We start from the raw sequence: 57,406 nt of genomic DNA on the forward strand, positions 1-57,406 counted from the left end.
AGAGAGAAGGCGAAAAGCAGTCCGAATACGAGCCAGGTTCGGACAGGATGAAGGAAAAAAAGGGAAAAGCAGTCCGAATACGAGCCAGGTTCGGACAGGATGCAAGAGAGAAGGCGAAAAGCAGTCCGAATACGAGCCAGGTTCGGACAGGATGAAGGAGAAAAAGGGAAAAGCAGTCCGAATACGTGCCTGATTCGGACAGGATGAAGGAGAAAAAGCGGAGAGCAGTCCGAATACGAACCCGATTTATATCAATCTGATAAGGCCCCATTCATAATATGAATGGGGCTGCTTTTCATTTATTATGTACCTTCATAAGCACTGAACTCCAAGTCTGCGGCATTGAGCTTTTTAGTACTTTCTTTATTCTCACTGTCTTGATGTAATAAATTCCATCAGCTTCCTGCTGGTATGTTTCAGGGCTTCCTCATGATAGATCATGTAGAAGTCCCGCTGCATTGTAATTCCTTCTATATGTAATTGTTTTAAAGTCCCGAGCCGAAGTTCTTTTTTTACAGCAGACTTTGAGATGATGGAAATGCCTAAACCCGCTTCTACGCAGGTTTTAATGGCTTCGGTGTGTTTCAGTTCCATAATGACATTCAATTTGGAGGCATCTACATGGCATCTTCTAAAGGAATCTTCCATCACTTGCCTTGTTCCTGATCCTTTTTCCCGGATAATAATAGGAACTGACAGCAGCTCCTCGATGGTTATATTGTCCGTCTTAATGAATTTATTTTCAGGAGAGGCTATGATAATCAACTCATCTTTGGCAAAAGGAACCTGTTTTAAGGCTGGGTAGGAGAGCATGGATTCAATGAACCCTAAATTGATTTCATGATTTAACAGCTTCTCAACGATATGCCTGGAATTATATACATTTAAATGCAGGCTGACTTTCGGATAGAGACTCGAAAAATCGGCTAATAAAAAGGGGAGTACATGCTCCCCGATCGTTAAGCTGGCTCCGACCTTTAAGTCCCCATGTACACTTCCCTTTAATTCTTCCAGTTCATTTTCAGTTTCATTCATTAAAGCTATCAGTTTTTTGACTTTATGATATAGGATTTCGCCTGCAGGAGTCAGTGAGATTTTTTTGGTTGTCCGTTCAAAGAGCTGACAATCCCACTGTTCTTCGAGTTGTTTGATTTGAAGGCTCACACTGGATTGAGAGAGGTGAAGATCCTTGGCAGTCTGGGAAAAACTTTTATTATTGGCGGTGACATAAAATACTTTTAAATAGTCGAGGTTCATAGGTATCCTCCTTCAATCATGTAACTTCCCTCTATCTATTGTAATTGATTAGGGGACATTTAAAAAACTTTATATAGTAAGAGAAGCAGAGGGGTTATGGCAAGAAGACCCAGAAAGCCTGCTATGGCAACAGCCACTGGTTTAAAGCCTACTTTCACAAAGTCTTTCCATTTAATATTAAGCCCCAGGCCTGCCATACCCATTGCAAGGAGGTAGGTGCTCAGTAATAAAAAGATGCTGATGATACTGCCCGGTATGGAGAAAATAGTATTGATCAGGCTGGTAAGGAGAAATCCGAAAATAAACCATGGGATTGGCAGCTTCCCTATATTCCGGCCTTTGCCGCTGTTTTTTCTGCTGTAAACAAAGCTTATGATAAGGGCAACTGGTATCAATAACAGGACTCTTCCCAGTTTTACAAGAATGGCAGAGTCACTGCTGACATCCCCGCCCGGAACACCTGCAGCCACTACATGGGCAAGTTCATGCAGTGTTGCCCCGGCTAATACACCATATTCCTGCTCGCTGATAGGAAGCAAGGGAAATAAAACAATATACAAAATGGCCCCAATGGTCCCTAAAACGGCTATGCATGATACTGCAACAGCGGTTTGCTCTTCCTTGCTTTTGACAATAGGCGCAATCGCAATAATGGCTGCCGCTCCGCAAATAGCAGTGCCAGCAGCAAGTAAAGCTGACAATTTCTTATTGATTCTGAACGCTTTGCCCAAAAGCAGGATGAAACTCATGGTAAAAACGATGACCACAACATCGATGATCATGATGGAAAAGCCTGCTGAGATAATTTCCTGCAAATTCAGCCTAAAGCCCAATAAAATAATCCCTGCCCGAAGCAATACCTTGCTTGAGAACTGTACACCTGAATGAGCGTCCACAGGTACAGATAGCGTATTTCCCCAAATGCCTCCCAGCAAAATGGAGAGGATCATAATTCCGAGAATGGAGAAAAAGGGAAGATTGGCAATTTGGCCAGCCAGAACCGCAAGGAAAAGGGTCAGCGATAATCCTTTTGCAAATCCGATAGCCTTTTGTTTTTTTTTAGGTTCTTCTATTACATATTCTTGAATTTTTTGAGCTTCCACAGATAGTTCCCCTTTCGTTCATTTGATACCTTAACCGTACCATAGGAAAGGAGAACCGCTTCACCGATTGTTTAATAAGGTTTATTGGATTTCTTAATGATTCAAAAGTGTATGGATTAAGCCCCTTTTTGCTGCAAAATAATGACTTCCTCTTCTTTTTCTTTCATTGATAGGAATAGCACTCCTGCAATGATGAAAACACCGCCAAGCATTTGATAGCTCCCGAAAGTTTCTTTTAGCCACAGGAAGGATATCAAAGCTGCCACAAGAGGCTCAATACTGGATAAAAGACTGGTTTCTGTGGGGGAAAGATACTTCAGACTCCCTATATAAAGTAAAAAAGAGAGGGTGCTGATCACAATAATGCTAATTAACATAGATAATGTACCCATATGCAGTGCTCCTGCCAGGGTGGCAAAGCTGAATGATGGCATCAGCAAATATAGGACGATTCCGCCGAGCAGCATTCCCCACCCGATGATTGTCATCGTTCCCCAGGTCTTAATGAGGGAAACAGGCTGCAATGTATAAAAGGCAAATCCAAGCGCCGTTAGAAAACCGATCCATAAAGCCTTTTCTGATAAAAGGATTTGATCCAGGGATCCGTTGGTAATAAGCAGAAAAATCCCTGATAGAGCAGTGACAATGGCCAGCAAATGGATCTTGGCTGGCCATCGTTTGGACTCGATTGCCACATAAATGGTGATCAGAACCGGACCAGCAAATTGAAACAGGGTTGCTGTAACGGCATTGCTCACCTGAATGGTTTCGATAAAAGCATATTGCCCTCCAAGCATCCCCAAAACAGCAAAAAGAAGAAGCTGTATCCAGTGGCGGGGATATTTCCATATCGCAAATACATTTACTTTCCGGCAAGATAAGAAAATGAGCGTGAAAATGCCTGCCGCAATCAATCTGACAACTAAATAATCGCTTGATGATAAGTGGGTTTCCTGAAAAAACCACTGCAGCATTGGACCGGATAATCCCCATAAAGAAGCTCCGCTTATGATCATGGCCAGTCCCAGCTTGCGTGAATTGCTCATGTTGTTTGTCTCCTTACTGTATTGGTTATTATCATGTATTATAGATAATAACTGGTGTTGTTAGAAGGGTCAGATTTTTAATTTTTAAGGGGGTCAGGCTGATGTCCGAGTTAACGCCAAATCTAGACTTTACAAGCGGTGAGGCACTATATGTGCAATTATATAAATATATTAAAAAAGAAATTAAGACAGGCAATCTGGCGGTAATGGCAAAGCTCCCTTCCAAAAGGAAATTTGCCAGATATCTTCTGGTCAGTGAGAACACAATTGAATCTGCATATGAACAGCTTATGGCTGAAGGATACATCGAATCGAAGGCGCGCAAAGGATATTTTGTGAGTGAAGTTGAACAGAACCATTTTGCTTCAGAAAATGAAGAGCCTTTCGCTGAAGAAAAACAGCATACTGAGGGTAAGTACCTGTATCATTTTACACATTCCGGGGTGGATATTAGGACGTTCCCTTTCTCTGTGTTCCGGAAATTAACAAATCAAGTCCTGACTAAGGATAATGGCGAGGTTCTAATGATTGGCCACCCTCAAGGCGAGCTGGAATTACGGAACCAGATCGCGAGTTATCTGTATAAATCCAGGGGTGTAAATTGTTCCCCCAGCCAAATCATTCTTGGCTCAGGAACACAATATTTAATGAAAACTTTATTGCAGCTGCTGGATGGCAGTATTTTTGCTGTCGAAAATCCGGGATATCACCGCAGGCTCGTCATCTTTGAAAAAGGAATGGACAATGTGAGGGACATTCCTCTCGATAAAGATGGACTTATTTTATCTAAACTGAAAAAGTCAGGAGCAAACATCGTCTTTGTCACACCATCGCACCAATTTCCATGCGGTATGATTATGCCTATTGCCAGAAGGATGCAGCTTTTAAAATGGGCAAAGGAAAAGCCTGGCCGTTATATCATTGAAGATGATTATGACAGTGAATTCCGGTACACAGGCAAGCCGATCCCGGCCCTGCAGGGATTGGATAAGGATGAAAAAGTAATCTATATGGGTACTTTCTCGAAAGCCCTGCTTCCCTCTCTAAGGATTAGTTATATGGTCCTTCCAAGACCTTTGCTGAAGATTTATCAGGAAGATTATTTCTTTTATGCGCAAACTGTTTCACGGACAGATCAGGAGATCTTGATTAAATTTCTTCAGGAGGAGTACTGGGATAAGCATATCCAGAAAATGAGGGTCGTATATCGAAGGAAAAGAGACATCCTAATTTCTGCCATATCGAAGTATTTTCCACCAGTTTCTGAAGTAATCGGACAGGACTCAGGTTTGCACATATTACTTCGGCCGAATAATGAAATGAATGAACAGCAGCTGATCAGGAAAGCCTTAGAGGCAGAAATAAAAATTTATCCTGTATCTCAATTTGGAGAAAATGACGGTCACACTGTATTGCTTGGTTTTGCCTTACTATCTGAAGAAGAGATATATGAAGCAATAAGGGTGTTAGCCAGGGCATGGTTTGAATTGTAAAACCTGATAAGTGGTGATATTGCATGCGCAGCCTATCCAGACCCATACTATGGAGAACATTTGCATGATTTCTAAAGTAGTTATTAATACTCATTTTACCAAGTAAAGCGAACTGTTTGTCCATTCAGTACGTTTCCATTTGTAACAGGCTTTTGCCTGAAAAATTAGATGGAGGGTTTCTTGAATGAAAAAGTTTTCTTTCCTGATGGTTTGTCTATTTGTTATGGCAGGTGCTGCGGGTTTTACGGCATTTTCGAATTCCGTAGAGCCGGCAAATTCTTCAGTTGAAGCCGCACAGACTGAAGCTGTTCAAGTTTATGGTCCAGGTGGTCCTTTGGGCCCGATAAAGGAGGCTGCAGAAAAGTTTTCAGCGGAAACAGGTATCAGGGTGAACGTAACGGCTGGACCTGAATCCAATTGGATTCAGCAGGCAAAGGAGAATGCGGACATCATTTATGGCGGTTCAGAGTATATGATGCAAAACTTTGTGTTTAACCATCCTGGAATGATAGACGAAAAATCACGAACAGAGCTGTATCCTCGTGCTGCTGGTATTCTGGTGAGAAAAGGAAATCCCCAAAAAATAGAGTCGCTTGAGGATTTAGCAAAGCCAGGAGTTAAAATAGTGGATGTTAACGGTGCAGGCCAGCTTGGCCTTTGGGAAGACCTGGCAGGAAGAAAGGGCCTGATCGCTGGTTTAAATCAAAACATTGATATTTCAGTCAAAACCAGTGCTGAAGCCATTGATCTTTGGAGGACAAATTCAAAGCTGGATGCATGGATCACATATGAGTCCTGGCATTATCGCTTGAGGGATGAAACGGAATTAATTGAATTACCTGATGAGGAAAAGATATACAGAGGAACACCCATTGCTATTGCCAAAGCGTCGCACAATAAAAAAGAGGCAAAAAAGTTTATAAAATATTTGCAAACTGAATCAGCCCATAAGATTTTCCAAAAATGGGGATGGAAGTAGGAGGCGAATCTTCAATTAAAAATGACTATATTTTTATCGAAAAACAACAGTCTGTGACTTCTTATCCAGTTTGAAGAATCTAATAGAGGGAATGAAATGGGCGAGGAGGGTTCATGTGAAAAAAATACGTTCATATATATCAATATTAGTGATCGTTATAATGGCAGCTGGCTGCAGTTCAAATGGAGATAATGAGACAAAGGAAAATTCAAAAGCGAACAACTCAGACGGACAAATGGATGATGAGCTTTTAAATGGCAGTGATGAGGTAATGGCGGTTCTGGATGAATTACAAGCTAATTTGAAAAATAAAGCGGAAAACTTGGAACTGATACAAAAAACAGGCAAAGACCTTGAGGAAAACTGGGATGAGATTGAGAAGAAAGTGGAGGAGAATTTTCCTGAAGACTACGAAAGTATTGAAGAAAGCTTATATCCACTAATTAGTGAATCTCAAAAAGATCAGGCTGACTCTGCTAAAATGAAGGAACTGGTTAACGAAACAAAGGAAAAATTAGAGTCATTTAAAGTGAAATTAGCTGAATAATAACAAAATAAACCTGCCCTAAATTTCATTGGGCAGGTTTATTTTGTTATATTACGTCCCCAGCACTTTTTGCCCTTGCGGCTGAGTGTTGAATGGATTAGGTTCCAATGTAATCCCAATATCTTCAAAGGAATATTCTGAAGGAAGGCGGTAGGTGATAAGGCCGCTCCCGTTTTGATCAGGTATCAAAGTGCCGGCACTTTGCCGATTTCCGTTCTGTAACAGCCATACTTGGTATACTTCATTTTTCTTTGTAATAGGCAAATTGTTTAAAGCAATGACAAGACTTGTTTCCGTACCTACCTGAAGAAGGTATGCGCTGCCGGTTGCAGAAGCAGCTAAGCTTTGCCCTGTTAAGGAATAAGTCGTAACAATTTGTGCCGGATCAGCAGCTTTATTCTCTAATGACTTAATCGTATCTTTCAATTGAAGGCTGTTCCAATAAAACCCAATTAAACAAATGATTAAAATAGCTGTTACAGCAGTGGATAGGGGTGAAAAATGCCTTTCGGCAACTGATAAAATTCGTTCTTTAAAGCTAATCGGTTCGGCTTCTATTTTTTCTTCGTGTTTAAGAAATTTATTTTCTTCAAAGACAAAATCCATCACTTGTGACTTCAATGATTCCGGTACCTCTGTTTCTTCTATATCATAAGAAAGCATTTGCCATGTTTCTTGTATAGATTTCAGTTCCTGCTGGCATTTTGCGCACTTTAGCAGATGGTCTTCGAACTGTTTTTTATCTTGGTTTGTAAGTTCATTTATAATATATAAAGATAAATTATCACATTTATTCTCCATGCCGAACACCTCCTATTTTCCCGTTGAAATTATTCCGAAGCTTTTTTAAGGCCTGATGCAGGCGGCTTTTAATCGTACCCAGCGGCTTTTGTTCAAGTTCTGCTATTTCACTTAAGGAGTAGCCTTCCCAATATAATAAGTTGATCAGGCGCTGCTGTGGTTCAGAGAGATGTCGTTTTGCTTCTTGAATCTGCTGTTTTAGCAGATTTCTTGTAACTTGCTGCTGGACATCATCAGCTGGAAGACCTTGCATTTGCTGCCATTCTTCAAGCTCCAATTGGACCGTCCCTTTATATTTTTGTTCTTTACGGATGAGATCTATGGAAATGTTTCGAGTTATGGTTAGAAGCCAGTTCACAAACTGTCCTTGGGATGCATTATAGGTGTTTTTTGTCGTCCAAAGCCGAAGGAACACCTGCTGAACAATTTCTTTCGTTTTTTCCGTATCGCCCTTGGTTATTTTTATGGAGAAGCTGTAAATAAGTTTTACATATCGGTCATACAGCTCTTCAAGTGCTGGCCGATGATTTTGAACAATTAATTCTATTAGTTCTTCATCTGACTTAGAATTCATTGACGGAAATCGCTCCCTTGTTAAACGAAATTATTTAGTATAGATGTTAACATAGATTGTCGGGAAAATTTGATAGGGGAGGAAAAAAAGAACTGCCGATAAACCAGGCAGTTCCTTCAGCAGTATCCATTATTGTGCAAATAATGTTTCGCTGTTAACAATAAACCAAACATCTTTGACGCCTTGTCCGTTTACATCACCAGATGCTCCGTCCCTTACGAAGTAGTAAAGCGGATAGCCCTTGTAGGTCGTTTGTTTCTCACCAGTGTCAGGCCGAGTAATCGTTCCGAAGTCTTCTTTATTAAATCCTTCTGGAACAGCAAGGTCTTCAGAGTAGAAAGCAGGCCAGTTTTTAAGGCAATCTCCACTGCAATTTGATGTATTTGGCTGATCTTTTGCAAAGTAGTAAAGTGCCATACCTTTAGCATCTGTAAGATATTTACCTATTTTTTTGTTTTCCAGCAGTTGAAGTTTCGTATCCGATTCTGCAAGATCTTTTTCTGACTCGTTGTTAACCGCTGTTGTTGTTTCTTGTGCTTGTTCCTTTGCACCTGTACTTTCTGGTTTTTCCTGATAGCTGCATCCTGCAAAAAGTATGCCAGCTAAAAGAATTGTCCAAAAATAAATTTTTGTTTTCATGATGAATCCCTCCGTTATTTTTTCTTATCAAATACAGGTAACGTAAGGGAGGTGTAAACGGTTTTATACAAATTTAAAAGCTTTTAAGATTCCTCAAAACAGGGCGGAATCAACAACTCGCATTCTGGCATTGATAAGTTTAACAATTTATATTTGTATATAACTTTCCAATCTGACTATGCCTGATTTTAGTGCTCTGATGATTCAGGGAAATAATACAATCATAGTATTTCGTTATGAATGACGAGGTTAAGGATAAAAGTACTTGTACGCTCAAATAAACTCAGAAATTAAAACAGCAGCCGGTCTTATGTGAACCGGCTGCTGTTTTATGATTTATGCAATTGTTGAAGCTGTCTTTTTCTGTTTATGGTACTTATCCTGCAGCACAAATTGATTACGCCCTGCCCCAATTCCGGAAATGGTAAAGATAGCCGTAATGGCCATCAGGAATATCAGTGGAACCGTCCAGGAGTGGAACAGATCATACAGTGAGCCGATGAGAATCGGTCCTGCCGCTGCCAGCAGGTAGCCCACGGATTGAGCCATTCCTGAAAGGCTGGCAGCCTGTTTGGCATTTTCAGCACGAAGGCCGATCAGGGTTAAGGAATGACTGATTGCAGCTCCAAGACCAATCCCGAGGAGAACGATGCTGATGTTAGAGATGATGGCATTAACATTCATCAGGAGACCCGATATGCCGGCAAAAGTGAAAATGCCGATGCCAAGAGCAATCCCTTTTTGGTTAGGCAGCCGATCGGCAAGAACGGGAATAATAAAATTAACAGGTAGTCCTGAAAACTGGAGAACCGTTACCATCCATCCGGCGTCAGCGATTTCCCGTCCCTGGCTATGAAGAATTTCGGGGAGCCAGGTGGTTGTGCTGAAATAGACCATTGATTGCAATCCCATAAACAGTGTGACCTGCCAGGCGATGGGTGAGGACCAGATAGAACCCTTTGGTGCAGATACTTTAGGTGCTTCCTTTTTTTTCTTTTGTAAGCTGATCTGCGGAAGCCAGACAATGATGGCGATAAGAATTAAGATGGCCCATACACCAAGTGAAAGCCTCCATCCCAGGCCAATGTTTTCTGCAAGCGGGATACTGAATCCTGGCGCAAGTCCTGCACAAATTCCCATTGAAAATGTATAGATGCCTGTGAGCAGGCCAACCTTCTGCGGAAACTTTTCCTTGACCATTCCAGGAAGAAGCACATTGCAAAGACCAACCCCTAAACCTATTAAAATAGTTCCTATGTACAGCGGCGGAAGCATTCCCAAAGAACGGGCCGCAATGCCGGCTCCCAAAATAATCAAACCCAAAAGAATGCTCCATTCACTTCCAAGCTTTTGGGCAATCTTTGGAACAAAAGGAGAGAGAAGGGCGAAAGCAACGAGCGGGAGGGTAGTCAGAAGGCCTGCTGCACCATTGGAAATTCCCGTTTCATCCCGGATTGCTCCTATCAATGGCCCAACTGATGTAATCGCAGGGCGTAAATTAAAAGCCACAAAAATAATGCCGGCCATCAGGAAAAAGGTTTTTAAATCAAACTTTGCTGAACTTCTCAACTATAGACACTCCTTAAAGGTAATTCGAAAATCCTTCGCATAACGAAAGGATAATATTCAGAATAGTATAATTGTTTTCAGGTTAAAAGTATATAGTTTTAAGCAAAATGGCAATATTTTTACAGTTTATTAGAGGGTATTAAAATCTGAGGGGAAGCAGCCGGTAATTAAAAGAAGTAAGGGAGGACCCTTACTTCTTTTCTTAAATTGATTCTAATGCATCCAGAATTTTATTAAGCCAATTCATATAAAACTTATTTAATCCACTATAATGCTCCTGGATCAGGTTCGGAATGACGTCCTGGTAATCATGCTTCCCTTCACTTTCTGTCTTCAGTTCGGAGATCCATGATTTAATATGCTCTGCTGCTGCAGGGACTTCGGTTGATTCGATGAATAATAGGGCCGGATAAAGGGAGCGCGGTTCAGGCACCCGCTTTTTAAACACCTCAATGATTTCTTCTGAAAGCTGATTTTTTCCTTCTTCTGTAATTTGGTAGACAGTCCGGTTTGGCCGGTTATTCACCTGCTCCTGCTTTTCAGCCTGGATCCACTTATGCTTTTCGAGCTTGCGGATGGCATGATATAAATTGCCGTCCGTAACGGGGAATAGGTGATCCCATTTGTGTTCTAAAATGACTTTTTTCATTTCATATGGATGATATTCTTTCACTTTTAATAGACCAAGAATTACGATTTGCATTGACATAATTGCAGCTCCTTTTAAACAATTACTCTGCGATTGAAAAAGACATATCCCGCAAGGAAAATGCCGTTGAGCTTTTACAGGAGACAATCTCACCGTATGGAAAAGTGGACATCCTTGTCAACAACGCGCATGTTACCAGACAGATATCATTTATGAAAACAACACTGGAAGACTTTGAATTATCCTTTAATACAGGATTTTACCCTACTATCCATTTAATGCAAGTCTCTTATGAACAGTTTAAGAAAAATAAAGGATTCGTGATTAACTCTGCTTCAGGTGCCGGGATTTCGGGCCAGGTGAACCAGGCTCCTATGGTTGTCGGGGGAACGCAAAAATTAACATAAATAAAGAAACTGTCCGCTTGGACAGTTTCTTTGTTTAAGGATATGCTTATCTCTTTGAAGTTAGATAACGTCTGCACTTTGCGCCATCCGCCCCGAGGCCAGAAGCAGACAAGCGGGCTCGTTCCGCTTGTCTATTGTGCTGAGAAACCGCCGTCAATAACTAATTCTGCTCCTGTGATATAAGAAGCATCATCTGAAGCAAGGAACAATACAGCACGTGCCACGTCATCAGCTTCACCAAGTCTTTGAAGCGGAGTCGCCTGAATTAGTCTCTGCAGCACTTCACTTGATTCTGACAGGTTCTCTGTCATTGGCGTTTTAATGACCCCAGGGAAAACGGCATTAACCCTTATTCCGAATCGGCCAAACTGTGTGCTTGCCGCTCTGGAGATTGCTCTGACAGCACCTTTTGAAGCAGTGTACGTGTTTGTTCCCATTCCAACCATGGCTGTGTAGCTGGAAATATTCACAACGGCACCGCTTTGCTGTTTGACCATTTGCGGCAATACATGCTTCATTCCTGCAAAAGGCCCGAAACCATTGATGCGCATCATGAGATCCCAATCTTCAATTGTCACATCATCTATATTTTTTTCACTTGAAATGCCTGCATTATTAATAAGAACATCGATTCTTCCATGTTCGGCAACAATTTCGTCCACAGTCTCTTTCCAATCATCCTCTGACATGACATTCAGCAATTTGCCTTCTACTGCATCATTTTGACTGACAACGTCTAAAAGCTCTTTATTAATATCCGCTGCAATAACATATGCGCCTTCTTCGATTAAAAGCTCAGTCATGCGTTTTCCCATTCCTGATGCTCCGCCAGTAACCAATACAATTTTATTATCGAATTTTCCCATCAAATTGCCCCCTTGATTTATCTTTTTAATCAGCGTTTACAAATCAAGTATAATCGATAATATACTTTGTGCAAAGTAATTAGTTCTGGAAAAATACCAAGTTTTAAGGGATTTTTCATTATTCTTGATAGAAAGGAAATGGATTGGTATAATGAATGACAGTCAGTCACTTCTAGGTAAGGAGGGTAAATTCATGCAGGATCGGCCAGATGATAAATACAGTAGAATCCTGAACGCTTCTATAGAGGTTATTTCTGAAAAAGGCCTTGAAAAATCCTCGGTATCGGAGATCGTTAAGAAAGCAGGCATCGCTCAGGGAACGTTCTATTTATATTTTTCTTCAAAAAGTGATTTGGTACCTGCAATCGCTAATTCACTTCTCACCAAAATTCTCGATCGCATGAAGAGTAAGGTGCAGGAAGGAGAAAGCTTCTGGAGTACTTTGGATGTCATTATTGATGAGACCTTCAAGATTACCGATGAACATAAAGATATCATAGTACTTGTATACTCAGGACTCGCATTCAATCATTCCCTGGAAAAGTGGGAAGAGGTATATCGGCCATATTACGAATGGCTTGAGATTGAAATCAGCAAGGCAGTTCAAAAAGAAGAAATTTACGCAGACATTAATGTCAAGTGGATCTCAAGGACCATCATTAACCTTATCGAAAATGCTGCTGAAAGATATTATATTGGCGGCGAGCAGGATGAGTCCCTGACTGTTTATAAAGAAGAGCTTTTTAAATTTATGAGAAAATCATTAATCACGGGCTAAAATTATTGGACTGCTTCCAATAATTTTTCTTTAGGGAAAAATGACTGACTGTCATTCAGAGGAGGTTGAGAGTAAATGAAATGGATGTTAGTATTTGCAGCCGGCATCCTTGAAGTGATGTGGGCTTCAGGTCTAAAATATGCAGATTCATTCCTGGATTGGACGATTACCGCTGTGCTGATAGCAGCAAGTTTCATATTATTGATCCGCTCATACAAGGTAATTCCTGTTGCAGCGGCTTATACCGTATTCGTCGGGATTGGAACTGCAGGCACTTATATTTTAGGTGTGTTAATGGGGGAGCCGTTTTCGGTAACTCAAGTATTCTTTCTGGTGATATTATTGGCAGGAATTATGGGCATGAAGACTTTTACGAAACAGGAAAACACGGAAGCGAGAGGTGGATCTTAATGGCTTGGGGATTATTGGTTCTGGCGGGGATCGAAGAAGTGATCGCCACAATCGCCATGAAATACATGGATGGAACGAGAAAGACATGGCCGATCGCTGTAATGGCAGTTGGTTTTATTTTCTCTTTCTTCTGTTTATCTATGGCCATGCAAAGGATTCCGGCCGGTGTGGCCTATGCTATTTGGACAGGAGTGGGGAGCATTGGCATTACGCTGGCTGGTTGGTTCTGGTTTAAAGAAAAATTCGGATATAAACAATTTTTATCCCTGGCGTTTATCTTAATTGGAGTAATTGGTTTGGGGATGACATCTTAAGTACTTATTAAGCTATAATTATATCGGATGCAGACCGGGAATGTGCTGGTCTGCTTTTTTGGTAAAAAAATATTAAAAATAGTTGCAACTTACAAATAATATAACTATAATGTAACCAAGAGGTGAAAAAATGGAAAATCTTCGCAGTTTGTTTCAAATAATGACGCGCCGTTTTGGCTTACTCAATAAAAATTGCTGCAGTGTCGGCGGATGCGATATTTCCCTCATTCAAAGCCATATTCTTTATGAGATTGAAAATCAGCATAACCCGTCCATGCAGCAGATTGCAGATACATTAGGGACGGATATTACAACTTTCAGCAGGCAGGTTCAATCTTTAGTAAAGTTGAACTTAGTTAAGAAAACGCCGGATCCTGCTGATAAGAGAATCAGTATTCTTTCGCTGACTGTTGAAGGCAAATATATTGCAGGGTCAATAGACCAGCAGATGAATGCATTTTTACAAGAGGTTTTTTCCCAAATGAATGAGTTTGAAAAAGAAACAGTCATCCGCTCAATTCATTTGTTAAATAATGCGATGGCAAAGTCCAATGCATGCTGCAGGCCTTTACAGGGGTAAACCCCCTGGGTTTAATACTTGTATTTTGCAAGTAAAATCAACCAATCCAATTTTGGAGAAAAGAGGAGTACGAATGACCAATTTGAATGATTTTATTGTTGTTAATGGATGCTGCACGCCTAAAAAAAACGAGCTGGAAAAAACATCACTAATCAAGGATGAAGGAAAAGGGCTGCCTGTGGCTATAATTGGAGCCGGACCGGTTGGGCTGGCTGCTGCAGCACACCTGGCAAGCAGAGGGCAGTCATTTATTCTGCTTGAGTCGGGGAAGCAAGTGGGAGCCAATATAAAAAGCTGGGGACATATTCGCTTATTCTCACCATGGCGGTACAATATTGATAAAGCTGCTGGCAGGTTATTAAGCGCAAATGGCTGGGTGCAGCCGCAATTGGAAGGTTTGCCTACCGGAGAGGAACTTGTTGAACAATATCTAAAGCCGCTGTCCAGGCTACCTGGAATAAAGCCTTTCCTTCACCTTAATACGAAAGTTTTGTCAATTGGCCGAAAAGACACCGATAAAATGAAAACGGCAAATCGCGAAAATCTTCCTTATGTCATCCATGCTGAGAAGAATGGAGAGTACAAAACATTCGAATCGAGAGCAGTAATTGATGCTGCAGGCACGTGGGGAAATCCTAATCCAGCTGCGTCAAGCGGAATTTGGCTGGCTGATGAGAAGGATTTGAAGGAAAAGATATTTTATGGAATCCCCCATATATTAGGGAGTGAGCTGCAGCGCTACCGGAATAGGCGCATAGCAGTTGTTGGAGGAGGCCATTCAGCGATTAATGCATTACTGGATTTAGCCGCATTAAAAGAGTCCTATCCCGAAACGGAGATTCTATGGATTATGAGAAGAAATCGGGTTGAGGATGCCTACGGAGGAGAAGAAAAAGATGCACTTGAAGCACGCGGCCGCCTCGGAAGCAGAATCCATCAATTGGTTGATAATGGGCAAGTGGAGGTCATTACTCCATTTCGTATCCAGCTGGTCAAAAAGTCAGAAACGGGAATTGAGTTAATAGGCAGTCAAAATGGCAAGCAGAGCAGCCTGGATGGAATTAATGAAATGATTGTCAATACAGGAAGCCGTCCGGATTTTTCAATCATAAGTGAGCTTCGTACTTCCATAGATTCTTCAACTGAAAGCGTAGAAGCATTAGCACCATTAATTGATCCTAATATTCATAGCTGCGGTACGGTTCGCCCCCATGGAGAAAAGGAGTTAAGACAGCCAGAGAAGAATTTTTATATCGTGGGTTCAAAAAGCTATGGCCGTGCTCCAACTTTCTTGATGGCAACAGGCTATGAGCAGGTTAGGTCAGTGGCAGCTTATCTAAGCGGTGATTTCGCCGCTGCTGAAAAAGTGGAGCTGGATTTGCCGGAAACGGGTGTTTGCAGCGTTAATCTGAAAAGTTCCTGTGATGAGACTGCACCTTCTTGCTGCAATTGATTAAAAGGGAGGGTATTTCCTCCCTCATAACGAATTTAAAGGTGATGACAATGACCATCAATCATGCTGGAGCGCTAAAAAAAGAATATTTTATTGCATATATGAATTTAATCATGAATGCTTTTGAATGTTCTGTTGAGGAAGCTAAAGATAGAACTTTTGAAAGGCTGTTTCGATTGCGGGAAAGTGAAATGGGGCAGGAAACGTATGCACAATTTCTATTGGCTTATCGGGATTTAATTAAACACTCCAATGAATAAGAAATATCCGGAGAGGATGAATCAAGGTGACTATTAAAGATCAATTATCTTCACAGCCAATTATAATAGTCGCCATCGTCACAGCTTTAAGTCTCTTAGGAGATTCCATGCTGTACATTGCCTTGCCTATTTATTGGGAAACTGCTGGGCTTGAATCAATTTGGCAAGTGGGTGTGCTCCTTTCCATAAACCGTTTCATACGATTGCCTTTTAATCCATTTGCAGGCTGGATATATAAACACATTTCATTAAAGGCTGGCCTGATCATTGCCGTCCTGTTAGGCGGATTCACAACAATAGGCTATGGTGTTTTCGAAGGGTTTGCGGCCTGGGTAATCCTCCGTGCATTATGGGGGATTGCCTGGTCATTTTTTCGAATAGGCGGATTGTCGGCTGTTGCCGTATATGCTGAAAACAATAAGCGTGGAAGTTCCATGGGGTTATATAACGGGCTTTACCGAACTGGAAGCCTGGTCGGAATGCTGGTTGGGGGCTTGCTTGTTCCGATCATAGGTTTGAGCACGGTTTCCATTGCATTTGGAGTATTGTCCCTATTGGGGCTGCCTTTAATGCTGAATTCAAAAATTAAGCAGGTAGAGGAGCCGCCTGAGAAGATAGACAGAATGGCTGAAGAAAAGCCTTTCATTGGCAAGACCGCATATAAAGCAGCGATTATTATTTCAGGTTTTCTCATTGCCATGCTATATCAAGGAATAGTGACATCCACGATGAGTTCCCTGATTGAACATTTTTACGGCGAGAGAATATCAATATGGAATGTGGCTGTCAGTGTTACCTTATTATCAGGAATCATCCAGGCGGTAAGGTGGACATGGGAACCTTTTCTGGGAAGGACAGCGGGGCACTGGTCTGATGGAGCGAGGGGGAGGCTGCCGATTTTTATCATTTCTTTAATCTTTGCAGGAATTGTCTTTGGAATGGTATCCATTAGACTTCCATTAGGGCTGTGGATAACGGTTACTCTTTTAGTTATGGCCGGAGCTACTATTTTATCAACCATTCTGGACACGATTGCCCTTGACACAGCAAAAACTGCAAACGTGGTTTCTTTCCTTACAATATACTCCATCTCTCAAGATTTGGGGGCAGCTTTAGGGCCTGCGCTTAGTTACATATTAATCCAATTAGAGGCTGGTTTTACATTTTTATATTGGGGCGGTACGTTCATACTGCTCATTTTAGCCGCAATTTGGTCGGTTTTTGCAAAGAGGCTAAACACATCTATAAAAAAAGAGATCTATGAATCTTATTAGCGGGGGACCTGCAATGACCAATGAGACTGTTGTTCGTGAAGCCAGAAAGGCAGATTTAGCAGCTATTCTGGAGATTTATAATCAGGGAATAGAAGACCGTATCGCAACATTGGAAACAGAGAAAAAAAATCTTTCCTATATGGCAAAATGGTTTGAACAGCACCAAGGCCGATATTGTGTGCTTGCCGCTGAAGAAGAGGGCCAAGTGATTGGATGGGCTTCGCTGAATCCGTATAGCAGCCGCAGTGCTTATGATGGAGTGGCAGATCTTTCAATTTATATTTCCAGGGCATTCAGGGGCAAAGGAGCAGGCGGGAAGCTGCTTTCTTCCCTTGAATTGAAAGCACGAGAAAATAAGTTCCATAAGCTGGTTTTGTTTACCTTTCCATTTAATGGCCTTGGACAGGGCCTTTATAAGAAAATGGGGTATCGTGAAGTTGGCACATTCCAAAATCAGGGTGTTTTGGATGGAGAATTTGTCGACGTGATGGCTATGGAAAAACTGCTTTAAATAAGGGTGCGGCTATTCGTTTAGCCGTTTTTTTGCTGGTTTTTCTAAAAGTTCGGTGGGATGCCAAGTTCGGACAAAAAGTCCATATCCAGTCCGAATGAGCACCGAATTCGGACAGAATTCCCATGATTAGTTCCTTTTTCTATCCGAAGGAACGGAGGAACATAAGTCTTCACTGAATTCTTCTCCACAAGCCTGAATTGGCATAAGAACAGGACCATCAAAAGAAATGCCCGATTGCCTCTGTCCATCCGTTCATTTGTCAAAACCGGCAAACCAAACGAATACAGCTGAAATAAAAAAAGCAAACTATATGTAAAGTTTTTGTAAATAAAAAAAAAAAGCATTTGCTTATATAAGTAAATCGTTATATATTAATATGTGCATAGCGGAGGTGATGAGATTATGATAGTGTCCACAGTTGAAATCGGCAATGCAGCATCCATTTTAAAATTATTAGGCGATAAAACGAGGCTCACAATGGTCAAGCTTTTAATTAACCATGATTGTTGTGTGTGTGAGTTTGTGGAGATTTTTAAAATGAGCCAGCCGGCTATTAGCCAGCATCTCAGGAAACTAAAAGATGCGGGTGTGGTAAGGGAAAACCGGAGAGGTCAGTGGATTATTTATTCATTGAATCAGGATAGTGAATACTACCCATTGGTTCAAACTGTGCTTGATCACCTTCCAAGCCAAGATTATTTATTAGCAGAATTGGAAGAGCAGGGATTGCGAATTTCCTGTGAGTAAGAGGGGGAAACACATTGACTCAAATTTTTCTAGCATCGGTGATTTTTTTAGTTACCCTCATATTGGTTATTTGGCAGCCAAGAGGGCTATCCATCGGCTGGTCAGCATGCGGCGGAGCCATCCTCGCTTTAATTGCTGGTGTGGTGGACTTCAATGATGTCATAGATGTTACATCCATTGTCTGGAATGCCACATTAACCTTTATTGCCATCATCATAATCTCTCTTATTTTAGATGAAATTGGGTTTTTCGAGTGGGCTGCTTTACATATGGCGAGAGCGGCAAAGGGCAGTGGAGTGAAGATGTTCATTTACGTTTCCATTTTGGGATCAGTTGTAGCAGCATTCTTTGCGAATGATGGAGCGGCACTTATTCTTACGCCAATCGTCCTTGCCATGGTGAGGAACCTTAATTTTAATGAAAAAATGGTTTTTCCGTTTATCATTGCGAGCGGATTTATTGCGGATACAACGTCCCTGCCATTGGTCGTCAGCAACCTTGTTAATATCGTCTCAGCTGACTTTTTTGGCATCGGCTTTGTGGAATATGCCTCCCGCATGATTGTTCCGAACTTCTTTTCACTGGGTGCCAGCATTTTGGTTTTATTCTTATACTTTAGAAAAAGCATACCAAAGAATTATGATTTATCCCATTTGAAGGAACCAGCGGAAGCAGTTAAAGACAGCAAAATGTTCCGATTGTCATGGATCGTTTTAGGCATCTTATTAATAGGTTATTTTGCAAGTGAATGGATTGGTGTTCCAGTTTCATTCATCGCAGGCATTATAACGGTATTCTTCCTGATAATGGCGCGAAGAAGCCAGGCAGTGAATACACGCACTGTTATCAAGGGTGCACCATGGGCAATTGTATTCTTTTCAATAGGCATGTATGTAGTGGTCTATGGACTAAGAAACGCGGGTCTTACAAATGTATTGGCTGATTTAATTCAAATGACGGCTGACCAGGGACTATTTGCGGCAACGATCGGAATGGGATTTATTGCGGCCATCCTTTCCTCTGTCATGAACAATATGCCGACCGTTATGATAGACGCCCTGGCCATTGCTGATACGAATACAACCGGAATCATGCGTGAAGCACTTATTTATGCGAACGTGATTGGATCTGATTTAGGGCCGAAAATCACGCCGATTGGGTCACTGGCAACCTTGCTCTGGCTTCATGTATTATCCTTAAAGGGATTAAAAATCTCATGGGGAACGTACTTTAAAACAGGAATTGTATTAACCATTCCAACACTGTTCATAACTTTAGCTGGATTGTACATTTGGCTATTGATTATATAAAAAGGAGAATCTTAACATGACTAAAAAAACAATCTACTTCCTATGCACGGGCAACTCTTGCCGCAGCCAGATGGCTGAAGGATGGGCAAAGCAGCATTTAGGTGATGAATGGAATGTTCATAGTGCAGGCATTGAAGCACATGGTTTGAATCCTAACGCAGTAAAAGCAATGAAAGAAGCAGGCATTGATATCTCCAATCAGACCTCTGATATTATTGATCCTGAAATTCTAAATCATGCCGATTTGGTTGTAACGCTTTGCGGAGACGCAGCTGATAAATGCCCAATGACTCCTCCTCATGTAAAGCGCGAGCACTGGGGATTTGATGATCCAGCGAAAGCAGAGGGAACAGAAGAAGAAAAGTGGGCTTTCTTCCAGCGAGTCCGTGATGAAATTGGCGGCCGCATTAAGACATTTGCCGAAACAGGAAAGTAAATAATATACTAAAAACATCCAAAGGGAGGGAACAGATTTGATAATCACTGATAATGCCCGTGATGAATTAAGAAAAATGCTGGAAGAACAAAATGCCAGCAGCGTCCGCATCTTTTTTGACGGCTATGGCTGAGGACAGCCAAGAATAGGACTGGCTCTGGATGAGCCGGCAGCAGATGATATCCTAGTCACAATCAATGAAATCAAAGTAGCAATCGACCCTATTATTGAACCTAACACCGAAGACCTTGTTTTAGAGAGAAGCGGAAACGGAAGCGGGATTTCGATGATCGGAAATACGGGAAGATGCTGTTAGGAGTGGGCCTTTAGGGGCCCTTTTTTATTTGATCTAACCCATGCTCCTAAATAGATTATTCACATACATTATGGTAACTGGCATTTAGGAGTGAATGTTTTTGTATTATTCATATAATCCGTACGTGCATCACTATAGTTACAGCCATGTTTACCATCAGGCTTCCCGAAACAATCTGTTCAACAGAGTAAGAGCAAGCTTTTCCAAAGAGGAAGCAGCAGCCATTGCATTACTGTTAGGAATCGATTTTACAAAAAGCAGGTTTGATTTGAACGAATTCTGGATGGGCGTAAATGTAGAACTTGAACATGGGAAACAGTCAAGCCAAACAAACGTTACAGGAGATGACCCGCTTCTTACGGGTAAAATTGCATTGGCGCATCTTAACGAGTTTCCTGACTATTATAAGAGGTTAAAAGTTCTGGAATCAGAAGCCAAGGCGTATTGGAATAAATAAAATTGATAGTGCACAGAACAAAAAAGCAATGCAGCCTCCAAAAGAGGATTGCATTGCTTTTTACGTTCCGAAGTTTTTTCTGTCAAAAAGGTAATAGCCACAAACAGTGCAAAGGCCAGCAGAAGCAGGGTTCCGCCCACGATGAAGAAGACCAGTACAAAGGTATCACCTAAATTAAATGGATTTAATGTGTACATCCACATTCCAATTGTCAACCCGAGTGCTCCTGCCATTCCAAGTATGCTGTGAATGGATACAAGCTTTTTATATTTTACGCGGTAAACTTTATAAAAGATTCCCCATGCAAATACGGAAAGCCATCCTACCAGCAGGATGTGGGCATGAATGGGCCTTAAAGAATAATCCATCTGCCCGGACATATGCGATCCAAGATAGGTTCCGATAATGCCAAAGGTGGCTGCAAATCTTATTAATCTGATACTCCATTTTTGTTCCATAGTTTTTTATTCCTCCCGATGTTTCTCCCTGAAAAATGTGATGGTAAAAGTGGTTCCTTTGCCAGCCTGGCTGTCTGCCTTGATTTCCCCATTATGCAGCTCTATAATCTGTTTCACAATCGAAAGCCCAAGTCCTGTGCCATCTTTTTTCCTTGCTGAGTCGACCCGGTAAAAACGGTCGAAAATCTGGCTGATCGTATCCTCGGATATTCCGATCCCTGTGTCTTGAAAAACGACTTCAATGGCTGATTCAGTTTGAGACAGGCTGATCCAAATGCTTCCGCCATGAGAGTTATATTTTATCGCATTCGTCAGCAGGTTGTCCCAGATATTCACCAAAAGCTCTGGGTCCCCCTTATAAATGACAGGCGCAAGCTTGTAGGAAACCTCAATTTCTTTTTCTTCCAGCCGCCATTGATGCCTGCGGATGGTTTCCTTGATCTGATCATCCAATTTCACTTCCGAGAGCTTCATTGGGTACGATTTCTGGTCAAGGGAAGTCAAAAGCAAAAGCTGTTTAGTCAGGTTGGAGAGCCGCTTCGATTCCTGATCGATAATCTGGACATATTCGAAATGTTCTTCTGCAGACAGTTTCTGTGTCTGCAGAAGTTCAGCATACCCTTGAATATTCATAAGAGGGGACTGAAAGTCATGAGACACATTGTTGATGAATGACTTGCGTGCCTCGTCATTGTGCTGCAGCTGTTCCTGCATGCGGCTGAAGCTTTCCGCCAGCTGTCCGATTTCATCCCTGCGGGCAATATTCAATGGGAAGTTGAAATTCTCCCGTGTGATTTCCCTGGTTGCTTCCGTCAGCTTTGTGATTGGCTTAATGAGGTGCTTGGCGAACCAGATCACTCCGGTGATGCTGACAACGGCAATGGCGACGAAGAACCATGCGAAAATCATATGAATGTCCGAGAAAAGCAGCTTGTTATTCGGGCGAAGAAATAGCCCGTAATTCTGGTCGTTCATGGTAAAAGGGACGCCGACGGTATTTTCCAGATCGTTTGAAAAATGGCCCATCATCAAAAATTGGCCGGCAAAGCTATCCATACCATGATAAACTTCTTGATCGGTCAGCACTTTTGCAGCTTCCTCAGGCAGTTCGGTCTTATTGAACGGCTGTCCGAAGAATTCCCCTTCACCCGATTCCGTCACAATATAGAGCTGGTAGCCAAGCTTGCTCATGGAATTTAAGTAAGTTTCATAAGCAGGGCCAGAGGAATGCATATTCTCCAGGCCATTAGCGATTTCCTCTGCAATTACAACGTTTTGCCTGTCGATTTTCCCCTTTGTCGAAGTCATATAGACCCAATTGGTTAAACTGAACGAAAGCACGATGCTTATGGCTAAGATCACAAGTGTGGCTGCAATGAATTTCCGGTAGAGGGTTTTCATTTTATTTCCTCAAGCTTATACCCGATTCCGCGAACAGTCTGGATTTCAACGGTTGCACCGTATTTTTTCAAACGGTCGCGAATTCGGTTGATATGGGTATTTAAAGTCTGTTCGCTGCCCTCATAATCCGCTCCCCAAGCCTGATCGATCAATGCAGCCCGCTGGGTGATTTTATTTTTGCGTGCCGAAAGCAAGCTGAGAAGCTCAAATTCCTTTAATGGAAAAAGGATGGTCTCCTGATTGATTTCCACTTCAAAGCTTTTTCTGTCAATGATCAGGTTTCCGGCTTTGACGACTGTTTCCATCGCCCGCTCGGCTCTTCTTAACACCACGGCTACCCTAAAAAGGAGCTCCTTCACTTCAAATGGCTTTACAATATAATCTTCAGATCCGGATAAGAAACCCTGTTCTTTATCACCCAGCTGACCCTTCGCCGTTAAGAGTATAACAGGGATTCCGAAGTCATCTGTCAGAAGACTGGTGAGTTCGAATCCGTTCATCCCAGGCATCATGACATCGACAACCGCTAAATCTGCGGTTTGTTCTTCTAAGAGTGCTAATGCTTCTTGTGCATTGCTTGCGCGCAGCACTTGATAGCCTTCACGATTAAGATGGATCGTGACGAGTTTCTGTATATTCACATCATCGTCTACAACAAGTATTTTCATATCAGGGCATCCTCACAGGGGAATAGGGAGGGACCCTCTCTCTATTCCGAAATATTTTGCCGGGAAGTCTCCTTGTCTTTTTCAAAAAACAGAATTAATGCCGGAAGCAGCATTCCCCTAACAAGGAAGGTGTCAATCAATATTCCCATGGCAACGATGAATCCAAAAACAAATAGGTCCGCTATCGGCATCGTCATCAGCGCAGCAAATGTTGCAGCCAGAATGAGGCCAGCCGAAGAAATGACGCCTCCGGTATTCCGGATGGCAATTTCAAGTGCGTCTTTGACTCTATGTGTCTTCCTTTCCTCGATAAACCGTGAAACAAGGATGATGTTATAATCTATCCCCAATGCTACAAGGAAAATGAAAGAATAGACAGGTACACGCGAACTGATGGATTCGAAGCCAAATAATACATCAACAAGGAATATCCCCAGTCCTAAAGCCGAGACAAATGAAAGCAGAATGGTTGCCATCATGTAGATCGGCATCTTGATGGATTTCGTGAGCGCAAATAACAGCGCAAGAATAAGGACCGTCTCAAGCAGAACAATTTTTATTATATCACCGTTATTGACATCCTGTTCATCCACTATTTTCGCAGTGACGCCGCTGTAGTAAGATTCAGCTTCCACACCTGCTTCTTTCAGCAGCGAAGGTGTGTCTTCACGCAAATTTTCCATAAAGCTGATGGCTTCAGTTGAATAGGGATTAATGGATAATGCAACACTCATTTTTGCAGCCTTGCCGTCTTCTGATAGTGCTGACAGGCGGACAGAAGCTATTTCATCAAACCCCTGCAGCTTGTCAGTTATTGCACTTGCATCGGTTTCATCCATTTTTTGATCACTGACAACCAGAAGTGTAGAAGGTGCAAGTTCACCTTTATCAAATCTGGATTCGACTATTTCATAGCCGACACGGGATGGCAGGTCATCCGGAAATTTTTTAACCATATCAAATTCATAATCAAGGTTAAAGATATTAAGCGCTGTGATAAGCATAAAAATGCCGACCATTCCGCCTGATAGGCCAGGCTTGTTCACCACGAATCTGGCAAGCGGCCCCCAGACTTTATGTTTAACTTCTGTTTCCGTTCCATATTGAGGAACTTTCGGCCAAAAAGCCTTGCGCCCGAACAGGGTGAATAAAGCTGGAACCAGCGTAACGGATGCGAGCATGATAAAAAACATGGCTGTTCCAAAAATAGGAGCAAAGTTCTGGTAATCCCGGAAATCCGCGAAGAACAGAACCAGCATGGCAGCAAGAACGGTTCCGCCCGCAAAGAAAACAGGCTCGCCTGTTGCGCGCATCGCATGCTTCATCGCTTCATATTTGTTTTCGTAATGGTTGAGCTCCTCGCGGTAACGGGAGAAAACAAATAATGAATAATCAATAACAGCAGCAAACAGCAAAATACTCATGATCGAGGTTGTCTGGCTGTTAACCTCCAGCCCGCCAGCACCCATGAAAGCTATACTCTGGTTTACAACCTGGTAGACAATCGCCGTTGCCAAAAGCGGGATGACAGCAAGCAATGGAGAACGGTAAATAGCTATAAGCAAAACAAGAATGATGAGAACGGTGGCAATCAGGAGAACAAAGTCCGCCTGTTCAAAAAGCTTGACCGTATCTCCGGCAATCCCGGCTGGACCAGTGATATAAAATGCAGTACTTTCAAGATCCTCTGCAATTTTATTTCCGACCTCTGAAGCATGGTCGTTGATCTCGGCATACTGGTCATTGCCAAGTCCGTTCTCAAGCTCCATCGGCACAATCATCGTGGACTTGTCTTCAGAAATGAAAGGACCCAAAGCTTGAGGCGGAAGCTTGCTGATATCAATAATCGTCTTGATTCCATCGATGTCCTCAAGCATGATTCCTTCTAATATCTGGTTTGCTTCTTCGATATCGACCTCGCCATTTTCATTATGGAAAACCAGGATGCCCGGAGTTCCTTGTTTGTTTGGAAAATATTCCTCTGTTTTATTTTCGGCTATAATGGATTTCGCCTCATCAGGAAGTGACTGGAAATTATTTGTTTTATAATCGCCAAGCTTCGGACCTGCACTTAAGCCAATCATTAGCACAAGCCAGGCGATAATGGTAATCCACATTCCCCGTTTTGTCGAAACCCAATCTGTAATTGAATGCAGCAGTTTTTTCACATGAATGCCTCCTTAACTTATTTCAATGCCTATCTTACAAAATGAAAATAAACTTAAGATCAACTTTTGATTACAGTTGCATTTGAAGGAACAAAGTAATGATTTTGCATTGAACAATCAGACTGGATAAAGTATGAAAAAAATCTTTTTGCAGAAAATAGCCATAATGATTTTCGCTGTCATGGGAGGAGAATTATGGCTCTTGTATTGAGGAAACAGAAAGAGGCTTCAAAGCTTTCCCATTTAAGTATTTTCGGCACTACACAAATCCATTTACGAAACCCATATATTATCGCCATGTGGTCAGTGGTGTTTCCAGGCTATGGGCATCTGCTATTAAACAAGTTTTTGAGGGGTTTTTCCCTGGTTATTTGGGAATTATTCATAAACCAAATGATCCATTTGAATTCAGCAATGGTTTATAGCTTCATAGGAGATATTCAAAAAGCAAAAGAGGTAATAGATATCAGATACATGCACATGTATATTCCTGTCTATATTTTTGCCATCTGGGATAGTTACCGGACGACTGTAGACATGAATAAAATTTTTCTGCTAAACGAAAAAGACGCTAAGGCCATAGAGCGATTAGTGATAAAACCATTTGAGATTAATTACCTGGATAAAAGAGACCCAATATCCGCTGTTCTTTGGTCAATGACCATCCCAAGCCTTGGCCAATTGTACATCCACAGAATTTTTGGCGCTTTTTTTACATTGGTTATGACAGTTGTACTTGTACATTTTTCTCATTTTATTGAAGCATTCCACTACCTTCTGATAGGGGAACTTAAAAAATCATCTCAAGTGTTAAATGCCCAGTGGCTGCTTTATCTGCCATCATTTTATTTTTTTACAATTTATGATACCTATATGAATGTTGTTGAAAACAATAAATTGTACGATACCGAACAGAAGAAGTTTTTGAGAAAGTATTATCAATCTAGTTCATTCCATTTAAAGAAAGGCATTAAGGTGAAGTAAATGCAGGTATTTGCAACATTTGAACATTCACCCTATCTTGAACTTGCGATCAGGAAGCTGGAGCAGCATGGAATAAAGGACATATACTCAGTACCATTAGATAACCGGACGGAGGACACCAGGCTGTTTGATACAATTCACCAATCTGATGGTGTATCTCTTATAAACAAAGGGATGGTTCTGGCAGTAATGTTCTCGGTTGTTGGTGCCAGCAGAGGATTTATTCTGGAATGGGGTCCTATTTATTGGGGCTTAATTGGAGCAGGTGCTGGTTTTGTGTTTGGTTTTGCAATTGATTTCATCCTTTTAAAGGCAAGGCATAGAAACAAACGGCTGTTAAAAGGGGTAAAGTCAGAAGTCATTCTTATTATTGATTGCAAAGAAGAGGAGGGAAAACAGGTCGAGACGATACTATGGGAACATCTCGCGAACGGCGTTGCCAGAGTGAAATAATGATACGTATTTGGAGGACTAAACATGAATCAGTTTCCCATTGCCCTCACGGAAATCTTGGATTTGTTACCCATTTCGTTTCGGATGCGATTGCCGCTTTTGAAATCACAGATCATAGGGGACAGTCCATCCGGAGACGGTACACGAATTGGAGCTGGCTGCCTGGCATAATGAGTTTGCAGTAATTGTGCCGTCCGATGAAGTGATATGCCAGGTAACTTAAAGATATTCAAAAGCATATAAAAGATCAGTATAGAGACACTAACTATGTATGTTTTTAAAAAATATGGAGGTGTCTGTTACATGTTCTTTCACGTAAAAGAATTACAATATAGAGCAAAGCCAAGCAAGCCTGATCCTGTCTATGCCAAGAAGCTTCAAGAGGTATTGGGCGGACAATTTGGTGAAATATCCGTTATGATGCAGTATCTTTTTCAGGGATGGAACTGCAGGGGGGAGCAGAAGTACCGTGATATGCTGATGGATATCGGTACAGAAGAAATAGCTCACGTAGAAATGCTCGCAACCATGATTGCCCAGCTTCTGGATAAAGCGCCAGTGGAGGAGCAGGAGGAAGCTGCAAAGGATCCGATTGTTGCAAGTGTGATGGGCGGCATGAACGTACAGCACGCTATCGTAAACGGTCTTGGCGCAAGTCCTAACGATGCAGTGGGATTCCCATGGACTGCCCGTTATATCATTTCAAGCGGAAATCTTTTGGCAGATTTCAGAGCGAATTTGAATGCAGAATCACAAGGACGCCTGCAGGTCGTCAGGTTATATGAAATGACGGATGACCCTGGTGTCAGGGATATGCTTTCATTCCTGATTGCCCGTGATTCTTATCATCAGAATCAGTGGGCAGCAGCTATCGCTGAGCTGGAGGAGAAAGTAGGATTAGTGGTCCCAAGCACATTTAACAGAGAATATGAAAAATCGGATGTGGCTTATACTTTCATGAGCTGTTCTGAAGGTACAGAAAGCCAGATGGGGCGCTGGGCAAACGGTCCTTCCATGGATGGATTAGGGGAATTCAAATACGAAGCTAAGCCAGTAGCAACTGGACAAGCACCTGTACTTGAACCTGCACCAGGCTATATTAAAGGGTACGCCTCCTGTAAAATAATGCGAGTTGCTCCCGGGAGACTGGGGGCTTCTTTCTTATAAACATGTCTATCTTGAAAGGTGAGTGGCTTTACTATGCCAGTTAATGAGACGATCCTTCGTGTAACTATCTCGTTTTTAGTACTTTTCTTATTAGCCAGACTGATGGGACGGAAGGAAATTGGGCAAATGACCTTTTTCAACTGGGCTTCAGCTATTGGAATCGGGTCTATCGCAGGAAACCTAGCAGTGAATGAGAGTACCCGCATTAAAGATGGAGTAATTGCACTGTTCGTTTGGACGCTTTTCACCATCGCAATGGACATGATCGACCTTAAATCGAAACAGGGAAGAACAGTCACAACAGGTGAGCCATTAATAGTTATAAAAGCTGGCAAGATAATGGAAGGGGCACTTAAAATATCGAGGGTGGACCTTGATGAGCTACAGGCGTTATTGAGGCAAAAGGACATTTTTTCGCTTACCGATGTCGATTACGCAATCCTGGAGACAAACGGAGACCTGTCCGTTTTGAAAAAAGAAAGTAAACAGCCTGTTACGAAAAATGATTTAAATATTATGAGTCCAAAAAAGGATCTATTTCCTTTACCAACAGAAGTCATATCTGATGGAAAGATCAATCCAGGGAATCTATCTAAATTACATTTAGACAAAAACTGGCTTGACAGAGAACTGCAAAAAGCAAATATCCAATCAGTTGAGAATGTGTTTTTTGCCCAGGTGCAGCGGGATGGCACTCTTTATATTGATCGAAAAAACAAATAGAGAACAAAGCGGCTCTGTCCTCCTATTTGTTCTTTGTGATTTCAAGCAGACGATGAAAGGGGCATTTCGAGATCGTGGTGTCATCGTCGCGAAGAAAATATTGTTTCCATTCGAAATTGTCATCGGCGCCATAACTGTTCAGATCAGGGTGGATGGTGATGCTATCATATTTTTGCAGCCGTTTGCGGATTTGATTTTTAAGCCGGGATGCTAATGTTTTCTTTTTCATAAACTCCTGCAGAACCCACCTCGGTGTGATGGCGAGCATCATCGTATCAAAATGCCGGCTCTGCCGATTTTTATGCGCAGGGGTGGCACAATAGACAAAGTACTTTTCTCCGTGAAAGCAAAATTCCCAAAGTGGATCATGCGGGTCTTTTGGGATTTCGTTTGGCCACTCAGCATTATCCATCTCACATAACCCTGTAAGCTGCTCCCAAAAAAGCTGCTCATATTCCTCCAAACTCAAATCATCCCTTGTTTTGTAAAAAATGATCAGCGAAGTGTAGCTTCCGAATTCTCTTGAATGTACAGAGAATTCCTTCAGCATGGCTGCGGATTGCTGAATGGAGTCCGGATCCCTTGGGTCGTCCGCAAATCCGTATCGCAGCTGATTTTTTGCAAACCCGATAGTTGCTGGTATGCAGGGGAAAGGCCTCTCTTTATCCGTCATCTTTGTCTGAAATCTATCAAAAGCAATCTGCTGCCAATCTTCTAAATTTTGGATGCCGGAGGAGTTCGCAGTAAATAGACTATTGATGTTAGTCACCCCCTTTTGACTTCTACACTATATTCAAAATGGGATAAGACAGGTGAGTGTCCATGGGGAAAATGGGCGGACAGAGATGGTGACGGTAGGTGGCGTTGTGGGTTTGGCGGGGGATAGCGAGGAGAAAGAGGAGTGGGCTGGAGTTTGGCAGGCGTGGCGGGTGCATGGTGATGAAAAGGGATGGAGTGACGGGAAAATAGTAGTCATGCCGGATCATGACGACGGAAAAAGGTAGGGAAAAACTAGTATCCAATTAAGAAATGGCAGTTAATCAGAGCGAATAACGCTGATATGGCGGCGGGCTAAAAATCCTCAAATTAATTTTAAATTCAAGGTTTATTCCAAAACGCGCACGGGTAAAGAGATGTGTTTAGGATGGAGCGGAAATATACATAAAGGATAAAAATTAGGGGGAGAACATGAGTAATCAAATACGTCTTTTAGGGGAACAGATTTTAAGAGAGAAAGATATTATGGCGGAAAATCTGCATAGGGATCGAATGAACGGTGTAGAGATGACGGAATTGGAGAGAATGCAGGCTGACCAAATGGAAGCTCAGATCATTCGAATTCGTGCTGAGTTTATTGAATTGTTCGGTGAAGCATTGCTGAATCATGAGAATAAAGATAAAACGATGGAAAAGATAGAAAAATGGTGCAAGGATACAGGGGAATATTTCTTTAAGCTTGGAATCCCTTTGGATGAAGCTTTAAAGGATGCGGGTTATTATAGGAGACATATCTGGAAAACATTAGAGAAGGCCATGTTGGAGCATGAGATGCCGGCAGCAGAGGTTTTTAAAGTTATCGATTTGATAGATCCCCTGCTGGATCATTCCATCCATTGTTTCAGCATGTCATATGTTAAATACCATCAGGTAACACTCGAAAATGCAAAGCAGGCTTTTCTTGAGTTATCTGTCCCGGTTGTCCCGCTCTCAAAAGGAGTTGGCATCCTCCCGCTAATTGGCAACATTGATACAGAGAGAGCGCAGCTTCTGATGGAAGAAACGTTAAAACAATCTGCGAACCTTAAGCTGTCGCATTTAATTTTAGACATTTCTGGCGTGATGATTGTTGATACCATGGTGGCAGATCAGCTGTTTAAAGTAATTGAAGCACTCTCGCTGATTGGGGTAAAAACGATCATTACAGGAATCCGTCCGGAAGTGGCTCAGACGATAGTCACGCTGGGCATTAAGCTGAATGGCATTCAGGTAAAAGCCAATGTGTATCAGGCTTTTGAAGAATTGCATGGGTAAGCATGAAAAAAAGCAGAGGAATTCAAATAGAATTTACTCTGCTTTTTTTGATTTTATAGATTGGGTATCCTGATCTAAAAATAGAAATAGTAATGTCCACTCTCTTATAAATTTCCGGATTTAAACACATTCCTCATCCCATAAAACTTCCACGTGAAGGTTATATAATTTTCCTCTTTACCGTGTATAAAGTCTGGTTTTCCGCATATTAACCGTGTTAATTTTCCTCGCCGTGAATACAATGAATCAAACAGCACTTCAATGCATATTGAGGGGTGATGACATCATGTTTTCGGTAACGGGTATGCAGGGATTTGAAATGTTTTCGCTTATGCACCTTGTTACACTGATTCTTTTCTTTTTTACCGCCTGGTGGCTGGTGTATTACAGGCAGGTGTTAAGGGCCTATCAGAAAATTATTAAATGGTCGCTGTTTGGTGCACTGCTGGCTTGTGAAGTAACGCATCATATATGGCTGGTTCTGACACATCAGTGGGATGTGGCAGATCTGCCTCTCCAGTTATGCTCTTTGAGCACTTTCATTGCTCTTTACCTGTTTTTGAAGCCTAATAAAAAGGCTTTTTGGCTGCTGTATTTTATTGGTGCAATTCCTCCAATTTTAAGCATGGTGACACCTGATATGCTTTACCAATTTCCTCATTACCGCTACATCAAATACTTTCTTCATCATTCTGCCATTCCGCTCGCCGTATTATATTTTATTTTGTTTGAAGGATACAGAGTGCCTAAAAATGCAGTGCTGACTGGCTTTTTAACGCTCAACGTAATTGCGGTGCCAGTCTTCTTTTTAAATAGGCTGCTTGGAACAAATTTCTTCTATTTGGCCAGCCCGACAGAAACTAAAACCCTGCTGTCGTTTTTCGGGAACGGTGTCTGGTACTATGTAACGCTTGAAGCTGCTGCACTGCTTGTCTTTTTTATTACTTATTTACCCATGCATTACATGCAGGCAGCTGAACAAAAAAGGGTCCGCGGAAAATGAAAGCCTTAATCCTGCCGGGATTAGGGCTTTTTCTTTAAAACATATATAATTGTAAGTACATATTTATCAAAGCAGGAGGATTTATGCTGGCTGTAGATGAGCTTTACGGAGAATACAAGCTTGAAAGAGTATTGGAAGAAATAATCAACAGCAGGCCGGTGCAAAGGCTGAAAGGTGTACACCAGGGCGGCGCGGGCTATCTTGTCAATGAGAAATGGAATGTAACGAGGTACGAACATTCATTGGGCGTGATGCTGTTATTAAGGAAAATGGGCGGTTCTGTGGAAGAGCAAATTGCCGGTTTGCTTCATGATGTTTCTCACACTGCCTTTTCTCATGTGATAGATGGGGTTTTGGAAAATGAAGCAGAAGATTATCATGAACATATTTTTGAGCGTGTTGTCCTTGAATCTGAGATCCCTGCCATTTTAAAAAGGCATCATCTTGACTTTGAAGGTATCCTTTTTGATGATTCACAATGGACTTTATTAGAGCAGCCCGCACCTGAACTTTGTGCAGACCGGGTGGACTACACGTTAAGGGATATGTACCGTTATGGTTATATTTCATTAGAAGAAGCGCATCATTTTCTGCAGCATCTGACAGTTGTTGATGGCAGGATGTACCTATCTGAAATTGGGGCTGCTGAGTGGTTTGTAAAAACTTATTATAAAGAAGTCATTGATTTCTTCATGGAACCCTTAAATATTTATGCCAATGACTTTTTTGCAAAGGTCCTAAAAAGATCTCTCGAAAAAAAACTTCTTCATCTGGATGATCTGCTTGGCAATGATGAAGAGGTATTAGTGAAAATGAGGGAATCAGGGGATCTGGAAGTGAAGCGTCTGCTTGAAAAAATTGATCATAAGGTCAGGGCAGAAGAAAACAGGTCAGACTATGATATTCACTTCAAAGGGAAAATGAGATTGATTGACCCTTCCGTAATGATTAACAGCAAGCTGGTCAGAGCATCACAGCTGTCAGAAGAGGTTATAAACAGAGGACAAAAAGCATATGAAAAAGCTAAAGAAGGTGTGTATATAAAAGTCTTATGAGAAATGAAGCCTTATCCCTGCTGGCGGACAGGAATAAGGCTTTTTCTTTTTATCGTTTATTCTGTTCCTTTTCTTTTTCATACTGCCGCTGCGGAGTCATTTTGGAAATGGCATCTTCAACAACTTCCTGTGCTTTCTGGGCTTCCCGATCCTGTTTTTGTGCTTCCTCCTGAATGCGGTTTACATCCTGTGGAGTTTTTTCGCTCATGAAATAGCCTCCCTATTTTGACTATGCTTATAATGTATCCCAACTTAAAGAAAATAAACAATTCTAATTTATGTATAGACTTTCACCCATTTTAGCCCATTGAATTTAATTTCCTCCTCCGGCCAATCGTACGGTAAATCCGCATCAGTAATGACAAAATCAATAGACGAAAAAGGGCTGACATGGAAAAATGCCCTCTGATTGAGTTTTGAGGAATCGGCTGCCACATAAACCTGTTTAGATCTTTTTATCATGATGGAAGAGGCGGCAGCTTCATCAATAGTATAATCGCATATTCCATCGCGGTTCATTCCTCCACATGATATAAAGGCCTTGTCAAAGTAAAAGTGTTCCAGCATCTGATTAGTTAGTGAACCTGAGGTTGAGCGCTGCAGAGGATTCACGGTCCCGCCAATCAGAATGACCCTGCCATTGAACAGTTTATTTTCCATACGCGCATTTAATATTTCTGCAGCAGCCAGGGAATTGGTTACGATCGTTACATTTTCAACATTTTCAATCGAACCGGCAATATGAAGAGTTGTGGAGCCGACATCCAAAACGATAGTTTCCCCATCGGAAATAAAGCTTGCGGCAGCTTCACCAATTTTCTTTTTGATGGGAAGGCTTATGCCCATCCTTTTATTAAACTGCTGCTCCTTTTCTAAGCCAAAATAGCATATCGCTCCTCCATGAATTCTCCGCAATTTGTTTCTCTTCTCTAGCCGTCTCAAGTCACTCCGGATCGTTTCTGGCGTTACACTTAATTTTCTGGAGAGTTCCGTTACACTCACTTTATTTTTTATTTCTAATTCCCTGATAATTCTACTGTGCCTTTCCGCAGCGAACCCTTTTTTCATTGTTGGCAACCCCCGTCTTTCATGTTATGGATCATTATAGGGATGAAGTTTTAAAAATTGAGGTCAAAAATATTAATTTATTTAAAAGTTTTAAAACAGAAATGAAAACAAAAGAATACAAAGAGAGGAAAGTCCCGAATTTCATTCTTCCTTCCTATTAATCACCGATGAATAATAGAAAATCATTTTTTGTTTATCTTTTTGCCTTTGTTTTCTTTACTAAACAATCTATTGATATTAATACTGCTTTAATAGATTTACTCTAGGATTTTAACCGTAGGGGAAATTTTTTATCAATTCATGGAGGTAAGGCTGATGAAGAAAGAAAATGAAAGCAAAGGAATGGACAGAAGGGCATTTATTAAAGCGGGAGGAGCAGGGACACTAGCTTTAACCATGGCAGCGGCAGGTTTACCTGGAGACATATTCGAAAACAGGGTTCAAGCGGAAGAAATCAGTGAAAAGCTGGAAGGACCGAAGCTTTCCTTCAATTCCAATGGGAAATTTAAAGTTGTACAATTCAATGATACTCAGGATGATGAACGGATCGACAGGCGGACCATACAGCTGATGGAAAAGGTGCTGGATTCTGAGAAGCCTGATTTTGTTGTTTTAAATGGTGACAATATAACAGGCGGCTGTGATACAGAATTGGAAATGAAGCAGGCTATGAATAATGTCGTCCAGCCAATGGAGCAAAGGGGAATCCGCTGGGCGGCTACGTTTGGAAACCATGATGAAGACTCAACTCCAAAGAGCGGCATGGATGAGAGTGATATGCTCAAGTTTTATATGAAATACAAGCATAATATGAACTCACCTGGACAAAAAGGCCTTACGGGAACAGGAAATATGAATCTATTAATCAAAAAATCCAAAGGAAATAAGGCAGCTTTTAATCTCTGGCTTTTGGACAGCGGCAGATATGCCCCTCAAACGATCGCCGGGCAGGATTTCAAGGGCTATCCAACATGGGATTGGCTGCGATTTAATCAGGTCAATTGGTATTATGAAAGATCAAAAGCAATAGAAAAGCATTATGGCTATAAAGTGCCTTCTCTTGTATTCATTCATATTCCTCTATGGGAGCACCGTTTTATGTGGTGGGGCAGTGTGGACGGCAGAACACAGTCAGGGCATGAATTGGCTGCTGCAAGACATCAAATTAATGGAGAGCGGAATGAAGATGAGTGCCCCGGCCCAATAAACAGCGGCTTGTTTACAGCTATGCTCGATAGAGGGGATGTGAAAGGAGTATTCTGCGGCCATGACCATATTAATACATATTGCGGAAACTACTATGGAATTCTGCTTGGATATGCCGGAAATACCGGTTTTGGCACTTACGGTCTTTCAGGATCCGACAGAAACAGACTTCGGGGAGCGAGAGTATTTAATTTAGATGAAAATCATGAAGGTGTTTTGGTCGATACACATATGGTTTTTGCCAAAGACTTCGGTATTGATTTAACAGCCAACGACCAAAGTATTGATCCGCTGCCGCTGGAGAAAAAATAGGCTAAAGCAGGCCTCTGGTGTTAAAAAGAGACTGTGTTAAGAGGAGTCTGGAAAAATGGGAGAAGGAGTTTATAAATCATGAAAGATAATCGGACTGGACAAAAAGATGGAAATATATTTATTAAAGAAATGGATCGCCGTGCTTTTTTGCAGAAAACTACCTTAGCTGCCAGTGCAACAATTGGATTATCTCTTGCTAACTCTCTTAATTTAATTACAGCAAGTGCTGCCTCTTCTGCTTCGATCATGAACTCTGGAGGCAATAGTCCGGATTTAGTATTCCCGGTTATTAGTGACATTCATATCCATAACAGCAGCAATAAAACACTTGAAAAGTTTATAACAACTTTAGAACAGCTAAATAAGGCTATTCCGAAGCAGGATGCTTTTTTGGTTGTGGGAGATTTAACAGATTATGGATATGAATCCGAATACGATAAGTTTATGTCAGCTTATAATGTCCACAAACAGCCAGGTGCCGTTTCCATGTTTGCCATAGGGAATCATGACTATTGGAATGGCTTATCAGTAGCAGACGCCCAAAAGCGATTCCTAGAAAAAACAGGCATGGAATCTATTTACTATCACAAGGTAATCAAAGGCTACCATTTTATCATTCTGGGAACAGAAGATGGTTTAACAGAGGGCACTTTTTCCGTGGAACAAATTAATTGGCTGGGTGAGCAGCTGAAGATTGCGCATGAAGATGATTGGAAAAAGCCAATTTTTGTCTTTCACCATCAGCCGATTAAAGGGACTGTCTATGGAAGTGAATGGGGCTTTAATCAAAATAGAGACCTTTTTTACAACACTTTAAAGGAATATCCGCAAGTCATCTCATTTTCAGGACATACGCACTATCCTCTTGATGACCCGAGAATCATTCACCAGAAGGATTTTACTTCAATTGGAACCTCAACCGGTGCCTATTTGTGGCTGGACGCCGGCAGAATTCAAGGGGAAGTGCCTGAAGGTGCAGATGTCCTGAATCAGGCATTAATTGTCGAGGTGCATAATAATAAGGTGCTGATCAGACGCCGCGATATTCATCAGAATGATTGGACAGGAGAGCCATTTGAACTTAGCTATCCGGCAAATAAGCAGAAATTTTCTTACACAGAAGACAGGGATAAGAAGGCGCCTTTTTTTACAAAAGATGCGATGCTTTCCATTAATCATGAAATGACATCAGCCACTGGCATGGCCATTATGTTTACGCAAGCCAAGGATGACCTGCTGGTTCATGACTACAAGGTAGTGGCAAGACATGCAAATTCAGAGAAAGTCGTGAAGGAATTTCTTGCTTTCTCGGAATTCTATAAAGATCCTGTGCCAAACCCGTTAACGTTAACAATTGAAGGGTTACAGGCAAATACAGCCTATCAAATTGAGGTGCATGCACTGGATGCTTATGGGAATGTATGTAAGAAGCCTTTGAGAGCTTTAGGGAAGACGAAGACAATGGCTGCCGCAAATCCCGTTTGATAATGACGTTTAGTAACAATACTCTGCAGGAGGGATGAACATGCTGCAAAATATAGGTATACCTGGACTAATATTAGTATTAGTTATCGCACTTATCATTTTCGGGCCATCGAAGCTGCCGGAAATTGGCCGGGCATTCGGCTCGACTTTGAGGGAATTTAAAAGTTCAACAAAAGAATTGCTGTCAGAGAACCAGGAAGACAGCAGCAAAACTAAATAATACAGCAGAAATGGGCCGACTATTTTGGAGTTGGCCCTATTTCGTGAAGATTTTTTGAAAAATATCTGTCTTCTTGTTTTTTCTTATATTCTTTGTAAAAAAAGGCGTTTGTTACGTCATCTAGTCTAGTAAAAATGGGGAAATCGGTCACTTTCGGAAGTTTATCGGCCAGAAATTGAATATATCGGTCACTTTCAGGATATATCGGTCACTTTCAGGATATATCGGTCACTTTCACGATATATCGGTCACTTTTCCAATATATCGGTCAGTTGCTTTAATGCCGGGCTTTTAATAAGGCAGTTCTATCAAACTGAAAAATCAAAATGACAATTACATAATCTTAACAGAAATTTACATCCCATTAACCTATTTGGCTTGGCACCAAGTTATTCTAATAAAAAAGGCTATGAATAGGAGGAATGAAAATGAAAGCAGAGCTGCATTGCCATACGAATGTTTCTGATTGCCCGCTATCGATTGATGAGGTATTGAATCTTGCCATTGCCAATGAGGTTACACATTTGGCCATTACGAACCACGACACGACAAAAGGGCTGCAGGAAGCAATTGATCGTGGAAAGAGGTATGGAGTGGAGGTGATCCCCGGTATTGAAATTTCTGCTTTTGACTTTGACAGGGGACGCCGGGTGCACATTCTGGGCTATTTTATCGAACCAGGGCATAAGGCAATTGAATCGCTGTGTAAGCCGATTGTTGAGCGGAGGCATAAGCTCTCTTTTGAAATGGTTCAAAGGCTGATTTCAGCAGGATACAGCATAACATGGGAGCACTGTCTGGAGCTTTCTGAAGGAGGAACCGGAGTTTATAAGCAGCATATCATGGCAGCTCTTATAGAGGCTGGATATGCTGATTCCATTTACGGTTCCCTTTATAAAAGATTATTTAGCCGCGGTCAAAATGGAGAATCGCCAGGAGTTGCTTTTATCCCGATGGAATATGTGGATGCGCGGCTTGCTGTTGAGGCTATTCTTGAAGCAGGCGGTGTGCCCGTCCTTGCCCACCCTGGCCAATACGGAAATTTTGAAAAGGTGCCTGAGCTGGTTGAAGCCGGCCTGCAGGGGATAGAAGTCTGGCACCCCCTTCACAGCGGACAGCATGAAGAAATGGCTAGGAAACTGGCCATCCAATATGGATTAACCATGACTGGAGGTTCCGACTTTCATGGTGCCTACGGTGAGAAACCGGTTGTGCTGGGCAGCATGTCTCCGGGGGTGGAGAGAGTGCATGAACTGGCTGCGAGACGGCAGAGATTGAAAAGCCAGCGTTTATAGGGGTCACATTAAAAAAGGAGTGGGATATGCCCATGTCAATGATTTTTAAACCAAAAAAGGATGAAAAGCTCTCTGTTTCACCTGCTGTACATCATTCCAGCTTCATCATTGACAGCTATGCGGGAGAATGGACGTCAATCGGAGAAAGAAATAAAATTATCGAATCGAAATTTGGGGACTACACTTATACGATGGATGATGTAACAGTCAACTATACTGAAATCGGTAAGTTCTGTTCCATTGCTTCTCATGCATGCATTAATCCTGTTCAGCATCCGATGGACCGGGTGACCCAGCACCATATGACTTATCGGAAAGTTGACTATGGCTTCGGCGATCAGGATGATCATGAATTTTTTGATTGGCGCCGTACAAACCGGGTTAAAATAGGCCATGATGTATGGATTGGGCATGGTGCTATCATTATGAAGGGTGTCGAAATTGGCACAGGTGCAGTCATCGGTTCCGGTGCAGTCGTTACAAAGGATGTTAAACCCTATACAATTGCAGCGGGCGTGCCGGCAAAGCCATTAAAAAGAAGGTTTTCTGAAAAGACAGCTGAAAAACTGCTTGAAATTGCGTGGTGGGATTGGCCAAGGGAGAAGCTTGAAGCCCATTTTGAAGAATTAAATGATACGGAAGCTTTTATCAGGAAATTTGGAAGTTAAATACAGACTTACAAAGACCCAGTCACCAAAAAGATTGGGTCTTTTTTATATTCATAAAAATATTACAATTACGTAACTTTCCATTTAAATTCATTCATTAGACTTAAATTGTTTCTGGATTTCGAAAGGGGCGCCGACTGTATGAGTGAAAAAATGATGCTGGTAGATGAGCTGATTACACAAATAAAGGAAGGGAAGTACAAACCGAATGAAAAGCTTCCTTCTGAGAATGAGCTTGCAGATCAATATAGGATTCCAAGAATGGTTGTACGGAAAGCGTATGAGCAACTGCAGGAACTGGGGTTCATTTTTTCAAAGCAGGGAAGAGGCAGTTATGTCCAAAATAGGAAGCAGCAGATTCCGCTGATTTTAACAGGGGATATCAGTTTTAGTGAAAAGATGAATGAGCTTGGGTTTGACTTCAGGTCGGAGAATATTTGCTGTGAAAAAATCCAGTTTGATTCTGAAGTCTTTCATGCGCTAAAAGTCGATCCGGAGGATGAAGTCTATAAAATTTCCAGGCTAAGAATAGTGGACGGCTGCCCGATTGCCTTGCACACATCCTATGCAGCCAAATCTGTTTTTCCCCAAATTGATAGAGATGGTCCTGGGATCAAATCTATTTTTCACTACTATAGATCCCATGGCTATAAAGAATTTACATCGGGCCAAAGCCAGCTGAGTGTGGTTTTCCCAATAGAGCCTGAACGGAAAATACTGCAATGCTCAAGTTTAATTCCGCTTTTGCTCCTGGAGTCCCTCTGCGTGGATAAGGAGACGGGAACAGTACTGGAATTCTCAAGAATCAAGTATAGAAGCGATTGCTTTACCTATTTAATTTAAACTGGCTTTGGTGCAAATATCAGGTTAATAAAACTCTTACATAATTTACACTTCTTTAACATCCGCCAGCTTGGCAACAAGATAGATTTAAGATGCAGAACAAAAACAGATGGAGGCCAAAAGGTGAAAAGAAAACAGCGTACAGAAATTTTGATTGAAGGTTCACATGAGTTGGCTAAATCTTTAGCGAATGAGATTGAACAAAAATATTCAGTTTCTGTTTTACAGGAGCCGGAACATGGACTTGTGATGTTAAAGGTTCGGGAAACTTCCAGGAAAAGCCTGTTTCATTTAGGAGAAGTACTCGTCACAGAATGCAAGGCTAAGGTGGAAGGGAAGATCGGCATTGGGATTGTGAAAGGAGATCACCCGGATTTGGCTTATCATCTTGCCGTGATTGACGCGGCATTTCTCGGGGATCTTCCCGAGATCAAACCATGGGCCGGGATACTCGAAATTGAAAAATACTATATAGATCAAAAAAGAAAAGCAAAGAATGAAGAAATTTTAAGAACAAAAGTCAGCTTTGAGACGATGGATGTTTAATAGAAGGAGGTACAGGGGTTGAAATTAGATGTTGTTCATGACCTGCAAGCTGTATATAGAAAATTGGTCGATTCCACTTCAAGGCCAGGGCTGATATCAGACCTCGGCAAGGAGGCTGCGCTGCTGGACGGAGAGAATCCAGCAGGCTGCTCCAGCTCAATTTTACTGCTGGCATTAACGCTGCTTGATCCTGAGGTTACGTTTAAAGTATACGGCGGTGATGCTGAAGCACTTGAAAAGGAAATAAATCAATTAACCTTTGCAAAAGCGGTTCAGGCAGACAAGGCCGATTATTTAATTCTCCTGAAGGATGCCGGGGCAGGGTCTCTGGAACATGCCATTGAAATGGCGAATCCGGGAACGTTCATAAATCCGCACAAATCCGCAATGATTATAGCAGAAACAGGGATGATTACTGAAGGGAACAAACTGCTATTAAGTGGACCTGGTATTCAAACAAGCACAGGAATCAATATAGAACTGGCTGGAAATTGGATTGTAAAACGCAATGAAAAAAATAAGGAGTATCCAACAGGGGTCGACCTGGTATTCGTGGACCGAAATCATCAGCTTTTATCATTGCCAAGAACGACTCAAATAACAGAAAGCAGGGAGGTGGAAAAACAATGGGTTATGTAGCAGTAAAAGGCGGGACACAGGCCATTGAAGAGTCGATTAAACGCTTGAAATATGAAAGGCTTCACAAGGAGCAGGTGATTGAGACCGGGCAGATTGAAGGCGGTATGAGAGGCTTAATCGATCAGGTGATGTCAGAAGGCAGCCTTTATGATGAAAAGCTTGCCGCATTAGCGATTAAGCAGGCAGAAGGAAATCCGGAAGAAGCGGTATTCCTGCTTCGCGCATACCGCTCAACCCTGCCGAGAAAGCACTCTTCTCAAATCATTGAAACCGGGGAGATGAAGGTGGAACGCCGGATTTCAGCCAGTTTCAAGGACATTCCGGGCGGTCAGATCCTTGGCGCTACAACCGATTATACCCACCGCCTCCTGGATTTCAATCTAATGAAGGAAACGGAAGAGTCGGTTAGCGAATGGCTTTCAAATTATGCTTTGGAAAATAGGACAATTGAAATGCTGCAGCATGCACCTGAATTTGTACTGCCAAAAGTGCTGGATTATTTGAGGAAAGAAGGACTGATACCTCCTCTCGAAAACAATGATGCTGAGCCTGATGATGTGACCAGGGAAAGCCTTGAGTTTCCATCAAGCAGAAGCCAGCGCCTGCAAATTCTGACAAGAGGAGAGACGGGAGCTGTTACTTCACTCGCCTATGCGGTCATCAGAGGGTATGGCGCTTTGCATCCAACTGTTGGTGAGCTAAGAGTAGGAAACCTGCCAATATATGTGGGCCATCCGAATGAAGAGGGCAATGACGAAGATGAATATTACATTGGTGATATCAAAACAACAGAAGCAGAAATGCTGATGCCGTTCATGGCAGAAAAGGAAAAAGGCAAGAAGGAATTGGAGTTTGAAATCGGATATGGATTGTGTTTCGGACAAAATGAGACGAAAGCGATCGCCATGGGCATTCTCGATAATTGCCTCGAGCATCCTGATAATAGCTTCCCCAGCCATAATGAGGAATTTGTCCTCCTCCATATTGATTCTGTGGAGTCAACCGGCTTTATATCACACTTGAAGATGCCGCATTATGTAACCTTCCAGTCGAAGCTAGACAGTGTGAGAAAGACAAAAGCGAAAGCAGAAGAACAGGAAGAGGTGCAAGCATATGAATAACGCCTATAATTTTGCTTTCTTTGACGAAGGGTCGAAGCGGGAGATTAGAAGAGCCACTTTAAAAGCGATTGCCATCCCGGGTTATCAGGTACCATTTGCATCAAGGGAAATGCCGATTGGAAGGGGCTGGGGGACAGGAGGCCTGCAGCTGACACTCTCACTGATCGGGAAAGAGGATGTATTGAAGGTCATCGATCAGGGATCTGATGAATCTGTCAATGCAGTCAGCATCAAAAAGCTAGTAAAGGATACAACTGGTGTCCAAATAACGGACCATACCTCTCAGGCAACCATTATCCAATCACGTCACAGAATTCCTGAGGTGCCGCTGAGAACGGACCAAATCCTTGTTTTGCAGGTGCCGCTTCCTGAACCGTTACGGTATTTTGAACCGAGTGAGCATGAGACAAAAAAGCTGCATGCGGAAAAAGAATACAGCGGTGCCTGGCTTATGCTATTTGAACAGATCATGAAATACGGAAGCATGACAACAGGTGCAGATCATCCGGTCATGGTTCACGGCCGCTATGTAATGGCACCAAGCCCGATCCCTCGCTTTGATAATCCGAAAATGGATGAAAACGAAGCACTTATTTTGCTGGGAGCAGGACGGGAAAAGAAGATATATGCAGTTCCACCCTATACGAGGATTGTTTCCCTCGATTTTGAAGATTATCCGTTTGAAGGGGAAAGCTTTCATGATAAATGCTGCAGATTATGCGGGTCTGAGGGAGTGTTCCTTGACGAACTGATTGATGAGGCAACGGGAGAGACGTTTTACCAATGCAATGATACCAGCTATTGCTGTGAAATTTTAAACGAAGCTGAAAAGGCAGGAGTGAATTAAATGACTGAATTTGAGGTTCCGGTGTTATCTATTAAAAACTTAAACAAGCAATTCGGTCCTGGCTGTGATCATTGCAGGAACCCTGAGCCTTTGACCCTGATCAAAAATTACTGCAGTGTGTGCGGAACGGTGTATGCGTGCAGGGATGTGTCCTTCGAAGTCTACCCGGGAGAGGTGCTTGGGATTGTAGGGGAAAGCGGAAGCGGCAAGTCCACTTTAATGCAATGCCTGTACTTTGACCAGGAAACGACCTCAGGGGAAGCTTATATTTCTTCCTATCAGAATGGGATGAAGAATCTTTTTAATGAGTCTTCCCAGCAAAAACGGTATATCCGCAACCATTTAATGGGGAAAGTCTATCAAAACCCTTTATTGGGATTGAAAATCGACTTTTCTTCGATTGGAAATATTGCCGAAAAGTTGATTGCAGCCGGCAGCAGGAATGTGGGAATGATGGAAGCCAGGGGATCAGAATTGCTCAGCAAGGTGAATATTCCTGTCCATCGCCGAAAAGAAGCTCCAAAGAATTTTTCCGGAGGAATGCAGCAGCGTGTGCAGATTGCTAAGGCTCTTTCTAATCAGCCGCCGATTCTCCTTTTGGATGAGGTTACGACGGGATTGGATCTATCCGTACAGGCTAGTGTTTTGGATTTGATCAAGAGCCTGCAGCGGGAAATGAATATTAGCATTGTGCTGGTTTCACATGATTTGGGTGTTATTCGGATGCTGGCGGACAGAACTTTGGTCATGCTGGAGGGACAGGTCATTGAACAGGGGCTGACAGATCAAATACTTGAAGACCCTCAAGCTCCATTTACTCAAAGCTTGGTTCATTCGCTTCTTTAAGGCAACGGAAAAAATCTCATTTCAAATTAGGGGGAAGCACACTTGTACGTCATTACAAACGGAAAACTAATTACAGAGGATACTATTCTGCAAGGCTATGATCTTCTGATAGAAGGTGATCGGATCAGCAGAATTGCTCCAAAGGGAGAAATGAAATTTGAAGAATCCCTGGAGGTGATAGATGCAGCGGGCGGGTATGTTTCACCGGGATTTATCGATATCCATTCCGATTATATTGAACATATGGCAGCACCGAGGCCAACGTCTTTAATGAACTTTCATTTAAGTCTCAGGGAAGCAGAGAAGGAGCTTATATCCCATGGGATCACAACGATGTTCCATTCGCTTTCCCTCTATAAAGAAACAGAATATGCATACAAGCCGATTCGGGAACCGGAAAATGTCAGAAAGCTCATTGACCTGATAGATGAGACACACAGTACAAAGCATCTTGTGCGCCACCGTTTCCACGCAAGGATGGAGATTGATAATGTGGATGAAATCGAGAACCTCAAAAGCTACATCAGTGAAAATAAGGTGCATTTGATTTCATTTATGGATCATACACCAGGACAGGGCCAATATCGTCATCTGGAAATCTACCGGAACACCGTTAAAAGCTATAACAGTATGAGCGATGCCGCTATAGATGTTTTAATCCGAAATCACCAAACAAAAGAAAAGCTCTCTGTCGAAGATATGAAGGACATTGCCGGGCACGCGCATGCACATGGGATTGCAGTTGCTTCACATGATGATGACAGCTTTGAAAAAATCGAGCTGGTGAAGAGCTTCGGCACGACAATAAGCGAATTTCCAATAACTCAGGAGGTAGCCTATAAAGCGAAGGAGCTTGGCATGTATACGGTAGCAGGAGCACCGAATGTTCTGCTCGGAGGCTCCCACAGCGGAAACCTGGGTGCAGCAGAAGCGATTCAAAATGATTCGATTGATATATTGTGCAGTGATTATTATCCGGCTGCTATGCTTCATGCCATTTTTGAACTGGCAAGAAATTACGGGATGGACCTTGCAGAAATGATCAGACTTGTCACAATTAATCCGGCCAAAGCCGTTAACATGGATGAAGAAATCGGTTCGATTGAGGCAGGAAAGAAGGCTGACCTATTGATTATTGAAAAATTGGCCGACGATTTTCCAGTCATAACAGGTGTGTTCGTTGATGGGAAGCTTATTCAAAAAACAAATTACAGAATTTGATTTCAAGCTGTAATACTACAAAGAGAAAGCAGGTGGGTCGGTGGAAAATCTATTGGAAATCAAAGATCTGTCCAAATCATTTACCCTTCATAACCTCGGGAAAAATATTCATGCAGTTAGCGGCATTGATATCAGCTTAAGAGAAGGGGAATTCATCGGGATTACAGGAAAAAGCGGGAGCGGAAAATCGACGATATTGAAATGCATTTTTGGAACTTACAGCCTTCAGGAAGGGAGCATTTGGTACAATTCCAAAAAGTTCGGGCCTATCAATTTGGCTGAGGCAACAAATAGACAGATGATTTATTTGCGCAAGCAAGAAATTGGCTATGTGTCTCAATTTCTGAATGTTATGCCAAGAACGACTGCCAGGCAGCTTGTAGAGCAGGCTATTGTTGAAATGGGAAGGGACCAGGTTCGTGCTGAGAAAGAGACAGAGCGGATCCTATCGCATTTCGAGCTGGATCAAGAGCTGTGGGACAGCTATCCTGCCACCTTTTCTGGCGGGGAAAAACTCAGGCTGAACATTGCCCGGGCTATGGTCAAGAAGCCAAGACTGCTTCTTTTGGATGAACCGACCGCAAGCCTGGACTATGAATCTAAAATGAAGGTGAAAATCTTAATAGAGCAATTAATGAATGAAGGCACGACAATGCTTGGAATCTTCCATGATCTTGAATTTATGAACAACTTATGTGATCAGGAATACAACATGCAGAATGGTGTATTTACATTGTCTCATTAATTCTTTACCAGTGCTTAACGATTTCTCATAATGCCTTATCAGTAGATTAATATTCTTTCGCTATAGTTAGGTCGATGGTATTATAAAAACTTTTCTAAATAAGAGAGGGGAAAAATCATGAAGAAAATGGCGTTATTTTTGCTTTCAATTGTGATGACCGCTGTATTTGCAGGCTGTTCGTTTACAGCGAACTCAGAGAAGGACGATACGCTGACGATTGCCTGGCTTCCGAACGAATCAGGCGCTGATTTAGGAGAAGCACGTGACGAAATTGGGAAACTGATAGAAGAAAAAACAGGCAAGAAAGTAGAGCATCAAACAACGACTGATTATATTGTGGCAATTGAAGCGATTGCGAACGGCAACGCAGATATGGCGTTCCTTGGTGCACAAGGATACATAGAAGCACATAACAAGAATGAAAAGGTTCTTCCGCTGGTTGTTCCAAGCGGTGAGTCCGGCACTCTGGAGGACGCTGTGTATTACAGCTGGCTGGCAGTTCAGAAGGAAAATGCAGATGAATACAAAAACGGCGGGGAATTTGCCATAGACAATATTCAAGGAAAGAAATTCTCTTTTGTTTCGAACAGTTCAACTTCAGGATTCAAGGTTCCATCTACAGGCATTACTGATTATTTCAGTGAAAAAGAAGAGTTTAAGAGTTTGACAGCTGAGGATTTACTTGAGGGCGGAGAGGACAAGTTCTTCAATGAAGTATTATTTGGCGGCTCTCACCAGGGTTCTGCTGTCAATCTATTAACCGGCAAAGCGGACGTGGCGGCATTCTGTGATACATGTGTGAACAATTATGTGGAGCTTGCAGAGGGTGAAGCCAACAAACAGGGTGCTGTTTACAAAGTGAAAGATGATGCTGCTGAGCCATTGAACACGGTTGCCGGAAAGGAATTCAGCTTAATCTCAGTAACTCCTGTATTGAATGCACCATTTGTAATCAATTCCGGCACATTGAGCGAAGAAGATCACAAACAGCTGCTTGAAATTATGACTTCAGACGAAGTGGCAAATAACGAAAAAATCTTCGTTCCGGAGGACTCCGAATTTTCAGGGTTATTCAGCAGAAAGTCCGGTAGTGAGCGTTTGGTGGAAGTTGAAGATGAATGGTTCAACCCTATCCGTGAGCTTGCAAAATAAATCGAAGTTCTATCGGCGGGGAGGGCTTTATTCCCCGCTGATGGCCGGTTGAACAATCGAATTTTATCGGCAGTTGAAATATTTATTTACTATATTGTCCTTTAAGTAGTCTGGACTGCCCGTTAATGCGGGATAAAACAATTGGATAGGAGGGGTTAACTCATGTCAGCATTATTGGAAGTTAATCACCTTACAAAGCAATTTGGCAAAGATTCGAAAGCATTAAATGATGTGAGCTTCTCAGTCCAGGAGGGGGAATTCGTTTCCATTATCGGCCCATCAGGAGCAGGGAAATCAACTCTCCTCCGCTGCATCAACCGCATGATTGATGCTACAGGCGGAGACATCCGCTTCCAGGGTCTCCATGTAATGGACCTGAAGAAAAAAGAATTAAAACAGGTCCGCACCAAAATTGGCATGATCTTTCAGCACTATAATTTAGTCAATCGATTGTCGGTAATCGAGAACACTTTGCACGGAAAATTGGGGACCAAATCAACATTGGCTGGCGTTTTGGGACTTTACAGCAAAGAGGAAAAGCAGCAGGCAATCCAGATTTTGAAAGTGCTTGGCCTGAACGAAATGATTTATAAGCGTGCAGACCAATTAAGCGGCGGGCAAAAACAGAGGGTAGGAATAGCGCGCGCGCTTATCCAAAATCCGCGGATGCTCTTGTGCGACGAACCCATTGCATCCCTGGATCCTAATTCGGCGAAAGTAATTATGGATCATTTGAAGAAGGTTTCAACAACTATGGGCATTACAGTGGTTGTAAATCTTCATCAGGTTGATGTGGCCATCAAATATTCTGATCGAATTATCGGCATTAACAAGGGGCAGGCAGTATATAACGGTACAGCTAAAGGAATGACTTCTGAAGACATTCAGCGGATATATGGATCAGAAGCGGATGATTTAATCTTTGACATAGGAGGCATCCATGCAGGCTGATATCTTTGCTAAGAAAAAACGAAACACACTTGCCTTCCTTTTACTTCTTGGAGCCGTGACAATCCTTGCCATGATCATTACAGAATACAATGCTTTAAAGGGTTTTGCTTCAATCCCGAAAGCCATCCAATGGGGAATGGCAAACTTTTATCCAACCGCAGAATCCTTAGAAAAGCTGCCAGTTATTCTTGAAAAGCTGCAGGAAACACTCCTGGTTTCGATTGCGGCCACGACAGCAGCAGCTGTATTCGCCCTGTTATTTTCCATTTTCGGTTCAAATACTACAAGGGTAAATGCCTTTTTTGGAGCGATTACAAGAGGAATTGCCACTGTCTTTCGTAACATTGATGTTGCCGCCTGGGCACTGATTTTGCTGTTTTCATTTGGACAAAGCGCGTTAACTGGCTATTTTGCTTTGTTCTTTGGGTCATTTGGATTCTTAACCAGAGCTTTTACCGAAACAATTGATGAAGTAAGCGGGGGTTCTGTGGAGGCGTTAAAAGCGACAGGCGCAGGCTACTTTTCCATCATCTTTCAATCGGTCATTCCATCAAGCATTCCGCAATTAATCAGCTGGATTTTGTTCATGATTGAAACAAATATCCGCAGTGCCACACTGATTGGACTGCTGACAGGATCTGGAATCGGTTTTACATTCAACTTATACTATAAAAGTTTGGCTTATGACACAGCAAGTTTGGTCGTTGTTGTCATCATAGCTGCTATCCTTTTGATCGAATATGCATCCAATTATGTAAGGAAGGTGATTTTGTAATGGAGGTGAAGGAACAGCTCAGTAATGTCTCAGCATCAGCTGACCATCTGCTTGGTCAAAGAATGCCGGCTAAACCTTTGAATAAACCGGCTATTGTGACGAGATTAACTCTCTTTATTCTCGCTGCTGTAACAGTCTATGCATTTTACAGCTTTGATTATAAGGAACTGAACTTTATGGATGCGCTTCTCGGCACATTCGCCAATTTAAAAACCATATTCCTTGAACCGCACTTGAAGCATTTCTCCTTTGGACATGCCCTATATCAAGTTATGGTTACACTTGGCCTCGCCTTTCTGACTACCTTGTTTGGCGCTATCATAGCAGTCCTATTTGGATTGCTGGCGGCTGAGAATCTGTCTTCGAAAAGGGTTTCAATATTCATTAAAAGCATGGTCGCATTTATAAGAGCCGTGCCGACCGTCCTGTGGGTCCTGATCTTTGCGGTTGCAGCCGGCCTTGGAAGTACAGCTGCAGTTATTGGAATGACCTTTCACTCGATCGGCTATTTAATCAAAGCCTATTCAGAGTCCTTTGAAGAATTGGATAGGGGAGTGATAGAAGCGCTGCAGGCGAGCGGAGCCAATTGGTGGCAAATTGTCTTTCAAGCGGTTATCCCATCTTCCATCACTTATATGATCTCCTGGACATTTCTCCGCTTTGAGATTAACTTTGCAGTAGCCGTTGCCATGGGAGCAGCAGCAGGAGCCGGCGGAATTGGATTTGACATGTTCATGGCAAGCAGCTTTTACCTGGATATGAGGGAAATCGGGGCTATTACTTATTTTATTTTGGCCGTTGCAGTAATCCTTGAAATCTTTGCCGCTAAGATTAAGAGAAAGCTTAAAACAGCATAGTGAATAAGCCATTATTTGACCAGGCTCTGATGAGCCTGGTCTTTATATTTTGCTGTATATGACGACTCTCACTGTTCACAAATTTGATGTTCTGTGAATCTTTGAAAAGTATAGATGAAATCCTGTCTAAAAATTAAAAATATAAAATTTTCTGAATTCACTATTGAAATTACGAGATTATCAATCTATAATGAATTTAATTATTTTCATCAGTGGAGAAAATAATATGTAAATAACCTTTAAATAGCGAAAATACATAGATAATTTTACATATTTGCTAACATGGTGAAAATAATTGTCGATTTTAAGCTCTTTTAGATTAAACATCTGAGAAAAGCAAAAAAGACAAAATTGTTCGAGGGGGAAAGCAATTTGAGAAGGGTAAACGTGTGGAAAATGCTGTTTGTTGCTTTTGTATCTGCGATTTTACTGGCTGGCTGTTCCAGCGAAGAAAGCGGTGGAACTTCTGAAAAGGAGAATTCAGGGAAATCAGCAAGCGGCAAGGATCAGGAGTTAGTCATTGCTGTTAATGAAAACTTCATTTCAATGGACCCGCATAATACGGGCGATACGAATTCAAATTCAGTCCAGACTGCCATGCTGGAGGGATTACTGGGATCGGATGAAGAGGGACAAATCATTCCGCAGCTGGCTGAGGAATACAGTGTCAGTGATGATGCACTGGAATATACTTTCAAGCTTCGTCAGGGTGTTACCTTCCATGATGGGGAGCCGTTTAATGCAGAGGCGGTTAAAACCAGCTTTGAAAGGATTATGAAGGATGAAAGCCTTCGTTTAAACAGCCGCGGATTTAATCTTATTACCAGCATTGATGTAATTGATGAGTATCAGATTAAAGTCACTTTAAAAGAACCATATGCAGGTATGCTGACAAGATTTGTTTCCGCTAAAATCCTAAGCCCGAAGCTGATCAATGACTCTTCCAGCGATATCGGCAAAACACCGGTTGGCACCGGTCCATTCAAGTTTGTGGAATGGGTTCAGGGGGACCATTTAACAGTTGAAAGATTTGATGATTATTGGAATAAGGCTGATCGTGTGAAAAAGATTACGTACAAGCCTGTTCCGGAAAATGGCTCTCGTGTAGCTATGCTGAAAACAGGCGAAGCACATGTGATCTATCCAGCGCCAGTACAAAACCTAAAGGAATTGGAGAGCAATTCAGACGTTGAAATTCATAAAATTCCTTCCACGATTGCCCGATATGTATCCATCAATACGATGAAAGAACCGTATGATGATGTCCGTATTCGCCAGGCCATTAACTATGCTGTGAATAAAGAGGCATTTATAAGTGTTGTCAATTCCGGCTACGGCTTGCCGCTGGACTCGATTATTCCTAGCAAAACCCAGTTTTACTCCAAACAGGAAACCTATGATCACAACATTGAGAAAGCCAAAGAATTAATGAAAGAGGCTGGATTTGAAGATGGCTTCAATGCTGAAATTTGGGGGAACACCAATTCCGACACATTGAAGGGAATGCAGTTTATCCAGCAGCAATTAAAAGAAATTGGAATTACCGTTGAGATTAAGTCAATGGAAGAAGGCACGCTGTCTGATGAAATTTATGGAGCTCAGACACCGGAAGATGCAAAGGTGCAAATGTGGTATGTCAGCTGGTCTGCGTATCCTTCCGACACCACTAATGCTACGAAGCCATTGTTCAGCAGCAGCTCATTCCCTCCGGATGGAGCGAATACTGCATACTACAAAAATGATGATGTAGATAAGTGGATTACAGAGGTAAATCAAACTGCAGATCCTGACAGGCAGGCAGAAATCTACAGCAATATTCAATCAACGATCTACAAAGATGCACCTTGGATCTTCCTGGGGGTAGATGAGATCCTGGCTGGTTCAAGGTCCAATGTCGAGGGCGTCTTTATTTCTCCAACAGGCGGAATTAATGTGACTGACGCGAACCTTAAGTAAAAGCAAGGCAAGAAAAGAAGAGGCAAAGGCTTATTATACCCGATGCCTCTTCCTTTTTAAGAAAGGGGTTTTCATTTTGCTTCAATATATCTTGAAGAGAATCCTGGAAATGATCCCAATCCTATTTATTGTTTCCATATTAATCTTTTTCTTCACACATTTAATTCCTGGAGATCCTGCCAGATTAGTTGCCGGAAAGGATGCAACTCTTGATGAGGTCAATATCATCAGGGCGGAACTGGGGCTGGATAAACCGATTTGGGATCAATACATTACATACATGAGCAATTTGTTTCAAGGAGATTTGGGGACGTCCTTAAAAACAGGCCTTCCGGTATCAGAGATGTTTGCAGACCGCTTTATGCCCTCCATCTATTTAACATTCATGAGTATGGGCTGGGCATTGGTGCTGGGTTTGTTAATAGGCACACTGTCAGCGGTATTCAAAAATAAATGGCCGGATTATCTTGGGATGGTCACAGCCGTTTCGGGAATTTCCATGCCGGGATTCTGGCTTGGATTGATTCTTATTCAGATTTTTTCTGTCCAGCTTGGGTGGTTTCCAACAGGGGGGGCTGAGAGCTGGAAGAGCTATATATTGCCTTCTATCACTTTAGGGGCAGGCATCATGTCCATGCTTGCCAGGTTTACCCGGTCATCATTGCTTGAAACGTTAAGGGCAGATTTTATCCGGACGGGCAGAGCGAAAGGTCTTAAGGAATCTGTAGTCATTCCAAAGCATGCATTGAGAAACTCTTTAATTCCCGTCGTAACCATTGCCGGACTGCAGTTTGGCTTTCTGCTGGGCGGATCGGTTGTTGTGGAGACTGTTTTTAGTTTTCCGGGGATGGGACGATTGCTGATTGATTCTATTGCCTTCAGGGACTATCCAGTCATCCAGGCCGAACTATTGCTTTTTTCCATTGAATTTATTCTCGTTAATTTAATAGTAGATATCATGTACAGTATGCTGAATCCGAAGATACGCTACGTTTCCTAGAGGAGGGGAATCATGGAAATCATAAAAGAAGTTAATGCCTATACCCCAGTGATTCCAAAGAAAAAATACTCACCTGTTAAAGAATTCTTTAAGAATTGGAAAAAGCAAAAAATGGCATTTGGGGCAAGCATTTTTATCCTGCTGCTAATCATCATCGCCATTATTGGGCCCTATATTGCACCCTATGATCCATATGAGCCCGATTATAATACGACGCTGCAGGGTCCGAGCAATGAACATTGGGCAGGCACAGATGAATACGGACGAGATATTTTCAGCCGCTTGCTCGTCGGTGCGAGAATTTCACTTGGTGTGAGTTTTCTGGCTGTTTTTTTGGGAGCGGCTGGAGGAATCATTCTTGGACTAATGAGCGGTTATTTTGGCGGCTGGCTGGATCGTCTTATTATGCGCGGCAGTGATGTCATGTTTGCGTTTCCGGATCTGCTGCTGGCAATCGCCATTGTGGCCATTTTAGGACCTGGATTAACAAATGTGGTAATTGCCGTGTCCATTTTCAGCATCCCATCTTTTGCAAGACTGGTGAGGGGTTCGACATTAGAGGGGAAAGAGACCGTCTTTGTCGAAGCGGCGAAATCAATGGGAGCCTCGCACCGGAGGATTATGTTCAAGCACATTTTCCCTGAAACACTTGGAAGCTTAATTGTGTTTATTACGATGAGAATAGGAACGGCAATCTTAGCGGCCTCCAGCCTGAGTTTTCTGGGTCTCGGTGCCAGTCCTGAAACACCGGATTGGGGTGCTATGCTCAGCCTTGGACGTGATTATTTAGGAACAGCTTCCCATGTTGTCATGATGCCGGGATTAGCGATCTTTTTGACCGTGCTTGCTTTCAATCTTGTCGGAGATGGGCTCCGGGATGTCCTGGACCCTAAAACGAAGAATGAGTAAGGGAGATTGAAGAAAATGGAGAAGCTATTGCAGATAAGCGAGCTGGAGACGCAATTTAAAAAGGATAAGCAAAAGCTGAAAATTTTGCGGGGTGTCAGTTTTCATATCAATAAAGGAGAGGTACTTGGGCTCGTTGGGGAATCCGGCTGCGGCAAAAGCTTAACCTCCCTTTCGATCATGAAATTATTTAAAGGCACAAGCGGAGAAATATCGGGCGGAAACATTTCCTTCAAAGGCGAGGATCTTACTCATAAATCAGAGAGGGAAATGAGAAAAATCCGGGGAAAACAAATGGCCATGATTTTTCAGGAGCCGATGACTTCCTTAAATCCCGTCATGAAAATAGGCGAACAGCTGCTGGAGCCCATCCGGCTGCATCTTGATTTAAACGAAAAACAGGCGAAGGAGCATGTGATTTTTATTTTAAAGAAAGTGGGGATTCCCCGGGCGGAAGAAATCGTTTATGAATTTCCCCATCAGCTTTCTGGAGGAATGCGGCAAAGGATTATGATTGCCATGGCCATGTCCTGCAATCCTCAGCTTCTAATAGCAGATGAACCGACGACTGCACTGGATGTAACGATTCAGGCGCAGATACTGGAATTGATGAAACAGCTGCAGCGTGAGGAAGGCATGTCCGTTCTATTAATTACCCATGATCTGGGTGTAGTGGCGGAAATGTGTGACCGGGTAGCAGTCATGTATGCAGGCCGGGTAGTAGAGGAAGCGAATGTTTTCGATTTATTTGAAAGCCCTAAGCATCCTTATACGAAAGGACTGATTGGATCTGTTCCAAAAATCGGACAGAGAAAGGATAAACTGACATCCATTAAAGGAAATGTGCCCGATCCCGGCAATATGCCCAAGGGCTGCAAATTTGCGCCAAGATGCAATGAGGCCATGGCTATTTGTTTGGAGGAAGAGCCGAGTGCCACTGATTTGGGGAATGGGAGAATGTGCAGCTGCTGGATGATTGAAGAAGGGAGGAAGAATGTATATGCCTGAGACACTGCTGAAAATAAACGGGCTGAAAAAGTCATTCACGCTTCCGGGCGGCATGTTTGCCAAAAAGAGAACATTAAAGGCAGTTCATGATGTGTCGTTCGGCATCGAGCAGGGAACGACATACAGTCTCGTTGGAGAAAGCGGGTGCGGCAAGTCTACAACAGGACGGCTGATCTCAAGGCTGCTGACTCCCAGCCACGGTGAAATCTGGATTGATGGCGAAGAAATTTCACAAAAGAAAGAATCACAGCTGAAATTGGTACGAAAAAAGGTGCAGATGATCTTTCAGGACCCCTATGCATCTCTTAATCCAAGAATGAAAGTAAGAGAGATTATTGCCGAACCTCTTGTGATCCATACGAAACTATCAAAAGCCGAACGGCATAGATTAGTCAGCGAAATGCTGGAAGTCGTAGGACTGACAGAACATCATGCCGACCGGTATGCCCATGAATTCAGCGGCGGCCAGCGCCAGCGGATCGGCATAGCCAGGGCGCTGATTATGAAGCCTAAGCTCATAATAGCTGATGAACCCGTATCCGCTCTTGATGTTTCCATTCAATCTCAAATCCTGAACTTACTAAAGGATTTGCAGACTGAATTCAATCTTACGTATCTATTTATTTCTCATGATTTAAGTGTGGTCGAACACATCAGCGACAGCATCGGGGTCATGTATCTTGGCACCATCGTAGAATCAGGGCCAAAGGATGTCATCTTCTCAAATCCGCAGCATCCTTATACAAAAGCACTGTTATCGTCTGTGCCAGTCCCGGATCCGAGGCTGAGAAGGGAGCGGATTGTCCTGCAGGGAGACTTGCCGAGCCCGGTTAACCCGCCTTCCGCCTGCCGCTTTCATACGAGGTGTCCTGCCTGTATGGATATTTGCAGAACAGTGGAACCAGAGGTGAAAAAAGGGCTGGCTGATGATCATTTTGTTGCATGTCATTTAATGGATTAGCCAAACGAGCCGATTCAATGAGGTTTTTCTTAAGGATTTTTCGCTCTGCAGGAATTTATCGGTCACTTTGCCGTGTTTATCGGTCACTTTGCCGTGTTTATCGGTCAACTTTTAATTATATCGGTCAGTTTTCGGAGATATCGGTCAGAATTATATTTTATCGGTCACATTTTTAATATATCGGTCACTTGGCGGTATATCAGCATTCCTGCGAATTCACTATAAAAATATAAGAAATAGGAGAGGATTTTCATGAAGGTTGGACTTAGCACGTACAGTTTAGTAAGAGAATTAAGAGATGGCAATATGACGGTTCTGGATGTGATCGACTGGATTGCCGAAAATGGCGGGGAGCATATGGAAATTGTCCCTTATGGTTTTTCAGTTGTAGATAATGCGGAGCTGGCACAACAAATTAAGAAGAGAGCAGAAGCAGCCAGGATTGAACTTTCTGCCTATTCCCTGCCGGCAAATTTTGTCCAGCCAACACAGGAAGCATTCGAACAAGAAGTGGAGAGGCTGAAGGAACATGTGGATATCGTTAATCTCATGGGCATTAAGATTATGCGCCATGATGTAACAGCATTTCAGCTGAAGCCGGAAGAAATGACGATTCACTACTTTGAAGAGCATTTTGATAAGTTAGTAGAAGGAAGCCGTCAAATCGCAGATTACGCAGCACAATACGGCATTACGACAACCATTGAAAACCACGGTTTCAATGTCCAATCGAGCGACCGTGTACAGCGTGTTATTCATGCGGTTAACCGTCCTAACTTCAAAACAACTCTCGATGTCGGCAACTTCCTGTGCATTGATGAGGATCCGCTCGTTGGGGTAAAAAAGAATCTAAAATACGCAGCAACGGTCCATTTAAAAGATTTCTATATTCGCCCATATTTTGAGAACCCGGGTGATGGAGTCTGGTTCAGAACTGTAAATGAAAACTATCTGCGCGGAGCCATCGTTGGCCACGGAGATCTAAATATACGTGAGATTATCAGATTGATAAAAGGATCCGGCTATGACGGTTATCTAACAGTGGAATTTGAAGGCATGGAGGATTGCAGGACCGGTTCCAAAATTGGCATGGATAACGTAAGAAGGTTATGGAATGAAGTGCAGGCAGTGAATGATTCTAAGCCGGTTTTGAAAGGGTGAAGAAAGTGGAGCCTTTAAGAGTCTGTATTATAGGAGCCGGATCGATATCTGATATGCACTTCAAGTCCTTTGCCGGCAATTCTGATGCTGTACTGCATGGAGTCTTTGATTATTCTTCGGAAAGAGCGGAAGCGAAGGCGCTGGAGTATGGAATCAGCCGTGTATATGGGAATATAGGAGAAGTGTATAATGACCCGAATGTTGATGCAGTAAGCATTTGCACCTGGAATAATAGCCATGCGGAAATTTCTGTTGGAGCACTAAAAGCTGGAAAACACGTTCTGGTAGAAAAGCCTTTGGCCATGAATGTGGAAGAAGCGCTAAAAGTGGAAGCAGCTGTAAGGAAAAGCGGGAAAACCCTGCAGGTAGGTTTCGTACGGAGGTTTGCTACAAATACAAAAGTATTAAAATCATTTATTGCCAACGGAACTTTAGGTGACATTTACTATGCAAAAGCATCATGCCTGCGCCGTCTCGGAAATCCCGGGGGCTGGTTTGCAGACAAGGATCGGTCTGGGGGAGGTCCGTTAATTGACCTTGGTGTCCATGTCATCGATGTATGCTGGTACCTGATGGGCCGCCCTAAAGTGAAGTCGATTTCCGGGAATGTGTACAGCAAGCTGGGGAACAGAGGGAATGTCGAGAATTTGCGCTTTTATAAAGCGGCAGATTATCAAAAAGACCGTAATACCGTAGAAGATTTAGCAAATGCCCTTATAACGTTTG

At 42.4% G+C, this 57,406-nt stretch carries 64 protein-coding genes and 2 pseudogenes (1 of these 66 cut by a window edge); 50 read left to right on the top strand and 16 right to left on the bottom strand.

Translation table 11 applies throughout. The features are described 5' to 3' along the window. Positions 1-193, top strand: a pseudogene (locus JI665_RS22870) (hypothetical protein); the annotation flags it as partial. 176 nt (positions 194-369) lie between these two features. On the opposite strand, the gene JI665_RS22875 reads toward JI665_RS22870, so the two are convergent. The 3 genes from JI665_RS22875 to JI665_RS22885 form a co-directional block, all read right to left on the bottom strand. Then, on the bottom strand, positions 370-1,257 hold the full coding sequence (locus tag JI665_RS22875) for a selenium metabolism-associated LysR family transcriptional regulator (RefSeq protein WP_206844579.1): 888 nt from the start codon (positions 1,255-1,257) through the stop codon (positions 370-372). Positions 1,258-1,316: 59 nt separating this feature from the next. Then, positions 1,317-2,360 (bottom strand): YeiH family protein, encoded by a 1,044-nt coding sequence (locus tag JI665_RS22880; protein ID WP_206844581.1) that lies wholly within the window; start codon positions 2,358-2,360, stop codon positions 1,317-1,319. Positions 2,361-2,476: 116 nt separating this feature from the next. Continuing rightward, complete coding sequence (locus tag JI665_RS22885) at positions 2,477-3,406, bottom strand: DMT family transporter (protein WP_206844583.1); 930 nt, start codon at positions 3,404-3,406, stop codon at positions 2,477-2,479. Positions 3,407-3,507: 101 nt separating this feature from the next. Between JI665_RS22885 and JI665_RS22890 the strand changes: the two genes are divergently transcribed. From JI665_RS22890 to JI665_RS22900, 3 genes are all read left to right on the top strand, one after another. Next, positions 3,508-4,899, top strand: coding sequence for a PLP-dependent aminotransferase family protein (locus JI665_RS22890; RefSeq protein ID WP_206844586.1), 1,392 nt, complete (start codon positions 3,508-3,510; stop codon positions 4,897-4,899). A 184-nt stretch (positions 4,900-5,083) separates the two neighbouring features. Continuing rightward, a complete protein-coding gene (locus tag JI665_RS22895; protein WP_206844588.1) occupies positions 5,084-5,878 on the top strand; it encodes an extracellular solute-binding protein in 795 nt (264 codons plus the stop codon). A gap of 115 nt (positions 5,879-5,993) precedes the next feature. Next, complete coding sequence (locus JI665_RS22900; protein ID WP_206844590.1) at positions 5,994-6,425, top strand: hypothetical protein; 432 nt, start codon at positions 5,994-5,996, stop codon at positions 6,423-6,425. Between the two features lie 51 nt (positions 6,426-6,476). On the opposite strand, the gene JI665_RS22905 is transcribed toward JI665_RS22900, so the two are convergent. The 5 genes from JI665_RS22905 to JI665_RS22925 form a co-directional block, all read right to left on the bottom strand. After that, on the bottom strand, positions 6,477-7,226 hold the full coding sequence (locus JI665_RS22905; RefSeq protein ID WP_206844592.1) for an anti-sigma factor: 750 nt from the start codon (positions 7,224-7,226) through the stop codon (positions 6,477-6,479). Further along, positions 7,216-7,800, bottom strand: coding sequence for an RNA polymerase sigma factor (locus JI665_RS22910; protein ID WP_206844593.1), 585 nt, complete (start codon positions 7,798-7,800; stop codon positions 7,216-7,218). Before JI665_RS22910 ends, JI665_RS22905 begins: the two co-directional genes overlap by 11 nt. A gap of 129 nt (positions 7,801-7,929) precedes the next feature. Next, complete coding sequence (locus JI665_RS22915; protein ID WP_206844595.1) at positions 7,930-8,439, bottom strand: hypothetical protein; 510 nt, start codon at positions 8,437-8,439, stop codon at positions 7,930-7,932. Between the two features lie 336 nt (positions 8,440-8,775). Continuing rightward, positions 8,776-9,966, bottom strand: a complete 1,191-nt coding sequence (locus tag JI665_RS22920; protein WP_206844889.1) for a CynX/NimT family MFS transporter — start codon at positions 9,964-9,966, stop codon at positions 8,776-8,778. Positions 9,967-10,210: 244 nt separating this feature from the next. Beyond that, on the bottom strand, positions 10,211-10,717 hold the full coding sequence (locus JI665_RS22925) for a PadR family transcriptional regulator (protein WP_206844600.1): 507 nt from the start codon (positions 10,715-10,717) through the stop codon (positions 10,211-10,213). Positions 10,718-10,719: 2 nt separating this feature from the next. On the opposite strand from JI665_RS22925, the gene JI665_RS22930 reads away from it, so the two are divergent. Beyond that, positions 10,720-11,064: an SDR family NAD(P)-dependent oxidoreductase gene (locus JI665_RS22930; protein WP_244671297.1), complete on the top strand. Its 345-nt coding sequence runs from the start codon at positions 10,720-10,722 to the stop codon at positions 11,062-11,064. A gap of 131 nt (positions 11,065-11,195) precedes the next feature. On the opposite strand, the gene JI665_RS22935 is transcribed toward JI665_RS22930, so the two are convergent. Then, positions 11,196-11,930, bottom strand: coding sequence for an SDR family NAD(P)-dependent oxidoreductase (locus JI665_RS22935; RefSeq protein ID WP_206844604.1), 735 nt, complete (start codon positions 11,928-11,930; stop codon positions 11,196-11,198). 193 nt (positions 11,931-12,123) lie between these two features. On the opposite strand from JI665_RS22935, the gene JI665_RS22940 reads away from it, so the two are divergent. The 12 genes from JI665_RS22940 (at position 12,124) to JI665_RS22995 (ending at position 20,780) form a co-directional block, all read left to right on the top strand. Continuing rightward, complete coding sequence (locus JI665_RS22940; RefSeq protein WP_206844607.1) at positions 12,124-12,708, top strand: TetR family transcriptional regulator; 585 nt, start codon at positions 12,124-12,126, stop codon at positions 12,706-12,708. Positions 12,709-12,783: 75 nt separating this feature from the next. Further along, positions 12,784-13,119, top strand: coding sequence for a DMT family transporter (locus JI665_RS22945; protein WP_206844611.1), 336 nt, complete (start codon positions 12,784-12,786; stop codon positions 13,117-13,119). After that, positions 13,119-13,433 (top strand): DMT family transporter, encoded by a 315-nt coding sequence (locus JI665_RS22950; RefSeq protein WP_206844614.1) that lies wholly within the window; start codon positions 13,119-13,121, stop codon positions 13,431-13,433. The genes JI665_RS22945 and JI665_RS22950 overlap by 1 nt, the downstream gene beginning before the upstream one ends. Before the next feature lie 130 nt (positions 13,434-13,563). Beyond that, positions 13,564-14,013: a MarR family winged helix-turn-helix transcriptional regulator gene (locus tag JI665_RS22955; RefSeq protein ID WP_206844615.1), complete on the top strand. Its 450-nt coding sequence runs from the start codon at positions 13,564-13,566 to the stop codon at positions 14,011-14,013. Positions 14,014-14,086: 73 nt separating this feature from the next. After that, a complete protein-coding gene (locus tag JI665_RS22960; RefSeq protein ID WP_206844618.1) occupies positions 14,087-15,466 on the top strand; it encodes an FAD-dependent oxidoreductase in 1,380 nt (459 codons plus the stop codon). 50 nt (positions 15,467-15,516) lie between these two features. Next, a complete protein-coding gene (locus JI665_RS22965; RefSeq protein WP_206844621.1) occupies positions 15,517-15,726 on the top strand; it encodes a hypothetical protein in 210 nt (69 codons plus the stop codon). Between the two features lie 26 nt (positions 15,727-15,752). Continuing rightward, entirely contained in the window at positions 15,753-17,000 is a 1,248-nt protein-coding gene (locus JI665_RS22970) for an MFS transporter (protein WP_206844624.1), read from the top strand. 13 nt (positions 17,001-17,013) lie between these two features. Next, on the top strand, positions 17,014-17,511 hold the full coding sequence (locus tag JI665_RS22975; RefSeq protein WP_206844627.1) for an arsinothricin resistance N-acetyltransferase ArsN1 family A: 498 nt from the start codon (positions 17,014-17,016) through the stop codon (positions 17,509-17,511). A 405-nt stretch (positions 17,512-17,916) separates the two neighbouring features. Beyond that, on the top strand, positions 17,917-18,261 hold the full coding sequence (locus JI665_RS22980; RefSeq protein ID WP_206844630.1) for an ArsR/SmtB family transcription factor: 345 nt from the start codon (positions 17,917-17,919) through the stop codon (positions 18,259-18,261). A 14-nt stretch (positions 18,262-18,275) separates the two neighbouring features. Beyond that, positions 18,276-19,571: an arsenic transporter gene (locus tag JI665_RS22985; protein ID WP_206844634.1), complete on the top strand. Its 1,296-nt coding sequence runs from the start codon at positions 18,276-18,278 to the stop codon at positions 19,569-19,571. Between the two features lie 16 nt (positions 19,572-19,587). Then, positions 19,588-20,007, top strand: coding sequence for an arsenate reductase (thioredoxin) (gene arsC, locus JI665_RS22990; protein WP_206844637.1), 420 nt, complete (start codon positions 19,588-19,590; stop codon positions 20,005-20,007). Between the two features lie 416 nt (positions 20,008-20,423). Then, entirely contained in the window at positions 20,424-20,780 is a 357-nt protein-coding gene (locus JI665_RS22995; RefSeq protein ID WP_206844641.1) for a DUF5661 family protein, read from the top strand. A gap of 65 nt (positions 20,781-20,845) precedes the next feature. Here the strand turns inward: JI665_RS22995 and JI665_RS23000 are convergent. The 4 genes and pseudogenes from JI665_RS23000 to JI665_RS23015 all read right to left on the bottom strand — a co-directional run. Then, positions 20,846-21,238 (bottom strand): annotated as a pseudogene (locus JI665_RS23000) (hypothetical protein); the annotation flags it as partial. A gap of 6 nt (positions 21,239-21,244) precedes the next feature. Beyond that, positions 21,245-22,639: a sensor histidine kinase gene (locus JI665_RS23005; protein ID WP_206844643.1), complete on the bottom strand. Its 1,395-nt coding sequence runs from the start codon at positions 22,637-22,639 to the stop codon at positions 21,245-21,247. Then, a complete protein-coding gene (locus tag JI665_RS23010; protein WP_206844645.1) occupies positions 22,636-23,307 on the bottom strand; it encodes a response regulator transcription factor in 672 nt (223 codons plus the stop codon). The genes JI665_RS23005 and JI665_RS23010 overlap by 4 nt, the downstream gene beginning before the upstream one ends. A gap of 41 nt (positions 23,308-23,348) precedes the next feature. Next, entirely contained in the window at positions 23,349-25,475 is a 2,127-nt protein-coding gene (locus JI665_RS23015) for an MMPL family transporter (protein ID WP_206844647.1), read from the bottom strand. Positions 25,476-25,670: 195 nt separating this feature from the next. Between JI665_RS23015 and JI665_RS23020 the strand changes: the two genes are divergently transcribed. The 5 genes from JI665_RS23020 (at position 25,671) to JI665_RS23040 (ending at position 28,802) form a co-directional block, all read left to right on the top strand. Further along, positions 25,671-26,459, top strand: a complete 789-nt coding sequence (locus tag JI665_RS23020) for a hypothetical protein (RefSeq protein ID WP_206844649.1) — start codon at positions 25,671-25,673, stop codon at positions 26,457-26,459. Continuing rightward, positions 26,460-26,912 carry a hypothetical protein gene (locus tag JI665_RS23025; RefSeq protein WP_206844651.1) on the top strand — a complete coding sequence of 151 codons (453 nt, stop codon included), beginning with the start codon at positions 26,460-26,462 and terminating at the stop codon, positions 26,910-26,912. A 24-nt stretch (positions 26,913-26,936) separates the two neighbouring features. After that, complete coding sequence (locus JI665_RS23030; protein WP_206844653.1) at positions 26,937-27,083, top strand: hypothetical protein; 147 nt, start codon at positions 26,937-26,939, stop codon at positions 27,081-27,083. 132 nt (positions 27,084-27,215) lie between these two features. After that, a complete protein-coding gene (locus JI665_RS23035; RefSeq protein ID WP_206844655.1) occupies positions 27,216-28,079 on the top strand; it encodes a manganese catalase family protein in 864 nt (287 codons plus the stop codon). A 33-nt stretch (positions 28,080-28,112) separates the two neighbouring features. Beyond that, a complete protein-coding gene (locus JI665_RS23040) occupies positions 28,113-28,802 on the top strand; it encodes a YetF domain-containing protein (RefSeq protein WP_206844657.1) in 690 nt (229 codons plus the stop codon). Positions 28,803-28,824: 22 nt separating this feature from the next. Here JI665_RS23040 and JI665_RS23045 read toward each other — a convergent pair whose 3' ends face one another. Then, on the bottom strand, positions 28,825-29,562 hold the full coding sequence (locus JI665_RS23045) for a YqcI/YcgG family protein (protein WP_414635281.1): 738 nt from the start codon (positions 29,560-29,562) through the stop codon (positions 28,825-28,827). An 85-nt stretch (positions 29,563-29,647) separates the two neighbouring features. Here JI665_RS23045 and JI665_RS23050 point away from each other — a divergent pair, with 85 nt between their 5' ends. From JI665_RS23050 to JI665_RS23065, 4 genes are all read left to right on the top strand, one after another. Then, positions 29,648-29,806, top strand: coding sequence for a hypothetical protein (locus tag JI665_RS23050; RefSeq protein WP_206844662.1), 159 nt, complete (start codon positions 29,648-29,650; stop codon positions 29,804-29,806). 184 nt (positions 29,807-29,990) lie between these two features. Continuing rightward, positions 29,991-30,833 carry an STAS domain-containing protein gene (locus tag JI665_RS23055; RefSeq protein ID WP_206844663.1) on the top strand — a complete coding sequence of 281 codons (843 nt, stop codon included), beginning with the start codon at positions 29,991-29,993 and terminating at the stop codon, positions 30,831-30,833. Between the two features lie 286 nt (positions 30,834-31,119). Beyond that, complete coding sequence (locus JI665_RS23060; protein ID WP_206844665.1) at positions 31,120-31,836, top strand: TIGR02206 family membrane protein; 717 nt, start codon at positions 31,120-31,122, stop codon at positions 31,834-31,836. An 83-nt stretch (positions 31,837-31,919) separates the two neighbouring features. After that, on the top strand, positions 31,920-32,891 hold the full coding sequence (locus JI665_RS23065) for an HD domain-containing protein (protein ID WP_206844668.1): 972 nt from the start codon (positions 31,920-31,922) through the stop codon (positions 32,889-32,891). A 49-nt stretch (positions 32,892-32,940) separates the two neighbouring features. On the opposite strand, the gene JI665_RS23070 is transcribed toward JI665_RS23065, so the two are convergent. Both JI665_RS23070 and JI665_RS23075 read right to left on the bottom strand, forming a co-directional pair. Beyond that, positions 32,941-33,099, bottom strand: a complete 159-nt coding sequence (locus JI665_RS23070) for a hypothetical protein (RefSeq protein ID WP_009333774.1) — start codon at positions 33,097-33,099, stop codon at positions 32,941-32,943. A 68-nt stretch (positions 33,100-33,167) separates the two neighbouring features. Continuing rightward, complete coding sequence (locus JI665_RS23075) at positions 33,168-33,959, bottom strand: DeoR/GlpR family DNA-binding transcription regulator (protein ID WP_206844673.1); 792 nt, start codon at positions 33,957-33,959, stop codon at positions 33,168-33,170. A gap of 315 nt (positions 33,960-34,274) precedes the next feature. Here JI665_RS23075 and JI665_RS23080 point away from each other — a divergent pair, with 315 nt between their 5' ends. The 24 genes from JI665_RS23080 to JI665_RS23195 all read left to right on the top strand — a co-directional run. Then, entirely contained in the window at positions 34,275-35,477 is a 1,203-nt protein-coding gene (locus JI665_RS23080) for a metallophosphoesterase family protein (protein ID WP_206844676.1), read from the top strand. 78 nt (positions 35,478-35,555) lie between these two features. Further along, on the top strand, positions 35,556-36,962 hold the full coding sequence (locus JI665_RS23085; RefSeq protein WP_206844678.1) for a metallophosphoesterase: 1,407 nt from the start codon (positions 35,556-35,558) through the stop codon (positions 36,960-36,962). 40 nt (positions 36,963-37,002) lie between these two features. After that, the gene (locus JI665_RS23090; protein WP_053435217.1) at positions 37,003-37,182 is read left to right on the top strand and encodes a twin-arginine translocase TatA/TatE family subunit; all 180 of its coding nucleotides are present in this window, start codon (positions 37,003-37,005) and stop codon (positions 37,180-37,182) included. Between the two features lie 428 nt (positions 37,183-37,610). Further along, positions 37,611-38,477 carry a PHP domain-containing protein gene (locus JI665_RS23095; protein WP_206844680.1) on the top strand — a complete coding sequence of 289 codons (867 nt, stop codon included), beginning with the start codon at positions 37,611-37,613 and terminating at the stop codon, positions 38,475-38,477. 32 nt (positions 38,478-38,509) lie between these two features. Beyond that, the gene (locus JI665_RS23100; protein WP_206844681.1) at positions 38,510-39,145 is read left to right on the top strand and encodes a DapH/DapD/GlmU-related protein; all 636 of its coding nucleotides are present in this window, start codon (positions 38,510-38,512) and stop codon (positions 39,143-39,145) included. A gap of 141 nt (positions 39,146-39,286) precedes the next feature. Next, the gene (locus JI665_RS23105; protein ID WP_206844682.1) at positions 39,287-39,988 is read left to right on the top strand and encodes a GntR family transcriptional regulator; all 702 of its coding nucleotides are present in this window, start codon (positions 39,287-39,289) and stop codon (positions 39,986-39,988) included. A 123-nt stretch (positions 39,989-40,111) separates the two neighbouring features. Next, the gene (gene phnG / locus JI665_RS23110) at positions 40,112-40,534 is read left to right on the top strand and encodes a phosphonate C-P lyase system protein PhnG (RefSeq protein ID WP_206844683.1); all 423 of its coding nucleotides are present in this window, start codon (positions 40,112-40,114) and stop codon (positions 40,532-40,534) included. Positions 40,535-40,552: 18 nt separating this feature from the next. Then, on the top strand, positions 40,553-41,173 hold the full coding sequence (phnH, locus tag JI665_RS23115; protein ID WP_206844684.1) for a phosphonate C-P lyase system protein PhnH: 621 nt from the start codon (positions 40,553-40,555) through the stop codon (positions 41,171-41,173). Next, positions 41,161-42,294, top strand: a complete 1,134-nt coding sequence (locus JI665_RS23120) for a carbon-phosphorus lyase complex subunit PhnI (RefSeq protein ID WP_206844685.1) — start codon at positions 41,161-41,163, stop codon at positions 42,292-42,294. The genes phnH and JI665_RS23120 overlap by 13 nt, the downstream gene beginning before the upstream one ends. Then, the gene (locus tag JI665_RS23125; RefSeq protein ID WP_206844686.1) at positions 42,287-43,141 is read left to right on the top strand and encodes an alpha-D-ribose 1-methylphosphonate 5-phosphate C-P-lyase PhnJ; all 855 of its coding nucleotides are present in this window, start codon (positions 42,287-42,289) and stop codon (positions 43,139-43,141) included. Before JI665_RS23120 ends, JI665_RS23125 begins: the two co-directional genes overlap by 8 nt. Beyond that, complete coding sequence (locus tag JI665_RS23130; RefSeq protein ID WP_206844688.1) at positions 43,142-43,987, top strand: ATP-binding cassette domain-containing protein; 846 nt, start codon at positions 43,142-43,144, stop codon at positions 43,985-43,987. Positions 43,988-44,029: 42 nt separating this feature from the next. Then, positions 44,030-45,208: a phosphonate metabolism protein PhnM gene (gene phnM, locus JI665_RS23135; RefSeq protein ID WP_206844689.1), complete on the top strand. Its 1,179-nt coding sequence runs from the start codon at positions 44,030-44,032 to the stop codon at positions 45,206-45,208. 40 nt (positions 45,209-45,248) lie between these two features. Beyond that, on the top strand, positions 45,249-45,953 hold the full coding sequence (locus JI665_RS23140) for a phosphonate C-P lyase system protein PhnL (protein WP_206844690.1): 705 nt from the start codon (positions 45,249-45,251) through the stop codon (positions 45,951-45,953). Between the two features lie 117 nt (positions 45,954-46,070). Then, complete coding sequence (gene phnD, locus JI665_RS23145) at positions 46,071-47,105, top strand: phosphate/phosphite/phosphonate ABC transporter substrate-binding protein (RefSeq protein WP_206844693.1); 1,035 nt, start codon at positions 46,071-46,073, stop codon at positions 47,103-47,105. 162 nt (positions 47,106-47,267) lie between these two features. Next, positions 47,268-48,056: a phosphonate ABC transporter ATP-binding protein gene (gene phnC / locus JI665_RS23150; protein WP_206844695.1), complete on the top strand. Its 789-nt coding sequence runs from the start codon at positions 47,268-47,270 to the stop codon at positions 48,054-48,056. Further along, positions 48,046-48,831 carry a PhnE/PtxC family ABC transporter permease gene (locus tag JI665_RS23155; RefSeq protein ID WP_113881563.1) on the top strand — a complete coding sequence of 262 codons (786 nt, stop codon included), beginning with the start codon at positions 48,046-48,048 and terminating at the stop codon, positions 48,829-48,831. The genes phnC and JI665_RS23155 overlap by 11 nt, the downstream gene beginning before the upstream one ends. Further along, positions 48,831-49,688, top strand: coding sequence for a PhnE/PtxC family ABC transporter permease (locus JI665_RS23160; protein WP_206844697.1), 858 nt, complete (start codon positions 48,831-48,833; stop codon positions 49,686-49,688). The genes JI665_RS23155 and JI665_RS23160 overlap by 1 nt, the downstream gene beginning before the upstream one ends. Positions 49,689-50,060: 372 nt before the next feature. Further along, complete coding sequence (locus JI665_RS23165) at positions 50,061-51,644, top strand: glutathione ABC transporter substrate-binding protein (protein WP_206844698.1); 1,584 nt, start codon at positions 50,061-50,063, stop codon at positions 51,642-51,644. 76 nt (positions 51,645-51,720) lie between these two features. Beyond that, positions 51,721-52,644, top strand: a complete 924-nt coding sequence (gsiC, locus tag JI665_RS23170; RefSeq protein WP_048007856.1) for a glutathione ABC transporter permease GsiC — start codon at positions 51,721-51,723, stop codon at positions 52,642-52,644. Positions 52,645-52,656: 12 nt separating this feature from the next. After that, positions 52,657-53,553, top strand: a complete 897-nt coding sequence (locus JI665_RS23175) for an ABC transporter permease (protein ID WP_048007855.1) — start codon at positions 52,657-52,659, stop codon at positions 53,551-53,553. 15 nt (positions 53,554-53,568) lie between these two features. Continuing rightward, positions 53,569-54,558 carry an ABC transporter ATP-binding protein gene (locus tag JI665_RS23180; RefSeq protein WP_206844699.1) on the top strand — a complete coding sequence of 330 codons (990 nt, stop codon included), beginning with the start codon at positions 53,569-53,571 and terminating at the stop codon, positions 54,556-54,558. After that, the gene (locus JI665_RS23185; RefSeq protein WP_206844890.1) at positions 54,551-55,519 is read left to right on the top strand and encodes an ABC transporter ATP-binding protein; all 969 of its coding nucleotides are present in this window, start codon (positions 54,551-54,553) and stop codon (positions 55,517-55,519) included. Before JI665_RS23180 ends, JI665_RS23185 begins: the two co-directional genes overlap by 8 nt. 252 nt (positions 55,520-55,771) lie before the next feature. Further along, positions 55,772-56,680: a sugar phosphate isomerase/epimerase family protein gene (locus tag JI665_RS23190; RefSeq protein WP_206844701.1), complete on the top strand. Its 909-nt coding sequence runs from the start codon at positions 55,772-55,774 to the stop codon at positions 56,678-56,680. Between the two features lie 5 nt (positions 56,681-56,685). Beyond that, positions 56,686-57,406, top strand: partial view of a Gfo/Idh/MocA family protein gene (locus tag JI665_RS23195; protein WP_206844704.1) — the 5' portion only. It continues 341 nt past the right edge of the window; 721 of the gene's 1,062 nt are visible here — the first part of the coding sequence; the start codon lies at positions 56,686-56,688; the stop codon falls past the right edge of the window.

Source organism: Bacillus sp. NTK034 (assembly GCF_017303275.1).
Classification (GTDB): Bacteria; Bacillota; Bacilli; order Bacillales; family Cytobacillaceae; genus Cytobacillus.

Excerpts from the sequence above, each read along its gene's own strand:
- JI665_RS22965 (WP_206844621.1), top strand. The coding sequence starts at position 15,517 with ATGACCATCAATCATGCTGGAGCGCTAAAAAAAGAATATTTTATTGCA.
- JI665_RS22935 (WP_206844604.1), bottom strand. The coding sequence starts at position 11,930 with ATGGGAAAATTCGATAATAAAATTGTATTGGTTACTGGCGGAGCATCA.
- JI665_RS23035 (WP_206844655.1), top strand. The coding sequence starts at position 27,216 with ATGTTCTTTCACGTAAAAGAATTACAATATAGAGCAAAGCCAAGCAAG.
- JI665_RS22975 (WP_206844627.1), top strand. The coding sequence starts at position 17,014 with ATGACCAATGAGACTGTTGTTCGTGAAGCCAGAAAGGCAGATTTAGCA.
- JI665_RS22955 (WP_206844615.1), top strand. The coding sequence starts at position 13,564 with ATGGAAAATCTTCGCAGTTTGTTTCAAATAATGACGCGCCGTTTTGGC.
- JI665_RS23185 (WP_206844890.1), top strand. The coding sequence starts at position 54,551 with ATGCCTGAGACACTGCTGAAAATAAACGGGCTGAAAAAGTCATTCACG.
- JI665_RS23175 (WP_048007855.1), top strand. The coding sequence starts at position 52,657 with ATGGAAATCATAAAAGAAGTTAATGCCTATACCCCAGTGATTCCAAAG.
- JI665_RS23055 (WP_206844663.1), top strand. The coding sequence starts at position 29,991 with ATGAGTAATCAAATACGTCTTTTAGGGGAACAGATTTTAAGAGAGAAA.
- JI665_RS22980 (WP_206844630.1), top strand. The coding sequence starts at position 17,917 with ATGATAGTGTCCACAGTTGAAATCGGCAATGCAGCATCCATTTTAAAA.
- JI665_RS22915 (WP_206844595.1), bottom strand. The coding sequence starts at position 8,439 with ATGAAAACAAAAATTTATTTTTGGACAATTCTTTTAGCTGGCATACTT.
- JI665_RS22895 (WP_206844588.1), top strand. The coding sequence starts at position 5,084 with ATGAAAAAGTTTTCTTTCCTGATGGTTTGTCTATTTGTTATGGCAGGT.
- JI665_RS23180 (WP_206844699.1), top strand. The coding sequence starts at position 53,569 with ATGGAGAAGCTATTGCAGATAAGCGAGCTGGAGACGCAATTTAAAAAG.
- phnD (WP_206844693.1), top strand. The coding sequence starts at position 46,071 with ATGAAGAAAATGGCGTTATTTTTGCTTTCAATTGTGATGACCGCTGTA.
- JI665_RS23155 (WP_113881563.1), top strand. The coding sequence starts at position 48,046 with ATGCAGGCTGATATCTTTGCTAAGAAAAAACGAAACACACTTGCCTTC.
- JI665_RS22960 (WP_206844618.1), top strand. The coding sequence starts at position 14,087 with ATGACCAATTTGAATGATTTTATTGTTGTTAATGGATGCTGCACGCCT.
- JI665_RS22925 (WP_206844600.1), bottom strand. The coding sequence starts at position 10,717 with ATGTCAATGCAAATCGTAATTCTTGGTCTATTAAAAGTGAAAGAATAT.
- JI665_RS23130 (WP_206844688.1), top strand. The coding sequence starts at position 43,142 with ATGACTGAATTTGAGGTTCCGGTGTTATCTATTAAAAACTTAAACAAG.
- arsC (WP_206844637.1), top strand. The coding sequence starts at position 19,588 with ATGACTAAAAAAACAATCTACTTCCTATGCACGGGCAACTCTTGCCGC.
- JI665_RS23120 (WP_206844685.1), top strand. The coding sequence starts at position 41,161 with ATGGGTTATGTAGCAGTAAAAGGCGGGACACAGGCCATTGAAGAGTCG.
- JI665_RS23100 (WP_206844681.1), top strand. The coding sequence starts at position 38,510 with ATGTCAATGATTTTTAAACCAAAAAAGGATGAAAAGCTCTCTGTTTCA.
- JI665_RS22940 (WP_206844607.1), top strand. The coding sequence starts at position 12,124 with ATGCAGGATCGGCCAGATGATAAATACAGTAGAATCCTGAACGCTTCT.
- JI665_RS23020 (WP_206844649.1), top strand. The coding sequence starts at position 25,671 with ATGGCTCTTGTATTGAGGAAACAGAAAGAGGCTTCAAAGCTTTCCCAT.
- JI665_RS23070 (WP_009333774.1), bottom strand. The coding sequence starts at position 33,099 with ATGAGCGAAAAAACTCCACAGGATGTAAACCGCATTCAGGAGGAAGCA.
- JI665_RS23160 (WP_206844697.1), top strand. The coding sequence starts at position 48,831 with ATGGAGGTGAAGGAACAGCTCAGTAATGTCTCAGCATCAGCTGACCAT.
- JI665_RS22885 (WP_206844583.1), bottom strand. The coding sequence starts at position 3,406 with ATGAGCAATTCACGCAAGCTGGGACTGGCCATGATCATAAGCGGAGCT.
- JI665_RS22875 (WP_206844579.1), bottom strand. The coding sequence starts at position 1,257 with ATGAACCTCGACTATTTAAAAGTATTTTATGTCACCGCCAATAATAAA.
- JI665_RS23085 (WP_206844678.1), top strand. The coding sequence starts at position 35,556 with ATGAAAGATAATCGGACTGGACAAAAAGATGGAAATATATTTATTAAA.
- JI665_RS23060 (WP_206844665.1), top strand. The coding sequence starts at position 31,120 with ATGTTTTCGGTAACGGGTATGCAGGGATTTGAAATGTTTTCGCTTATG.
- JI665_RS23095 (WP_206844680.1), top strand. The coding sequence starts at position 37,611 with ATGAAAGCAGAGCTGCATTGCCATACGAATGTTTCTGATTGCCCGCTA.
- JI665_RS23090 (WP_053435217.1), top strand. The coding sequence starts at position 37,003 with ATGCTGCAAAATATAGGTATACCTGGACTAATATTAGTATTAGTTATC.
- JI665_RS22945 (WP_206844611.1), top strand. The coding sequence starts at position 12,784 with ATGAAATGGATGTTAGTATTTGCAGCCGGCATCCTTGAAGTGATGTGG.
- JI665_RS23105 (WP_206844682.1), top strand. The coding sequence starts at position 39,287 with ATGAGTGAAAAAATGATGCTGGTAGATGAGCTGATTACACAAATAAAG.
- JI665_RS23075 (WP_206844673.1), bottom strand. The coding sequence starts at position 33,959 with ATGAAAAAAGGGTTCGCTGCGGAAAGGCACAGTAGAATTATCAGGGAA.
- phnC (WP_206844695.1), top strand. The coding sequence starts at position 47,268 with ATGTCAGCATTATTGGAAGTTAATCACCTTACAAAGCAATTTGGCAAA.
- JI665_RS23125 (WP_206844686.1), top strand. The coding sequence starts at position 42,287 with ATGAATAACGCCTATAATTTTGCTTTCTTTGACGAAGGGTCGAAGCGG.
- JI665_RS23025 (WP_206844651.1), top strand. The coding sequence starts at position 26,460 with ATGCAGGTATTTGCAACATTTGAACATTCACCCTATCTTGAACTTGCG.
- JI665_RS23080 (WP_206844676.1), top strand. The coding sequence starts at position 34,275 with ATGAAGAAAGAAAATGAAAGCAAAGGAATGGACAGAAGGGCATTTATT.
- JI665_RS23040 (WP_206844657.1), top strand. The coding sequence starts at position 28,113 with ATGCCAGTTAATGAGACGATCCTTCGTGTAACTATCTCGTTTTTAGTA.
- JI665_RS23190 (WP_206844701.1), top strand. The coding sequence starts at position 55,772 with ATGAAGGTTGGACTTAGCACGTACAGTTTAGTAAGAGAATTAAGAGAT.
- JI665_RS22910 (WP_206844593.1), bottom strand. The coding sequence starts at position 7,800 with ATGAATTCTAAGTCAGATGAAGAACTAATAGAATTAATTGTTCAAAAT.
- JI665_RS22920 (WP_206844889.1), bottom strand. The coding sequence starts at position 9,966 with ATGGCCGGCATTATTTTTGTGGCTTTTAATTTACGCCCTGCGATTACA.
- JI665_RS23005 (WP_206844643.1), bottom strand. The coding sequence starts at position 22,639 with ATGAAAACCCTCTACCGGAAATTCATTGCAGCCACACTTGTGATCTTA.
- JI665_RS22950 (WP_206844614.1), top strand. The coding sequence starts at position 13,119 with ATGGCTTGGGGATTATTGGTTCTGGCGGGGATCGAAGAAGTGATCGCC.
- JI665_RS23065 (WP_206844668.1), top strand. The coding sequence starts at position 31,920 with ATGCTGGCTGTAGATGAGCTTTACGGAGAATACAAGCTTGAAAGAGTA.
- JI665_RS23050 (WP_206844662.1), top strand. The coding sequence starts at position 29,648 with ATGGTGACGGTAGGTGGCGTTGTGGGTTTGGCGGGGGATAGCGAGGAG.
- JI665_RS23030 (WP_206844653.1), top strand. The coding sequence starts at position 26,937 with ATGAATCAGTTTCCCATTGCCCTCACGGAAATCTTGGATTTGTTACCC.
- JI665_RS22890 (WP_206844586.1), top strand. The coding sequence starts at position 3,508 with ATGTCCGAGTTAACGCCAAATCTAGACTTTACAAGCGGTGAGGCACTA.
- JI665_RS22905 (WP_206844592.1), bottom strand. The coding sequence starts at position 7,226 with ATGGAGAATAAATGTGATAATTTATCTTTATATATTATAAATGAACTT.
- JI665_RS23010 (WP_206844645.1), bottom strand. The coding sequence starts at position 23,307 with ATGAAAATACTTGTTGTAGACGATGATGTGAATATACAGAAACTCGTC.